Annotated in this window: 45 protein-coding genes and 1 tRNA gene; 7 read left to right on the forward strand and 39 right to left on the reverse strand. The window is 31.5% G+C overall.

What is annotated here, in order from left to right; genetic code table 11:
* Positions 1-152 precede the first annotated feature (152 nt).
* Positions 153-404, reverse strand: coding sequence for an SHOCT domain-containing protein (locus KPL37_RS11425; protein WP_246578245.1), 252 nt, complete (start codon positions 402-404; stop codon positions 153-155).
* Between the two features lie 565 nt (positions 405-969).
* Here KPL37_RS11425 and KPL37_RS11430 point away from each other — a divergent pair.
* Positions 970-1,362: a NusG domain II-containing protein gene (locus KPL37_RS11430; protein WP_216149431.1), complete on the forward strand. Its 393-nt coding sequence runs from the start codon at positions 970-972 to the stop codon at positions 1,360-1,362.
* Positions 1,363-1,574: 212 nt separating this feature from the next.
* Here KPL37_RS11430 and rnfB read toward each other — a convergent pair whose 3' ends face one another.
* The 15 genes from rnfB to KPL37_RS11505 form a co-directional block, all read right to left on the reverse strand.
* On the reverse strand, positions 1,575-2,450 hold the full coding sequence (gene rnfB, locus KPL37_RS11435; protein ID WP_216149433.1) for an RnfABCDGE type electron transport complex subunit B: 876 nt from the start codon (positions 2,448-2,450) through the stop codon (positions 1,575-1,577).
* 20 nt (positions 2,451-2,470) lie between these two features.
* The gene (locus tag KPL37_RS11440; protein WP_216149435.1) at positions 2,471-3,052 is read right to left on the reverse strand and encodes an electron transport complex protein RnfA; all 582 of its coding nucleotides are present in this window, start codon (positions 3,050-3,052) and stop codon (positions 2,471-2,473) included.
* A complete protein-coding gene (gene rsxE / locus KPL37_RS11445) occupies positions 3,052-3,675 on the reverse strand; it encodes an electron transport complex subunit RsxE (RefSeq protein ID WP_216149437.1) in 624 nt (207 codons plus the stop codon). The genes KPL37_RS11440 and rsxE overlap by 1 nt, the downstream gene beginning before the upstream one ends.
* Before the next feature lies 1 nt (position 3,676).
* Positions 3,677-4,261 carry an RnfABCDGE type electron transport complex subunit G gene (locus KPL37_RS11450; RefSeq protein WP_216149439.1) on the reverse strand — a complete coding sequence of 195 codons (585 nt, stop codon included), beginning with the start codon at positions 4,259-4,261 and terminating at the stop codon, positions 3,677-3,679.
* Positions 4,262-4,267: 6 nt separating this feature from the next.
* Positions 4,268-5,257 (reverse strand): RnfABCDGE type electron transport complex subunit D, encoded by a 990-nt coding sequence (locus KPL37_RS11455; RefSeq protein ID WP_216149441.1) that lies wholly within the window; start codon positions 5,255-5,257, stop codon positions 4,268-4,270.
* Positions 5,254-6,591 (reverse strand): electron transport complex subunit RsxC, encoded by a 1,338-nt coding sequence (gene rsxC, locus KPL37_RS11460; protein WP_216149443.1) that lies wholly within the window; start codon positions 6,589-6,591, stop codon positions 5,254-5,256. Before rsxC ends, KPL37_RS11455 begins: the two co-directional genes overlap by 4 nt.
* Positions 6,592-6,665: 74 nt before the next feature.
* Positions 6,666-7,085 carry a SoxR reducing system RseC family protein gene (locus tag KPL37_RS11465; protein ID WP_216149445.1) on the reverse strand — a complete coding sequence of 140 codons (420 nt, stop codon included), beginning with the start codon at positions 7,083-7,085 and terminating at the stop codon, positions 6,666-6,668.
* Between the two features lie 742 nt (positions 7,086-7,827).
* Positions 7,828-8,460: a cyclase family protein gene (locus KPL37_RS11470; protein ID WP_216149447.1), complete on the reverse strand. Its 633-nt coding sequence runs from the start codon at positions 8,458-8,460 to the stop codon at positions 7,828-7,830.
* Between the two features lie 10 nt (positions 8,461-8,470).
* Positions 8,471-9,973 carry a glucose-6-phosphate dehydrogenase gene (zwf, locus tag KPL37_RS11475; protein ID WP_216149449.1) on the reverse strand — a complete coding sequence of 501 codons (1,503 nt, stop codon included), beginning with the start codon at positions 9,971-9,973 and terminating at the stop codon, positions 8,471-8,473.
* 206 nt (positions 9,974-10,179) lie between these two features.
* On the reverse strand, positions 10,180-10,860 hold the full coding sequence (locus KPL37_RS11480; RefSeq protein WP_216149451.1) for a fructose-6-phosphate aldolase: 681 nt from the start codon (positions 10,858-10,860) through the stop codon (positions 10,180-10,182).
* Between the two features lie 190 nt (positions 10,861-11,050).
* Entirely contained in the window at positions 11,051-11,797 is a 747-nt protein-coding gene (locus KPL37_RS11485; RefSeq protein ID WP_216149454.1) for a DeoR/GlpR family DNA-binding transcription regulator, read from the reverse strand.
* A 319-nt stretch (positions 11,798-12,116) separates the two neighbouring features.
* Complete coding sequence (locus tag KPL37_RS11490; protein WP_216149456.1) at positions 12,117-13,337, reverse strand: hypothetical protein; 1,221 nt, start codon at positions 13,335-13,337, stop codon at positions 12,117-12,119.
* Between the two features lie 164 nt (positions 13,338-13,501).
* A complete protein-coding gene (locus tag KPL37_RS11495) occupies positions 13,502-15,271 on the reverse strand; it encodes a penicillin-binding transpeptidase domain-containing protein (protein ID WP_425514037.1) in 1,770 nt (589 codons plus the stop codon).
* 339 nt (positions 15,272-15,610) lie between these two features.
* Positions 15,611-16,069, reverse strand: a complete 459-nt coding sequence (locus tag KPL37_RS11500; RefSeq protein ID WP_216149458.1) for a hypothetical protein — start codon at positions 16,067-16,069, stop codon at positions 15,611-15,613.
* Between the two features lie 186 nt (positions 16,070-16,255).
* Positions 16,256-17,575 carry an HD domain-containing phosphohydrolase gene (locus KPL37_RS11505; protein ID WP_216149460.1) on the reverse strand — a complete coding sequence of 440 codons (1,320 nt, stop codon included), beginning with the start codon at positions 17,573-17,575 and terminating at the stop codon, positions 16,256-16,258.
* A gap of 546 nt (positions 17,576-18,121) precedes the next feature.
* On the opposite strand from KPL37_RS11505, the gene KPL37_RS11510 reads away from it, so the two are divergent.
* On the forward strand, positions 18,122-19,300 hold the full coding sequence (locus KPL37_RS11510; protein ID WP_216149462.1) for a C40 family peptidase: 1,179 nt from the start codon (positions 18,122-18,124) through the stop codon (positions 19,298-19,300).
* A 56-nt stretch (positions 19,301-19,356) separates the two neighbouring features.
* Here KPL37_RS11510 and KPL37_RS11515 read toward each other — a convergent pair whose 3' ends face one another.
* From KPL37_RS11515 to KPL37_RS11560, 10 genes are all read right to left on the reverse strand, one after another.
* Positions 19,357-20,274 (reverse strand): S66 peptidase family protein, encoded by a 918-nt coding sequence (locus tag KPL37_RS11515; protein ID WP_216149464.1) that lies wholly within the window; start codon positions 20,272-20,274, stop codon positions 19,357-19,359.
* A 63-nt stretch (positions 20,275-20,337) separates the two neighbouring features.
* Positions 20,338-20,616: a SoxR reducing system RseC family protein gene (locus KPL37_RS11520; protein WP_216149466.1), complete on the reverse strand. Its 279-nt coding sequence runs from the start codon at positions 20,614-20,616 to the stop codon at positions 20,338-20,340.
* Positions 20,617-20,826: 210 nt separating this feature from the next.
* A complete protein-coding gene (ilvD, locus tag KPL37_RS11525; protein ID WP_216149468.1) occupies positions 20,827-22,497 on the reverse strand; it encodes a dihydroxy-acid dehydratase in 1,671 nt (556 codons plus the stop codon).
* Positions 22,498-22,637: 140 nt separating this feature from the next.
* A complete protein-coding gene (locus KPL37_RS11530; RefSeq protein ID WP_216149470.1) occupies positions 22,638-23,324 on the reverse strand; it encodes a FadR/GntR family transcriptional regulator in 687 nt (228 codons plus the stop codon).
* A gap of 33 nt (positions 23,325-23,357) precedes the next feature.
* A complete protein-coding gene (locus KPL37_RS11535) occupies positions 23,358-24,740 on the reverse strand; it encodes a leucine-rich repeat domain-containing protein (RefSeq protein ID WP_216149472.1) in 1,383 nt (460 codons plus the stop codon).
* Between the two features lie 193 nt (positions 24,741-24,933).
* On the reverse strand, positions 24,934-26,391 hold the full coding sequence (locus KPL37_RS11540; protein WP_246578247.1) for an ATP-binding protein: 1,458 nt from the start codon (positions 26,389-26,391) through the stop codon (positions 24,934-24,936).
* 198 nt (positions 26,392-26,589) lie between these two features.
* Positions 26,590-27,936 (reverse strand): MATE family efflux transporter, encoded by a 1,347-nt coding sequence (locus KPL37_RS11545; RefSeq protein ID WP_216149474.1) that lies wholly within the window; start codon positions 27,934-27,936, stop codon positions 26,590-26,592.
* A 157-nt stretch (positions 27,937-28,093) separates the two neighbouring features.
* The gene (locus tag KPL37_RS11550) at positions 28,094-28,702 is read right to left on the reverse strand and encodes a hypothetical protein (RefSeq protein WP_216149476.1); all 609 of its coding nucleotides are present in this window, start codon (positions 28,700-28,702) and stop codon (positions 28,094-28,096) included.
* A 72-nt stretch (positions 28,703-28,774) separates the two neighbouring features.
* A complete protein-coding gene (locus tag KPL37_RS11555; protein WP_216149478.1) occupies positions 28,775-28,969 on the reverse strand; it encodes a hypothetical protein in 195 nt (64 codons plus the stop codon).
* A 415-nt stretch (positions 28,970-29,384) separates the two neighbouring features.
* Positions 29,385-29,475 (reverse strand) — tRNA-Ser (locus KPL37_RS11560).
* Positions 29,476-29,692: 217 nt separating this feature from the next.
* Here KPL37_RS11560 and KPL37_RS11565 point away from each other — a divergent pair.
* Genes KPL37_RS11565 through KPL37_RS11585 form a run of 5 tightly spaced genes read left to right on the forward strand, consistent with a single transcriptional unit; the run spans position 29,693 to position 34,561 of the window.
* Positions 29,693-30,766, forward strand: coding sequence for a FecCD family ABC transporter permease (locus tag KPL37_RS11565; RefSeq protein ID WP_216149480.1), 1,074 nt, complete (start codon positions 29,693-29,695; stop codon positions 30,764-30,766).
* A complete protein-coding gene (locus tag KPL37_RS11570) occupies positions 30,763-31,560 on the forward strand; it encodes an ABC transporter ATP-binding protein (protein WP_216149482.1) in 798 nt (265 codons plus the stop codon). The genes KPL37_RS11565 and KPL37_RS11570 overlap by 4 nt, the downstream gene beginning before the upstream one ends.
* A gap of 34 nt (positions 31,561-31,594) precedes the next feature.
* Positions 31,595-32,671, forward strand: a complete 1,077-nt coding sequence (locus KPL37_RS11575; protein ID WP_216149484.1) for an ABC transporter substrate-binding protein — start codon at positions 31,595-31,597, stop codon at positions 32,669-32,671.
* Between the two features lie 18 nt (positions 32,672-32,689).
* Entirely contained in the window at positions 32,690-33,061 is a 372-nt protein-coding gene (locus KPL37_RS11580) for an iron-sulfur cluster assembly scaffold protein (protein ID WP_216149486.1), read from the forward strand.
* A gap of 39 nt (positions 33,062-33,100) precedes the next feature.
* Positions 33,101-34,561 (forward strand): ThiF family adenylyltransferase, encoded by a 1,461-nt coding sequence (locus KPL37_RS11585; RefSeq protein WP_216149488.1) that lies wholly within the window; start codon positions 33,101-33,103, stop codon positions 34,559-34,561.
* A 101-nt stretch (positions 34,562-34,662) separates the two neighbouring features.
* Here the strand turns inward: KPL37_RS11585 and KPL37_RS11590 are convergent, their stop codons facing one another.
* From KPL37_RS11590 to KPL37_RS11650, 13 genes are all read right to left on the reverse strand, one after another.
* Complete coding sequence (locus KPL37_RS11590; protein ID WP_216149490.1) at positions 34,663-34,887, reverse strand: MoaD/ThiS family protein; 225 nt, start codon at positions 34,885-34,887, stop codon at positions 34,663-34,665.
* Positions 34,888-34,955: 68 nt separating this feature from the next.
* Positions 34,956-36,752, reverse strand: a complete 1,797-nt coding sequence (locus KPL37_RS11595; RefSeq protein WP_216149492.1) for an aldehyde ferredoxin oxidoreductase family protein — start codon at positions 36,750-36,752, stop codon at positions 34,956-34,958.
* 201 nt (positions 36,753-36,953) lie between these two features.
* Positions 36,954-38,780: a sigma 54-interacting transcriptional regulator gene (locus KPL37_RS11600; RefSeq protein ID WP_216149494.1), complete on the reverse strand. Its 1,827-nt coding sequence runs from the start codon at positions 38,778-38,780 to the stop codon at positions 36,954-36,956.
* 5 nt (positions 38,781-38,785) lie between these two features.
* Positions 38,786-39,220, reverse strand: coding sequence for an MOSC domain-containing protein (locus KPL37_RS11605; RefSeq protein WP_216149496.1), 435 nt, complete (start codon positions 39,218-39,220; stop codon positions 38,786-38,788).
* Positions 39,220-39,699, reverse strand: coding sequence for a cyclic pyranopterin monophosphate synthase MoaC (gene moaC, locus KPL37_RS11610; protein ID WP_246578249.1), 480 nt, complete (start codon positions 39,697-39,699; stop codon positions 39,220-39,222). Before moaC ends, KPL37_RS11605 begins: the two co-directional genes overlap by 1 nt.
* A gap of 4 nt (positions 39,700-39,703) precedes the next feature.
* On the reverse strand, positions 39,704-40,663 hold the full coding sequence (moaA, locus tag KPL37_RS11615) for a GTP 3',8-cyclase MoaA (RefSeq protein WP_216149500.1): 960 nt from the start codon (positions 40,661-40,663) through the stop codon (positions 39,704-39,706).
* An 11-nt stretch (positions 40,664-40,674) separates the two neighbouring features.
* A complete protein-coding gene (locus KPL37_RS11620) occupies positions 40,675-42,582 on the reverse strand; it encodes a molybdopterin biosynthesis protein (protein WP_216149502.1) in 1,908 nt (635 codons plus the stop codon).
* Between the two features lie 14 nt (positions 42,583-42,596).
* Complete coding sequence (locus KPL37_RS11625; RefSeq protein ID WP_216149504.1) at positions 42,597-43,820, reverse strand: molybdopterin molybdotransferase MoeA; 1,224 nt, start codon at positions 43,818-43,820, stop codon at positions 42,597-42,599.
* Between the two features lie 36 nt (positions 43,821-43,856).
* Positions 43,857-44,348: a MogA/MoaB family molybdenum cofactor biosynthesis protein gene (locus KPL37_RS11630; protein WP_216149506.1), complete on the reverse strand. Its 492-nt coding sequence runs from the start codon at positions 44,346-44,348 to the stop codon at positions 43,857-43,859.
* Positions 44,349-44,789: 441 nt separating this feature from the next.
* The gene (locus KPL37_RS11635) at positions 44,790-44,993 is read right to left on the reverse strand and encodes a hypothetical protein (protein ID WP_216149509.1); all 204 of its coding nucleotides are present in this window, start codon (positions 44,991-44,993) and stop codon (positions 44,790-44,792) included.
* A 200-nt stretch (positions 44,994-45,193) separates the two neighbouring features.
* Positions 45,194-46,468: a nickel-dependent lactate racemase gene (gene larA, locus KPL37_RS11640; RefSeq protein WP_216149511.1), complete on the reverse strand. Its 1,275-nt coding sequence runs from the start codon at positions 46,466-46,468 to the stop codon at positions 45,194-45,196.
* A gap of 12 nt (positions 46,469-46,480) precedes the next feature.
* Positions 46,481-48,004, reverse strand: coding sequence for an L-lactate permease (locus tag KPL37_RS11645; RefSeq protein WP_216149513.1), 1,524 nt, complete (start codon positions 48,002-48,004; stop codon positions 46,481-46,483).
* A 75-nt stretch (positions 48,005-48,079) separates the two neighbouring features.
* Positions 48,080-48,698 (reverse strand): FAD-linked oxidase C-terminal domain-containing protein (locus KPL37_RS11650; protein ID WP_281418674.1); only part of this gene is annotated, 619 nt, incomplete at its 5' end.

A 48,698-nucleotide genomic window follows, 5' to 3' on the forward strand; every position in this document is an offset into this window, starting at 1 on the left:
GAATCCTATCAAATTTAAATTGCTAAACTACCATGCTTTTCTTTATTATACATAAAAATACCCTATCGGGTAGACTTTTTTTAAATTGTCTACCCGATAGGGTACATTATAAAAAGAAGTGCAACCTACTTTTTTTATATGACTTAAATAATTTATTGTTTTTTATAATTTAATATTAAATCTTTTTTATGGTTATATTCGTCCTCGTTTATTTCTCCACGAGCAAATCTTTCACTTAAGATATCCATAGAGTTATCTCTACCTCCTATATCTTTTCCATTATTATTTTGCATTGGCTTATAAACCATAAATACAATAATTCCAATTATAATTATAGGAATAATCATCATTCCAAACCAACCTCCCATCATACTATTTCCATATCCCATCATATTGTATCCCATAAGATTGACACATCCTTTCTTAAATTTTTGTGTTGTTTATCCAGTGATTAGTGTTAATTCTTTTAACTTTGTTAATGTTATCTTCCCATCATGTTCTGATGAATTTTTGTTATATCTTCTTTGTTCACTGATTGTATCATGTTAGCCATAGATGCATATCCATTCTCTTGCATTAGTCCACTCATCTTTTTATAATCCTTATCACTCCTTAATTGTTTTTGTCTATATATTTATTTTACAACTCAATTGTGTAGTAATTATGAAGCTAATATATTAATATTAGCATTAAAAGGTATATTAAGTCTTTCTAGTCCATAAAAAAATATAACCGCAGTCGAATTTATGAACACTTTAAGATTTTCAAAAAATATATTTCATAAGTGAGCTAAATAATGTAAAAGAAGCTAATAGGTACCTTATTATTTTTACTCAATGGGGATATCATAACTTACCTTATATGTTATCATTACCTTATAAACTTTAAGTGGATAAGCCTCACATGAATCTGATTAGAAATTGAAAAACTTTAATGTAACTATGTAAATTTCATAAGGAGTGGACTAAGTTGAAAACTAAATGGGATAAAATTATAATTGGTGGTCTTTTAATTATTTGTTTGATATCGACTTTTTTTGTATATATTACTGAAAATACTGGTAACGCTAATAAGAAAGCTGTTATTAAAGTACAAGGAAAAATAATTAAAGAAATACCATTACCTAATAATGAAAAGAGCAAGATATATAAATTTAATTTTAATGGCAACAACGGTTATTTAGAAGTAAAAAATGGAAGTGTAAGAATGCTTGAAATGGATATAAAGATTTGTCCCAAGAAAATTTGCTCTACTACCGGCTGGATAAATAAAAAATATAAAGTTATAGTTTGTTTACCAAATAAAATTGCAGTTAATATTGAATCTACAAAAGACGATACACTAGATGCAATATCAAATTAAGGAATCTAGATCAAATTATAATTTAGAAGAATTTATTATACGGTATTAAAAAGACATCATTCTATTAATTAGTAGAGTTGTTGTTGCCGAAATACATTCTAATTTCTAATGTTTTATTAAAAATTTTATACAACCCTATTTAGCTTTTAAATAAAAAAAAGCTCTAAAATTAAAATCAAATTTTAGAGCTTTTTATATAAATTCATAAATTTTTATTCAGATAAAGTTTTATTCTTAATTGTTTCTGCTGCTATGCTTGCTGATGGAGCTTCTTTAATATAGGCGTTAATTGCTCCAGTAGGGCATTTAGCTGTACAGGTTGTTTCATTACACTCAGACATACAAATTTTACTGTCTACTATAGCTAAACTGTTTTCAACTTTAATTGCACCATGTGGACAATTCTTAACACAAATTCCACATCCAATACATGCTATAGTACAAAGTTTGCGTGCTACTGCGCCTTTGTCTTTTGAGTTACAATTTATAGCTACATGAATACCAGGTGGAACTAAATCAATGACTTTCTTTGGACAAACCGATTTACATACTCCGCAGCCTGTACATTTTTCTTCATCAATAATTGGTAATCCATTATCACCCATCGTCATTGCATCAAATGGACATTTTTTAACACAGGTTCCAAACCCAAGACAACCATATTGGCATCCCTTAGGTCCTCCCTGTAATAATGATGCTGCAACGCAGTCTTGTACACCTTTATACTCATAAGCTTTAACAGCTTTATCTACGCTGCCGGCACAATGTACAAAAGCTACCTTTGGTTCCACTTCTTCTGCCGCCTTACCAGTTAATTCAGCTACCAATTTTGCAACAGCTGCTTTACCTGGAACACAAAGATTTGGTGGTACATCATCATTCATAACTACAGCTTCTGCATATGCCATACAACCAGCAAATCCACATGCCCCACACTGACCTTTTGGTAATATATCTTCAACGATATGAATCAATGGATTTATCTCAATATAAAACTTTTTATTAGCAAATGCTAAAATTAACCCAAACACCATTCCAACTATTGTCATTACAATTAACACTGCAATTGCAATTTCTAAATTACTCATATTAATTTTTCAGCTCCTTTTTATACTGGTATCATCCCAGAAAAACCTAAGAAGGCTAATGCAAGCATTCCAGCTAAAATAAACGCTACACCAAGCCCTTGAAGTGGTTTTGGGACATCCGCAAGTCTTAATTTTTCTCTTAAACTTGCCATAAGGACGATTGCCAAAGTAAAGCCTAAACCGGCACCTACTGCAGTTACCGCACTGTCTAAAAACGAATTATTATTTTCTACATTTAAAAGTGGTACACTAAATACAATACAATTTGTAGCAATTAATAATAAATAAATTCCCCACATATTATATAAAGTAGGTGCATGTTTTTTTATAATCATTTCTAAAAGCTGAACAAAACTAGCAATTAGGAGTACAAACACCACTGTTGTTAAAAATGTTAAATTAAAAGGCGCCAATACAAAATGGTAAACTAACCACGCTAGCATGGAACTTAATGTCATAACTGAAGTTACAGCCATTCCAATACCAATAGATGCATTTAAACTTTTTGAAACTCCAAAGAAAATACAAAGTCCTAAAAACCTTGTTAAAACGAAATTGTTTACAACTATATTACTTGCAAGTATGGTTAAATAATGACCCATTACATCTCACCTCTCTCGAGTTTAACTTTTTCACTATGGTTAATCCACATCTTAAAACCAGCTACCATATAACCAATTAATATAAATGCACCTGGTGACAAGACCATAATAAGTGCTGGATTATACCAAGAACCAAGTACTTTTATTCCAAAGAAAGTTCCTGCACCAAGAATTTCACGAATTGTTCCAAGAAGTAAAAGTCCAAGCGCAAAACCACAGCCCATTCCAAGTCCATCAAACATAGATGGAATAATTTTATTCTTTGAAGCAAAAACTTCTGCTCTAGCTAAAATAATTGCAAAAACAACAATTAATGCAAGATATATTCCTAAAGCCTTATTAAGTGCTGGCAAATATGCCTGTAATACTAACTGTACCACAGTAACAATTGTCGCAACCGAAGTAATATACACCGGTACACGAACAGTCGGATTTACTAATTTTCTACTAACAGAGACAACCATATTATTAGCAGTAATAACAAACAGTACCGCAAGTCCCATAACCAAAGAATTTAGAGCACTACTCGTTACCGCTAAAGCAGGGCAAAGACTAAGTGCAAGAACAAAAATTGGGTTCTCTTCAATAATCCCTTTTTTAAATATGTTCCATAACTCTTTCATATTATTTCCTCCCTACAAACTGTGTAACTTCTTGCACAGCTTCTTTAATACCTTTAGTTACCGCTTTAGAAGAAATGGTAGCACCAGTCATAGCTTGAATATTATTTGCTTTTGTTGGATCTTTTGTTACTTCTAAATCTTTGACTGCCTTACCTTTAAATTGGTTTCTAAAAGGATCTTTACCTGCATTGTCTCCAAGTCCAGGTGTTTCTTTACTTTCTAATATAGTAAATTCAATAATTTTACCTTGTGGTGTAACTGCTACAAGCATTTTTATTGCTCCACCATATCCTTTGCTTTCTGCTGGTACAACATAACCAATTACTTTTCCATCTTTTTCTGCAGTAAACCATTCTTGCTTACCCTCTACAGGATTGAACTTTTGTGCACTTACCACTAATGACTTCATTGCATCTGTTTTAATTCCTGCCGCAGTTTTCACCGCAACTGGTGCTGTAAAAAAATATACTACACCAATAATCAATCCTGATATAAAACAGGTAATTGTTAAATTTATAGTGATTTGAAAAATGCTATTTTTTTTCTCATGATTAACTTTAGGCTTGATATTATTCTCATCTGACATTTTTCACTACCCCCTTGCTCCAAATTTTACTGGCTTCATCAAGCGATCAATAAGTGGTGTAACTGCATTCATTAATAAAATAGAATAACAAACCCCTTCTGGGTATCCACCCTTAAGCCTGATTAAAACAGTAATAACTCCAGCGCCAATAGCAAAAACTATCTGCCCTTTTTTTGTAATTGGAATGGTAACCATATCTGTAGCCATGAAAAAAGCTCCTATAATAAGGCCTCCAGCCATCATATGAAATAACGGATCTCCAGTAAACATTCCTGTTGGTCCAAATATCCAAGTTAAAATACCTACAGTTCCAATCATAAATGCTGGAACTACCCAATTTGCATAACCTTTATAAATTAAATATATTCCTCCAATAAGTAATAAAATTGCAGATGTTTCACCAATACTTCCATTACGAAGACCTAAGAACATATCTTTATACATTTGAGATGTGCTTCCAAAAGTATCTATTAATTTTGAATATCCTTGTTCTTTTAAAATACCTAAAGGTGTTGCAGTAGACACTACGTCTACACTTGATGTAAACTTTGACCAAGTTGTCATTGCAACAGGCCATGACACCATAAGGGCCGCACGACCAATATGAGCTGGATTAAAAATATTATATCCAAGACCACCCATAGCATGTTTTGCAATTACTATAGCTATAAATGAGCCAACAATTGCCATATAAGGCGGTATTGCTGGTGGTAAACACATTGCAAGCAATAGTCCTGTCAAAAATGCACTTCCGTCTGTTATAGTTACTGGTTTTTTCCTAAGTTTTTGTACCATATATTCAAATCCTACCGCAGACAAACTTCCTGCAAGTAATACGAATAAAGCAGACATTCCAAAATGATAAATTGCGAAAAGCGCAGCTGGCGTTAATGCCATAGTAACAGTCCACATTATTTTAGAAATAGATGCTTCTGCACGTATATGTGGAGATGTAGTTACGGTAAAGAGATTCTCTTGTAATTTTACTTCACTCATTTAGCTAAAGCCTCCTTCTTTTTAGCAGCATCTGCATTGTTTCTCATTTTACTATACTTAATATATTGTACAATATTACGCTTAGCTGGACATACATAAACACAGCTTCCACATTCAGCACAATCAAAAAGATTTTGTTCAAGTTTTGCTTCCTCATACATATCTCTTTCTCCAAGTATACTTAGCATACTCGGATTAAGTCCACAAGGACAGACGTTTACACATTTACCACAACGAATACAAGGAGATTGGGTTCCATTATTAATGTCTTTTTTATTTAATGCAAGTATTCCTGAAACCCCTTTAATTATAGAAATATTTAAATTTGATTGAGCAAACCCCATCATTGGACCACCCATAATAATTTTAGCTGGTGGTTCTTTAAATCCGCCACAATTAGAAATAGCCTCTTCAAATGTTGTTCCAATTCTAAGCAAAAGATTTTTAGGCTCTTTAATTGCACTTCCACTTATTGTTGTTACTCTTTCAATTAATGGAATACCACTTACAACTGCATCACAAATTGCAATAACTGTACCTACATTTTGAACAACAACGCCCACATCCATTGGTAAGCTTCCTGACGGAACCTCACGATCTGCAATAGCTTTAATAAGCATTTTTTCAGCACCTTGTGGATATTTCGTTGGTATTGACATTACATTAACTGTAGTTCCTTCAAATGCTTTTTGCATAGCAATAACAGCATCTGGTTTGTTATCTTCTATTCCAACAAATGCTTTCTCAACTCCAAGAACCTTCATTACTAATTTTACCCCAATAGCAATTTTATCTGAATGTTCAAGCATCATTCTGTGATCTGCTGTTAAAAAGGGCTCACATTCTGCTGCATTCAAAATAAAAGTATCTATTTTCTTATCTTTTGGTGGTGATAACTTTACAAAAGTTGGGAAAGTAGCTCCTCCCATTCCAACGATACCAGCATCTTTAATGATACTTTTTATTTCATCAGCATTTAGCTTTTCCCAGTCGCGAACAATTGGGATTCCTTCTATCCACTCATCTTTTCCGTCATTTTCAATTACAATAGAAAGACATTTTCCAAATACAGGATGAGGATACAAAGCTATATCTTTAACTATACCTGATATAGATGAATGTACTGGACTTGAAACAAAAGCTGGACTAGTTGCTATAACCTGTCCCTTCTTTACATAATCACCCTTTGCTACAATTGGTACACAAGGAGCACCGATATGCTGGCTCACAGGAATAACAACCTTACTTGGTAAAGTTGCTATTTCTATAGGCTTACTCGCAGTGTAATTTTTAGAACCATTTGGATGTATTCCTCCACGAAAACTTTTTATCACTTTTCCACACCTCTTTTAAAATATTTAAAATTTGTGAACTATAATAGATATAAACAAATTCGAAAAAATTATATTTAAGATAAACTTCTAGTAATCACAGGTTGCATTTTATCATTATTATGAGCGTACTTTTCAAAATGTTTTATATTAATAATTGATAATATAAACGCTATTATTCCGCCTCCAATTTGAAAACCCCGAACATAATACCCAAATTTTTTAGCTATTACTTGTCCAACAATAACACCTACTACAATAAGAACAAGGGGAACTATATATACAACAAAAGCTGCCATTAACATATTTGTATCTTTCATTTCGAATGCAATTCGTTGTCCAATTTTAGCTTCAATAGGATTTTTAGCCTCTATTACAACTGAATTATCACCAGGACATGCGCCACAATTTTTGCACTCATTATGCCTGCCTACTTTGACTTTCGCAATATTGTCCTTAGAAATCTCTATTATAATTCCTTCTTCTTCTTTTACCATTTTTACAGCTCCTTCCTATATTACAATATTAATTATACTATACTCGCAAGGAACTACTTATATGATAATTACATGCTCCCCCTTTAATTATAGTATCAATTACATTATAAGACTACGATAAAATTCTTGTAATTACTTCTTGTCGAATTATATATAAATTTCAGCTTCCATATCTCAAGATAGTTTTAATTAGAGCAAAAGTCAAGAATAATTAATTTTTTAACAAATATACATATAACAATTTATATGTTATATGTATAATAATTTATTTTTAAAATATACACAGTTGCTTTCTTATTACTTTCATATTTATATAAGACACTGATTTTTACTAATGTTTTGAGCAATACAGTCTCCTATTTACGCCTTAGCATATTATAGTACCAAAGTATTCTGTTATATTTACGTTTTTCAGTACTAGAACAGTTATATACATTAATTACTTTTTATTTTATTATATTTGTTAATTTTCTGTTAAATACCGTTAAATTATTAACAACTACCACTTTTATATATAAAATCGTGGTATGCTTTTAAGCCCAATTATAAGTGAACAAGGGGGGTTGGGCGTACTAATTTAAATTTTTCTAGCTTTACCTTTTCAATTTTAATATCATCTTATTTGTAATTATAATCCTCAATTTTCATATAATTGAAAATTTTTAACGCTAAATAAAAAACAGACTATAAATACAGTTGAATCTTTACTATTTGTTAATTAATGGTTTAATTAATGGTTTAATTAAAGTGTCACTAAGTCTTTTATTAAAAGTATCCTAGCAGGTGCACCATCAACCCCTTTAATTTTAAGCGGTAGTGCGCACATAAAGTATTCCTCTGCTGAAACTTCTTTTAATCTAACACCTTCTATTATAATTATACCTTTATTAAAAAGTGTTTTATGAGTTTCATGACCCGGTTGAGCTCTCTCTATTCCAAAGGAATCTATTGCCACACCAACTATTTCTTTTTCTGCCAAGTACTCAGCTCCACTTATTGAAAGATATACGAAATCTGATTCATACCCCTGCGTAAATGAATTTTTAGTTTTAAGTAACAAAAATTCAAGAGGCTTAATGTTTTTATCTATAAGATCCTCTTTTGTTATCGAACCTACAACTTTAGTTAAATCTATTACTCTACATTTTCTAACGAGTTTAGTTAAATCTATAGAGTCAGTAGTCCCCCCCTCATTGTCTACGTGAAATGCTGCATCGATATGAGTTCCTGTATGTAAGTTCATATACATACTAGATTCATTTATTTTATCTTTTGGAATTTTACTTTCAAATTTTATTACTGGTCTTTTTTCCTCTTTATTCTTGTATACTCCCATATCCTTTTCAATTGTCATAGATATATCATATATAATCATGTTACCCTCCTTAAATATTAGTATTCCACCACTGTCTACCATCCTTTTCAATTAACTCTACCGCTCCCTTAGGTCCTGGGGTTCCAGCCGCGTAGTTAGGAAACTTCACAATATCGTTCTCATATTCTTTTTCAATACTTTCAATAAATTTCCAAGAATATTCAAGTTCATCCCACCTTGTAAATAAAGATGAATTATTTCTAATAGCTTCAAGTAACAACCTCTCATATGCCTCTGGTGAATCATTTACATACTTACAGCTTTGGCAATAATCTAACTCTACCTTTTCTATTTTAAAGTCATTACCAGGCTTTTTAGCATTTATTTGAAAATAAAAACCCTCCTTAGGCTGGATTTTTAAAACTAAAAGATTATTCCCTATTTGGTCAAATTCCTTATAATAATTAATTCCAGCAAGTTTTTTAAACTGAATGACAATTTCTGTACTTTTTATATCCATTCTTTTTCCTGCTCTTATATAAATTGGTACTCCTCCAAAACGGAAATTATCAATATAAGTCTTAAGGGCTATAAATGTATCTGTATTTGATTCCGTAGATACCATTTCTTCTTGCCTATACCCAACTACCACAGCTTCATTAACAATTCCCGGACCATATTGTCCTCGAACTATATTTTCCTTAACTGACTCCCTTGTAAAGGGTCTTAGCGATTTAAGCACCTTAACTTTTTCATCTCTTATAGATTCTGGATCAAAATCCACTGGAGGTTCCATTGCAATCATTGTAAGCATTTGTAATAAATGGTTTTGAAGCATATCTTTTAATATACCAGCATTTTCATAATATGCACCTCTGTTTTCTACACCTATTAGTTCATTAGACGTAATTTGGATATTATCAATATAATTTGCATTCCATAAAGGTTCAAATAGAGAATTACCAAATCTAATTGCTAATATATTTTGAATCATTTCCTTTCCTAAATAATGATCTATTCTAAATATATCCTCTTCCGGTATAAGTTTTGATATATTACTATTTAAGATTCTCGCAGTTTTTAAACTTGACCCAAAAGGCTTTTCGATCATTACTCTCTGCCATCCTTTTGATTTACAAACCATGTCATTATTTTTCAAGTTTCTAATTATACCCTCAAAAAACTCTGGTGCAACTGCTAAATAATATAATCTATTTCCTCCTGTTGAATATTCATTCTCCATTGTTTCCAAAAATAAATCTAACTTCTTATATCCTTGATTATTTGAAGTAAAATCAAAATTCTTATAGAAAATTCTCTTAATGAAATTATCCCATAATTTATTATTTAAAGGAAACCTAGAAAATTCTTTTACATTTTCATACATTTCGGTTCTATATTGTTCACTTGTTTTTTCTCTTCTACCTATAGACACAATTATAAAATCTTCAGATAATTTCCCTTCGTGTATTAAGCTAAAAATAGCAGGAATAAGTTTTCTTTTTGTAAGATCACCAGTTCCACCAAAAATCACAAACATATTAGAAAGTTCTCTATCCATATTTTTCTCCATTCAAAGTTCACCCTACTCCTATTTTTTTATAAAGTTAAGTAATGTTAACCTTTTTAATTAATATACCACAAACCGGCATCAAACATAACAATATATCTGTAAGTACTTTATTAGATATTAATGTAAATTATGCCATTTTGATATAATTTACATTACACATAAAAAAACAGCTTGCAAAAAACTCACAAGCTGGTCTTATTTATGTCCTACAAATCTACAATAGATACACCCTTTCCAAATACATTTTCCCAGTCAGTAGTAAAATTCTCTACTGCACTTTTAATTACAGGCATTTTAAGAGTATCATGCAAAAGTTCAGGCTTAACAGTAGCCGTTTGTGCTCCACACTCAAATGCAGCATTTACTTGCCCTATATTTTTAAAACTTGCAGCAAGTATTTTTGTTGAATAATGGTATTCTTTGATCATTCGTGCGAAGGTTGTAATAACTTCTCTAGGGTCTATACCTATATTCTCCATACGATTGAAATAAGGTGCAATAAAATCGGCACCGGCCTCTATGGCAAGGAGGCCTTGAACCTTAGTATAAATTGCAGTTGCAGTAACACCAATTCCTTTTACCTTCAAAGCTCGTATTGCCTTTAATCCTTCCTCAGTTACAGGAACTTTTATAAACACATTTTTATCAACATTTTTGATTATAGCATTTGCTTCTGACATTATACCTTCAAAATCCTCTGCGACAACTTGGATATGCAAAGACTTATCCATACCAATAATTTCTCTTATCTGCTTAAAATGCTTAAAATAATTAATTTTACCTTCTAATTTAATAATACTTGGATTACTTGTAATACCTGTGATTGGATAGAATTCGCTAAAATGTTTAATATCCTCTATATTAATTGTATCAAACATATACTCCATTTTTAAAATCTCCTTTTTCTATTATAATTTATATTCTGTACGATTAATTATATCGTCTTGAGTTTATTTTCCTATTTGCAATCATAAATGCACTATCAACCTAGGTTGAATAACCTCATGCAAATCATCAGCTGGTGCAGAACGATTAAATGATGCTTGATTACCTGCAATTAATGTAACCTTTAGTCCTTTACACTATTTTCAAATCTATGTTATTTTCAACTAATAAATCTACTATTTCTTCTGGTATATCATTATCTGTTACTATAGTAGCAATTTCTTTTGTTTTAAACTGAACTACTACACCTTGCTTTAAAAATTTTGTAGATTCAGTTAATACAATAACTTTTTTTGCATTTTCAGCCATTGCACGAACAATTTCGGCTCTCATATGATTTTTCCCTGTAAATCCCATTTTCTCTGTAAATCCGTCTGTTCCAACAAACAGCTTATCTACATAAAAACTCTCAATACACTTACGAGTAATAGGACCAACAACAACTTGACTCTCAGTTTGATAATCTCCTCCAAGTAACACTACCTTTGAATAAGGACATTTTCTAATGTATGAAGCTATAAATGCAGAATTAGTAATAATAGTAACATCGCGCTTATTTGTTGCAAGTTCCTTTGCAAGTAGCGCACAACAAGCTCCTGATTCAATCATGACAGTTTCACCATTTTCAACTATGCTTGAAGCTTTGATGGCAATTTTACTTTTAACATCATAATTAAATGATAAACGATTATTTATGTCATCACTACTAATCATCACAGCAAACCCATGTTCTCTCTTCAAAAATCCTTTTCCCTCAAGAAGAACTAAATCCTTTCGTATTGTAACCTGTGAAACATCTAGCTTTTCTGATAACATCGTTACCTCAATACGGCCCCTCTCATTTACGAGCTCTAATAATTTTGCATGTCTTTTATTCATGATAAATCTTCCTTTCTAACTAAACATTATCCAAATTATATCACAAAGTAATTCGACAAAGAATCAAATAGTTTCGAATGAAATAAATTTCACTTTGTTTATAATTTAATTATAGCAAATAAAACGTTTAAGTCAATATAAAGTTTCATTCGTAATCCAAAATGTTTTAAATGAAGTATTGCTTTATTTTAAAATATGTCTATGCTACTATAATCATAAATATATAAATTTAACGACATTGCAGCTCCGCGGGATATGATTTGACTATAATTAAAACAAAAGAGTCATAAACAGATAATCTGTTTATGACTCTTTTGTTTTAATTTGTAGGTAATTCTGTACTAGATAACTTCAATATATCATTATAGTTAAATGAATTAGTTGAATCAACTTGTGGCATTACAATACCAATATTTTTATTAATGTTAGTTATATCAGTATTAAAATCTATTCCTATAGTGTATATACCTGTTTGGTCATCATTACTTGCCACAGCTGTTGTCCCAGTTAATTTGTTTATGTTAGGTAAATCAATTACAAATTCTGCATTTCCTTTTTCATTTATAACATAACCATCCTTATTGACACTATACCTAATTGTAATTCCTTTATCACCAAGAATTTTAAGATTGTCAATAGATTCTAATGATTTGTTTATGCTTTTAAGTTGTTGTGGCAATTGAGTTGTTATATCTCCAAATGCTTTGTTTATTTCATCCTTGCTCGTTTTATCCTGTCCATCCGTTACATCATAAACTGACATCATAGCTGTCATATACTCCTGAATAAAGTTCATAGCATCAGTACTCTCTGAAAGATTATTCAAGCCATAATGCATTAAATCCTTAAATGATTTATCATTTAACTTTACTTCATAAGTATCTGTAGATTGCATTACAGTATCTTGCAAAAAACTTTCACTTCCTACATAGGTAACATACTTTGTAGTTGGATTAAATTGTTTAGCATATTTAACTATAAAATCAGCTAATTTAGGTTGAAATTCTTTGCTAAAAGCCATAAGTTTTTTATAATCAGTTTTAGGCATACCTGGTGCACTTGCCATATTCGCTAAATCCATTACCATGTATTCTTTACCTTGAATCTCAGTTGGAAGCTGTGATGAAAGTAACTGAGGAATTTTATACACTTCATTCAATACAGGTTTTTCACCAGTTACATTTATATCAGCCCAAACACTCGTGTTTATAGGCTCAAGACTTTGACCTAATTGTAATGAGACATCACTTTGCATTTTAGAAATTGTTCTATCCTCATTCTGATTAGTTTTAGTTAACACAGAAATTTTAGTTCCGTTTATAGAATGTAAAGTCGTAGTCAACGCTTGTTCTTCCTGAGTTGACATATTAGAGCCTGATACTTTTAGTGAAATATCAGTTTTACTCTGCATTGAGTTAATTGTTTTCGATTTTTCAAATGTGCTCATAAGAGCTAAACCATCAGTTGAGCATCCAGCAAATAATGAAGTCGTCATAATTAAACAAACACTCAGAGCTAACATCTTCTTAGTTTTTATCATTGTAATTTCCCCCTTTAATATTGAATACATTGACATTCTTTACTAAGCTTTATTTATAAAACAAATAAATAAAGCCTATGCACTTATAATGTTTATGCAATTATATTTATGGAAATTACCATCTAAATACAAAATTGAAAATATTATTTTTTACACTTTTCACATTACTGGGGGGCCATGTTTATTATTGGGAATAGTCCTAAAAATAATTTATATGCCGCAGGTACTGCCGTCTGCGCAGCATAGTAATTATCAGCATTTGGTTCCTCTATAGTAATTACTAAACTCACTTTCGGGTCGCTTGCAGGGGCCATACCTGCAAATGAGGATATATACTTACCCGCTTTATAACCTCCGTCGATACTGTTAACTTCATTTGCAGTCCCAGTCTTCCCAGCTATATGATAACCATCAATATAGGTTCCAACTGCGGTTCCTTCTTTAACTACCCTTTCCAAATAAGTTCTTAACTGAGCTGCCTTCTCTTTACTCATTATAGTTCTCTCATTTAGACTACTAAACTGTTTGTCTATAACCTTTTTACCATTTTCAATATGAGATATGTCTTTCATAACATGTGGTGTTATCCATGTGCCTCCATTAGCCACTGCATTTAAAGCTGCAATATATTGTATCTGAGTAACTGCAACCCCTTGTCCATATGCCATTGTAGCAAGATCAATTGGTGTTATGTTATTTAAGCCTTTTACAAGGCCTGTCCCCTCACCTGGCATGTCAACATTCGTCTTCTGTCCAAACCCAGCAAGTTTAATAAATTTATAAAAATTCTCCTTTCCTATCATCTGCCCTAGTTTAACAAATCCAACATTATCGGAATTTTTAATTATATCCGAAAAGGTCTCAACTCCATAATTTTCTTTATTATCACTATATAATAATTTATTTCCAATCTTAATGCTACCATTACTTACGAATCTATCTTTATTAGTTACAGCATTATTTTGAAGCGCCGCTGCTGATGTTACAACTTTAAAAATTGATCCTGGTTCGAATGCATTGCTAATAGCTCTATTCTTCCAAATTTCCTGTGTTTCTTTACTTGTTTTACCTTCTACATATGGAATATTTAAATTATAATCCGGTGCATTAGCCATTGCCATAATCTCACCATTCTTTGGGTTCATAATTGTTATACTTACAGATTTTGCACCATTTTTAGCTAATGTTTCATTTGCAACATTCTGCGCTAATTCTTGAATTCTTTCATCAATAGTTAATGTTATATTCTTTCCGTCTACTGGCTGAACTGTCACTGCTTCCGTATAAGGCAATTCATTACTATCCCTATCCGTCTCAATCACCTTAACTCCAGGCACACCTGCTAATTCATTATTGTAACTTAGTTCAACTCCATTGACTCCATTTCCATCTAAATTGGTATGCCCCATTACATGTGATAAAAAATTATCATTTGGGTATATCCTCTCCACATCTTTTGAAATTATTATTCCACTATATTTTAAAGCCTTAATATTATCCACAACTTTCTTTTCTACCTTTCTTTTAAGTGATACAAATTGTAATGGATTACCTTTGCTATCTTTACCATCTAATATCTTCTTAACCTCGCTCTTATCTATATTTAGTATCTTCGACAATTTAAGATCTGCTTGTTCCTCTGGTATTTTTTTGTCTACTAAATATTTTTTTAATACATTCAAATCAACATCTAGCCTATAAATATTCATACTCATTGCTAATTCTTGGCCATTTCTATCTAGAATTGATCCTCTTATAGGAGGTACCGCTATGTTTTTTGTCTGCTGCTCTAATGCCAACGATTTATACTTCGCCCCATTAACAGCCATTAAATAAAACATTCTACCAACAAGAGCACTAAATACTAAAGAAAATAATACAGCTACAATTAAAATTCTTTTACCTCGCACCTTTTTTTCTTTCAATCTACTCACCAACCTGTTTTATATTTTAGATTAAAACTATATCTTATAATATAAAGAAATAGCTTTATTAATTGTATCATAAACAACGCAAATAGTTCCTACTGATATTATAACTACTATTACAAAAATACAATTTCCTTTCCTATTAACTGCATCGGATGATTTTGTTTCAACGTTAAACTAACCATATTTTTTTATCTAAAACAATAATAATATCTATATGGATTATTAAATACTATTGTTAATATTATATTTAAATAGTTAATCATAAGCAAATTGTTTGTAAAAATATATTAACTAAGGTGAATCATTAAAATATTTAATGATTCACCTTAGTTAATATAACTCCTATAGATTAATTACTCCTTTTAAGATTGGTTTATTTTCATTTATTGGATTAAATTCTATTACATCCGGTATTTTCCAGTTTTTAACTCCTCTATTGAACTTTCGTGGTAATAAATAATGAGCTACCCTATGTTCTTTTTTTCGATGATCCCTTATCTCTTCTTCAAACATAGCTTTTACTTCATTCATGTGACAGCTATTTATCTTAATTTGTTTAAAATCAAGATCACTTATAATTTGCAAAAATCCATCAACTTCACTTTGAAAAACTTTAGCAAAAAAAGCGTTTTGCTTATCTCCATCACAAATTAAAACCGGATTAAGTTGACCTTCATTAATAATAGCTTTCAATTTAAATACGTTTTTTTTACTCCTCCCTATAAAATAACCATAATTAATATAATTAGGATCATTACTTTCTGGAAAAATCACATTATATAACAATTGTTCTTCATTCATTTTAATCCTCACCTTTCTAATATATTATTAGATAAATAAAACTAAAATTTACAAAACTGCTTTTATAAAATGTCTATTAAAATGTATTCGATACTGTTATTATAGCAGTCCATTGTAAAGAATATGTTACTTATTTGTTTAGAATTAGTTAATTTTTATAATTTCCAAAAACTTATATAATCTATTCTACCTTTCAATAAAATAACTCATAGGATTATTAAAAAGTAATGTGAAAACATCTTCATTTACAGAATTATTAAACTTTAAATCAATAGTATTCTTACACCTTAATATTTTATCAATATTATTTAGAAATAAATCTAATAATTCGCCATCAAAATGTTTATTTCTTTGTGACTTTAATATTTCTATACATGTTTCAATTGGAAAAGCTTTCTTATATACTCTTGCTGTTGATAAAGCATCAAAAACATCCGCAATAGCTACAACTCTTGCAGTTAGTGGTATATCCCTCCCTTTTAATCCAAAAGGGTATCCACTGCCATCCCATTTCTCATGATGATTAAGTGCTAGTTCATAACCCATTTTAATAACATCGCGTTTTGAATTTGAAAGTATCCTTGCACCAATCGTTGTATGTGTTTTCATTATCTCAAATTCCTCAAATGTAAGTTTACCTGGTTTTAAGAGAATTGAATCTGGAATCCCTATCTTTCCTATATCGTGCATCAACGCTGCATAATTCATTAACTTAATTTTTTGGGGGGATGTTTCTACCATTTCATATAAAATTGATGTATATATACTCATCCGAGCCATGTGTAATGCTGAATCGTCATCTCTGTATTCAGCTGCATAACATAAACGCTTTATAATTTCATTTGTAAGTTCTTCATTTTCATTAAGTGCATTTTCAAGTAAATTGTTTTTCGTAATTAGTTGGGAACTTTTATCCTCTATCTCACTAAGAGTACGATTTATAAAAAAACTCATTTTTTTGGTCATAATATCTTCATCATGTTTTTCATGGTTTATATTTAGTATATTATAGGTAATACCATATTTGCTTAATTTATTTTTCATTACTATTAATGCTTCTGTCAAAATGTCTTCTGAGAAACTTAAAAACCCATTAAATTTTCTAAATTGGTCTTCTTTCGCAGGACTAGAATAAAATATCTCATGACTTAAAAAAACAGCTGGATGCTCCAAATGATTTATTATAATATTCCACTCATGAACCATTGAATCATTCTCATCAAGTTCAATAAATACTATATTTTTAAAATGTTTTACAATATCGAAATCAATATTTCGGGTAAATACATAAACTTTTTTGCATAAATCATCCAAAATTTTATATCTTTCAAATTCCACCATAAAAAATTCAAACTTTTGAAATGTTACAAAAATCTCTGATCGTAGTTGAAATTCAACAATCATATCCTCAAGCCCATGACTTATACCAATAAGTGAAGATTTTGCATATATTTTCTGCTCAATGCTTGATGCTTTTGTTCTAATAATATCGCTTAATTCAAGCATTCATCTATCAATTCCTTCCTATTAAATTATATTATAGAAGTAATACTTTTTTTTTACATCCTAATTATTGCTTAATTGTTAAATTATATTATACAATACTTTCTATAAGTCTACATCAATATGATTAAAATAGGAAGGTTAATTTACTAAAAAATTAATTCTTCTTTTTTCAAGTTCATAGCTTTCAGTTTGTAATGGAATAAAATCAATATCAGATACCTCATGTTTTATAGTTGCTTCTCCTTGTAGCTTGAAGTGGAGTATCTGCAAGAAATATTTGTTTCTTAGTTGCACTTAATGCCTTTTCAATACTAGTATATATCATGTTACATATAAAATAGTGACATTTTTTTTTGTAATAATAACAATCTTTATACTATAAGTGCTATAATATTTATATGCGACTTCATAATATTTCCCATGGGATTTTTTGAGTTATGATTAAATAAGACTCAAAATAAAGGTGGTGAATATATAAACTTAACTATCTCATGCTTCGTATTAAAGTGAAATAGAACTATTAAATGAACTATTGGAGGCAAACAAATGAAAAAAAGAATAGTTTTTATAGTAATGCTATTGTCTATAGCAAGTTCCCAAATTGCAATTGCCGACACCGGTGTTGTAAATACAGCATCATTACGCATTAGACAAAAACCTTCACTTTTGTCTAACATTACAGGTTATCTTTTAAAAAACGAAAAAATAACTACTCTCGGAAAATCTGGAGATTTTTATATAATAAATCATGGTGGAAAAACTGGTTACATAGGTAGCTCATATGTAAATCTAGTAAAAAGCACTCCTGTTTCCACAAAAAAATATGGTCAAACAACAGCGACAATATTAAATGTACGATCTGGAGCTGGTTCCACTTATCCCGTGACTGGATCTCTTGCACTCTCAAGTAAAGTTACAATATTGGGTACCTTAAATGGGTTTTATAAGATAAATTATAATGGAAAAACAAGTTATATAAGTACATTATATGTAAAGGTTACAAGTAGTACAAGTACCCCTACACCTGCTGCAACACCTATTGTGACCACTGCAGCTAAACCTACTGGTGTTGGAAATATTACAGCATCTGATTTTTTAAATGTAAGAAAAACAGCTTCCTTAGATAGTAATTCAACTATTATAGGTTCATTAAAACCAAATCAAAAGATAGATATATATGAAACTCAAAATAATTTCTACAAAATTAAGTATTCTAATCAATGGGGGTACATATATAAAAAATATGTAAGTGTAATTAATGAAGCATCAAGCAGTGCGGATTACATACCAAATGGTCAACAATCTACTACAGCCACAACTGGAAATAATATAGTATCTTATGCTAATACATTTTTGGGTACGCCGTACTTATGGGGCGGTACAAGTCCTGCAACATTAAGCACTACTGGTAAATACATAGGTGGTGGCTTCGATTGTTCAGGACTTGTTCTTTATGTTTATAAACACTATGGTATAACTTTACCTAGAACAAGTATGGATCAGATAAATGAAGGTACACCTATTAATATAGATAATCTCGAAAATGGCGATTTAGTTTTCTTTACAACAAATACTTCTTCACCTAGCGAAGTATCTCATGTTGGAATCTATATTGGAAACAATAAATTTATACATTGTCCCAAACCAGGCGATGTTGTAAAAATATCTGAATTAACTGGATATTACAAAGAGAACTTTGTAATAGGTAAAAGAGTAATAAAATAAAAATATATTTTAACATAATGAAAGCTTGTAAAATTTAAATTTTACAAGCTTTCAAATTATTCTACCACAGCATCCAACACATTTATAATTCCACTCTTCGCATTCATCCTTACCCTGGCTCCAATCGGAACTGTAAGTTTAGGGTAATCATGACCTGAACAAAATCCTGAAAACATAGGCATGTCTAAATTGTATAATCTATCCTCAAGAACTTCTTCTAGTGTAAGACTTCTTTCATAATGAGGTAAATCGCAATCTTTAAATTGGCCCAAAATAATTCCCTTACATTGTTGAAGTTTTTTTGATAATAGTAGTTGTGTTAGTATTCTATCAACTCTATAAGGTGCCTCACTAACTTCTTCTATAAAAAGTATTTTATCTTTCATATCAATTTCATAGGGAGTCCCAAGTGAATTACATATTAATCCCAAATTACCACCTATAAGATTACCCTCAACTATACCCGGATTTATGCATACTGTCTTAAACTCATCTGGATTTTTAATAGTATATAGTTTATTCCCTTCCATAAATGTAAACATAAAGCTTTTTAATGTGACCACATCTTCTAAATTAGAAGTACCCATTGGACTATGAAAGGTTGTTAAGCCACATTTCTCATAAAAAATATTTAGAAAAACTGTTATATCGCTAAAACCTGCAAATATCTTCGGATTTTTCTTTATTATATCATAATCCAAATATGGCAGTATTCTACTTGAGCCATACCCACCCCTAACGCAAAGTATCATGTCTACTTCTTTATCTTTAAACATTTCCATAACATCGGATGCTCTGTCTTTGTCTTTGCCAGCAAGATAACCCCATTTATCATATAAATGTTTCCCTTCTAATACATTAAAACCTAGATTTTTCAGCAATAATATTGCCTTTTTTATTGCTTTTATATTTTCAGGACTTGCAGGGGAAATTAGTCCAATAGTATCTCCGAACCTTAGCCTTTTCCCAATCATCGTTAGCACCCCCTCCGATTAATTTAAAATATCAAATAATTAAAAAGCTTATTATATTAATGTCTACAAATCTTCCCAATAAATTTTTTCTTCTTTATCATCCATAACAGCTGATTTATCAAACAATTTAATCATTACAATTGCAAATATAAACCCAATAATTCCTCCGCAAACTCTAGAAATTTGAATAGGAGCTCCAATAAATTTTCCTATATGTTGCCCTAAAACTACTCCAAAAATCACAATTATTATTGGAAAAACAAAAATCATAAATGAAGCCAATAACATATTAGTCTTTTTTTCTTTCAATTCACCTTTTTCTTTAGATTGATCTATTTTCATATTACTCTCCTCTCAAACAAAAACTTATTCTAATAAAATTAAAACTTAGCTTAATTATTTTCTTTTTATACGCTTAAGCAACTATAATTATATATTATATAGATATGAAAGACAATAATATAAATATAATAGCCTACATCTTAATATTAAGATATAAGCTATTATATTTATAATTTTTAATTTAATACAAATTTTTAATTTAATACAAATTTAAAATTTAGGAATTTCTAATATAGCACCTTTATTCCCTGATGACACTAACGCAGCATACCTAGCAAGATAACCCGTTGTAATACTGGGTTTTCTTGGTTTCCAGTTTATTCTTCTTATTTTAAGCTCTTCGTCAGTTACTTTAAAATTAATTGAATTAGCATTAATATCTATTGATATAATATCACCCTCATGAATTAGAGCAATATTTCCGCCAACTGCAGCTTCTGGAGAAACGTGTCCAATTGCGGCTCCCCTAGTTGCACCACTAAATCGTCCATCCGTTATAAGAGCTACGCTATTGCCGAGCCCTCGTCCCATAATTGCAGATGTTGGATTAAGCATCTCTCTCATACCAGGTCCACCCTTAGGACCTTCATATCGAATTACAATAACATCTCCAGGAATAATCTTATCTGAATTGATAGCACTTAATGCATCCTCTTCACAATCAAAGACTCTTGCTGGTCCTTCATGTTTTAACATTTCAGTTGATACTGCAGACCGTTTTACAACACATGAATCTGGAGCAAGGTTACCTTTAAGTACAGCAATTCCACCAGTAGCACTATAAGGATTTGTAATTGTACGAATAACCTGCGTATCTTTTATTACACATCCTTTAATATTTTCTGCAACAGTTTTACCTGTACATGTTATCAAATTCGTATTTAGTAAATTTAATTTATTTATCTCATTCATAACAGCATAAACTCCACCTGCCTCATTTAAATCCTCAACATATGTATGTCCTGCTGGGGCAAGGTGACAAAGATTAGGCGTCTTATCGCTAATATCATTAGCCATATCAACATTTAAATCTATACCTACTTCATGAGCAATTGCTGGCAGATGAAGCATGCTATTTGTACTACATCCAAGTGCCATATCCATAGTTAGAGCATTTTTAAATGCACCTTCTGTCATAATATCTCTCGGCCTTATATTTTTGCCCAGCAGTTCCATAATTTTCATTCCAGCGTGTTTTGCAAGCCTAATTCGCTCAGAATAAACCGCTGGGATAGTTCCATTTCCACCAAGTCCCATTCCAAGAACTTCAGTTAAACAATTCATACTATTTGCAGTATACATACCAGAACAAGAACCACAGGTTGGACAACACTTATTCTCAAATTCTTCTAACTTTTCCTCAGTAATTTTACCAACATTAAACTCACCAACCGCCTCAGATATGCTTGAAAAACTTGTTTTACATCCATCAATTTTACCTGCAAGCATAGGTCCACCACTTACAAAAATAGTTGGCACATTAACTCTTGCTGCTGCCATTAAAAGTCCTGGTACATTTTTATCACAATTTGGCACCATTACTAGTGCATCAAAAGCATGAGCCATAGCCATTGCCTCTGTTGAATCAGCAATTAAATCTCTTGTAGCTAGTGAATACTTCATACCTTGATGACCCATTGCAATTCCATCACATACTGCAATTGCAGGGAAAACTATTGGAGTACCACCTTTCATTGCTATACCAATTTTCACAGCCTCTACAATTTTATCTAAATTCATATGACCTGGTACAATATCATTTTTTGAACTAACGATACCTATAAGAGGCCTTTCCATTTCTTCTTTTGTAAAACCTAAAGCATTAAATAGTGCGCGTTGAGGTGCTCTGCTTGTTCCCTTTGTTACTACATCACTTCTCATAACATTACCACCTTTATAAATTATAGTCTCTAGTTGTATGTTTTTATTGTATGTTGTATGATGTCTGTTGTCAATGATGTAATATACTTTTATAAAAAAATAAATGCCAACTCTTATACAATAAAGAACTGACATTTGTTTTATTCATTACTTATTCCAAGTCCCCTCATAGCGCGTAAAATATGAAGTTTCATTGCTGTTTTTGCACCTTCCGCGTCCCTGGCCTCTAAAAACTCCATAATCATATGATGATCACTTAGCGTATCGCAAATTATCATTTCATTTTCATAGGATAAAATGACGCCCTTATCAATTGCCTTGTAAAGTATCGGCATTAACTTATTCATAAACTCATTATGCGTTGCCTTTGCAATGGATTTATGAAAAGCTTGCTCAGTCTCGGTACGGTCTAGCTTATTTAAAATTTTCTCTTCCTCTAATCTACCATAATATAATATCCTTGCTAGCTCTTTTTCAGTTGCCCTTTTTGCCGCATAATAAGCAGTTTGAGGCTCAAAAATCAATCTCATTTCATACAAATCTTTAACATTCATCTTAATTGTAGAAAATTCTTCTAATCCAAAATTTCCATTAAGTTTCTCATGATTTGTCACATATGTTCCTTTGCCTCTCTTAATTTCAAGTATATTGTGAGTTACTAAAATACGAATGCTTTCGCGAAGTGTAGTCCTACTTACTCCTAACTGCTTGGATAATTCATTTTCATTTGGTAATTTTTCTCCAATAACAAACTTTTTATCTATAGTAATCATTGCAAGGATATCATCAGCAACACTTTGGGATAAATTTTTTTCTTTCCTTGGCATAAGATAACCTTCCTCTCTATTAAAACTTTCTTCTTATTTACTCTCCCATTTAGGCAAGGCATTTTGTAGTGATTGCATATCTTTAACATCAATTTGATTCATATTGACATTTAAATCAGTTAGGTTAGTCAATCCTTTTAAAGGATTTATATTAGTAATTTGATTATTACTTAAATTTAATGAAGTCAAATTAGTCAACTTCTCAATCCCTGAAAGATTTGTGATATGTTTATCTTGTGCATCTTGCAAACTTGTTATCTTATCAACATCAGACTTTAAAATATCTCCAGTAGGTAGTTGTATAGCATTTCTTATTAGTATTTCTAAATTTTGATCAGCAAATGTAATAACTGTGTTATCTTCAACCTGATTGCTGACACTTATTATATTTTGTTTAGGAGTAATAACTGTATTAACATCACCAGGCATTTCTAAATCTTTATAATTAGTATTTCCTGCAGAATAATCTTTTATTTTATTAGTGTCTAAATATAAATCAGTCAGTTTAGTCAATTCCTTCACAGGCTCTATATCGTTCATTTTATTTGCTGTTAAATTCAAACTAGTCAATTTAGTAAGTCCTTTTAAAGGTTCTATATCGCTCATATTATTCGCAGCTAAATTCAAACTAGTCAAATTAGTAAGTTCCTTTAAAGGTTGTATATCAATCATCTTATTAGTAGCTAAATTCAAATCGGTTAAGTTAGCTAATCCCTTTAAAGATTCTATGTTACTCATTTGATTTACAGCTAAATTCAAATTAATCAATTTAACAAGTCCTTTTAAAGGTTCTATGTTACTCATTTGGTTATCAGCCAAATTCAAATTAGTCAATTCAGTAAGTCTCTTTAAAGGCTCTATGTTACTCATTTTGTTCGCTGCTAAACTTAAATCAGTCAATTTAGTAAGCCTCTTTAAAGGTTCTATATTACGCATCAAGTTAGTATCCAGATTCAGATGAGTCAGTTTAATAAGCCCTATCAATGGTTCTATGTTATTGATTTTATTAGATGCTAAATTCAAATCAGTCAAATCTGTTAATCCATTCAAAGGTTTTAAATTACTAATTTGGTTGTTACTTAAATTTAGACAAACTAAACTAGTAAGATTTTCTATCCCTGAAAGATTCTTAATATGTTTACCTTTAGTATTTTGAAGGTTTGTTATCTTATCAACATCATCCCTTAAAATATCACCAGTAGGTGACTGTATATGCTCTCTTATTGTTTTTTCCAGGTTTTTATCTGGAAATGTAATCACCGTACTCTCTGTTAACTTTGTACTTACCAGTGTTCGTTTAAAGTTACTATTTAAGGATGAATTTTTTGCAAATTTATAGCCACCCACACTAAAAACAACTAATAAAAACAAAAAAATGCTTATCCACTTAACTTTAATATACTGCATATCTATCATTTTTATAATCCCCCATTTGTAATAGTAATTAAACTACATTGTATATTGTATTTATAATAAAACTTTAACAATTGAGGGCCTTATGTCATTCATTTTGTTCTAATGCTCCAAAAAATTTCAAATACTTCCCCTGTATCTTAGTTTTTTAATAAATAAGCATTGTACATTTTGTATTTATAGATTTATTTTTGGGTTATAAATAAACATCTGAAAGTTCCACACGTATATTCTCATTATCACTTTTTCCGTTACTACTATATAACATATTCTCTTTGATCGCCTTCCCAGCTGGAAGTTCAACTATAAATTTACTTCCTTTTCCAAATTCACTTTCAGCATATATAATGCCTCCATGTAATTCTACAATCGATTTAACTAAACTTAAACCAATACCTGTACCTTCTGAATTTCTTGATAATGATTTATCTACTTGTTTAAATCTATCAAAAATCATATTCAAGTTTTCTTTTTCAATTCCAATGCCGTTATCTTTCACTGAAATTTGGAAATATTTATCTTTATCCTTAAACTCCACAAATATTTCATCACCTTCATTGGAAAATTTTATTGCATTTGATATAAGATTTAATAATATTCTTTGTATCATTTCAGGATCGCATGCAACAATTTTTTCCTCAGTATCGGTATCAAAAATAATATGTATGCCTTTAATATCCGTAATATTAGTTACAGACATTACTATTTCTTCTACAACCTCAACAATGTTCTTATTTGATAAATTCAATTGGAAGAATCCTGCTTGGATTTTTGATGAATCGACTATATTATTTATAAGTTTAGATAACCTATATGAATTTAATTTCATTGAGTCAAGATATTTAATAATAGTTTCTCTGCGCTCATCTAATGAACCATTATCACAATACATTTGAAATAATTGTATAGCTGAAAAGATTACATTTAGTGGTGTTTTAAGTTCATGAGAAATATTTGCAATAAACTCTTCATGTGAAATAAGCAATTTATTCAATTCTTTATTCACTTCATTTTTTTTCTTAACTTCCTCGTACATAAAATTTGAAATGTACTTAATAAATATAATATTACCTATAATAAGTACAAAGCCCAAGATGGTCAATAAACATCGCTGAATTACTTGAGTATTTGCGACCTTATTGCGCGAGCTATTTACCTCTAAATCAATTTGACTTATTAGTATATTATCAGTAACCTTAAAATTATCAACTAACTTTTTGCCTTGATTTAAGTTTTGTTTTGCCTGCGCTAATTTCCCATCATTAACCAATTCTATTTGTTGTTTATAAAACTTTTGAATAGATTTCATCTGTTGGCTAAGTTGATTTGTAATATCAACACCTAGCGCTGTATCCTTCAAATTATCTAAGGAATTATAATATCCTTGTACTTGTTTATTCCCTAAATAATAGGGTTCTAAAAATTCTTTGTTTTCTGAAATTATATAAGCCCGAATGCCTGATTCTTGATTAATAAGTGACGTTAGAATTTCCGTTGAAAATATTTTTGCCGGAATTATTTTTTTAATAATAAAATCAGATTCCCTACACACTTTATTCATACTATAAATGCTAAATAATATTATAATTAACGATAAACAAGCAATTGAAAAATACCCTAAAACTGTAGTTCGTCTACTTCTACTCCTACCCATAATAAATATCCTCGTTTCAAAAATAACTTTTACTACTGTAAATTAAATATTACATATTTCAGTAACATATTACCACATTTTCTTACAAATTACTACATATCGCTTATTCTAAAACGAGATTGTTATTTTGTTTTTGGTAAGAAATAAAAGTTATCTAATTCTCAGCATTGTTTTATGTATGTCCTATACTTACGAATTCTAAGTAATAATTTGCTTCTTCTTCCATCTCCCAGACCTCAGGTATATTATACACATTATAAGTGAGACGAATGTTGCAAGAGGAGATGCAAACCCTATTTCATATAGGGTGATACCTACTCTTTTACTTAAAATAAAGGACAATGGAATACGCATAAAAAAAGTAGCAATTAAACTATGTATCATTGGGAATAAAGAATTGCCACAACCACTGAAAAACGAGTTCATACAAAATACAAAACATACCAAAATGCAGTCAATACTGTATGATTTCAGATATAGTGCGGCTGTTTTTATGACCTCAACATCCCTCGAAAACAATGCAGTTAGCGAAGTTGGATTAGTTTGTGCATACGCATAACATATTATTCCTATAATTAATGAACATCCCACCCCTATATACAAACATTGTTTCGCTCTTTCCTGCTTTCCTGCTCCCATGTTCTGAGCTGTCATTGCTGCAATTGCTGAAGCAAATGCAATAGTTGGAAGCATTGTAAATACAATTATTTTTTCTACAACGCCTACAGATGCTGAAGCCGTAAGCCCCATTACATTAATAACCGCTGTAATTATTATAAAAGAAACATTAATTAAACCATCCTGTAATGCTATCGGTACTCCTAACTTAAATACTCTCTTTGCTTTGCCTGATACAATCCTAATATGGCTGCGATTGAACTCAAAAACAAAACCCACCTTTTTTATATACATGACTCCAATTATGAAACTTATAGCTTGAGCAGCTATAGTAGCAATTGCAGCTCCTGGTGCACCCATATGGAAAACACCAACTAATATTAAATCTACAGCAATGTTAGTTACGCAAGCTACTGTTATAAAATATAATGGTGCTTTTGAATTACCTAACCCTCGTAGAATACCACTTAACGCATTATATCCTATAATAAATGGTATACCACAAGAACATATGAGAATATATTGTTTTGTGTATTTAAGTGCCTCTGCTGGTGTATTCATTAACCTTGTAATAGTTCCTGTTAGTAGTACCATAATTACAGTCAAAAAAGCAGCCATTATAACAAATATACAAATAATAGTTCCAATTGCCTCTGCAATATCCTTGTATTTTTTTGCACCCAAATAGTTGCCGATTATAATTGTACCGCCTGTGGTAATTCCAAGAATAAGACTTGTAATTGTCTGCATAATCTGACTTCCTGTTGCCACCGCAGAAACTTGGGCAGAATTATCAAACTGACCAACAACTAGCAAATCTGCTGCACCATAAAATGCTTGCAGCAAACTTGCTAATAGAAACGGAAATGCAAATTTTAATAGTGTGGGGATAACCTTTCCATTTGTTAAATCATTATGTTGTTGCATTAATATATAACCTCCTAAAATAAAAAATGCTGCGTAAGACAGTTGATTTTACGCAACCACCTTATCCAGCATATAGTTATATACCCTCCGATGAATATCTTAAATGTAACACATGGTCAAAATATTGTCAAAATATATGGATCAAGTAATTTTTGACTTAAAAAGGAATTATACTAAGTAAATTTTCTTTTGTTTTAAGATAATTTACTGGATTCAAATAATCTTTTTCAGAAACTTCTATGGTTATAGGGCAATCATATTCATATTTATTATATAAATACATTATATCATTTAATAATTCTAAATCTTTTCCTTGAATAAATCCTATTCCATGATTATTTTTGCCGTATCCATTATCCCCTAGATTAGCTAAATGAATTAACATTACATTTTTATTATTCCATTCAAAAAACTTATCAAGTGTTATTGATATTTTACAATATTCTAACAACTTTATAGTAACCAAAGCATGACAAGTATCTAAAACCGTTCCAATTTTACCTTTAAATCCATATTTAGCTATAAAATAATCAACATACATACAGTTATCATTCAAAAAACCATTTCTTCCATAATATCCTTTGTAATTGTTAGCTAAAGGAATTATGTTTTCTATAGCAATAGAAATGTTAGGATATTTATTAAAAGCATCCACTAAAACATTATCTATTAGTCTAATTTTATTCAAATTAGTTATATCTTGATTAAAATTCATTGCACAATGAACAATAACCATTATGTTTTTATTGAATTTTATACCTACCATATTTGCTAGTTCACATGTCTTAAAAAATATATCTTTCTTAACTTTATCATAAAAGTCATCAATTTCTACATCTTAACCCTCTACTAGAGGGGTATGGATTATACTCACGTCTAATTCTGAATTAACTATCATATTAAAATATTCAATTAATGATATTTTATTGCTATAAAATTCTTTAAGTAACTGAATTTCAATATTATTTTCGTTTAATTTTTTTCTTACTAGAAAGTTTTCCTTTGATAAACCACTTTTCATTAATATTTTCATATTGTTTATTCAGACCCTTTCAACTGTTATTTATACTACCTAAATTATTCATTACACTAAATACTCCATATCAATATTAACATAAATACTCTGCTAAAATTTTTAGTAATCATATTTTCTTTTTATAAAATATATGAGACATACAAAAAACTACCTGTTAAGGTAGTCTCTAAAATGTATTATTGTATAAACAAAAAATAAAATAGACTGGCTAAATAACACCAGTCCATTGCTAGTTATATATATTTAATTAAAGGGGGACTCTAATTAAAAAATCAATTACTAGTTACTTTCTATGTATCAACAATAACAATTCTATGTGTCATTAGAATGTCGATAGTATTAATAAACTATAAACTGTTTAGTAAATATTAAAAAAAAGGACTCTAACATAATCTGTTAAATTCCTTCATTTTGGCGGAGAAAGAGGGATTTGAACCCTCGGAACGCATTACACGTTCGCCTGTTTTCGAGGCAGGTACCATAGGCCACTCGGACATCTCTCCACATATTAACTTACAATTAACATTATACCATAAAATAAATTTTTTTAAAGTACCTTTCTATTTTTAAATTAGGAATCATACCATATATACAGTATTTGTCTTTTCCATTTTACATTTATGGTGTAGGATATAAATGGATGTTATTACCTTGAATAATACTAAATATTTATTTAATTCTTTATAATTATAAATAAAACGTAAAAAAGAAGGTGTTCAAATGAAAGATATAAGTGAAACAGTATTAAACAAAAATCCTAATATTTCTATGCCTATAAAAAAAACCCATGAAATACAAATAATTATTTTACTTTTTATCATCCTTGTTGCTGTTTTTTTTATTTCACTAACTGTAGGCAGATACACAATCCCTCTCGACCAACTTTTTAATATTATTTATTCAAAGCTATTTAACCTTCCAATAACATCTCCAGCTGCTGTAGAATCTGTGTTACTTAAAGTAAGACTGCCACGGGTTATTGCCGCTATTTTGGTTGGGGCTTCTCTTTCCATATCTGGTGCTGCATACCAGGGTTTGTTTAAAAACCCCCTGGTGTCTCCCGATATACTTGGAGCTTCTGCTGGTGCTGGCTTTGGTTCAGCTTTAGCAATTCTTTTGTCATTTAATATTATTGCTATACAGTTTTCATCATTTGCATTTGGACTAGCAGCAGTTACATTTACTTATTTGTTAGGTAAAATTATAAGCCGTGGAAACAATTCAGTTGTGGTACTAGTATTGATTGGCATGGTTGTTTCAAATCTGTTTACAGCCTTTATTTCAATAATAAAATATGTAGCTGATACAGATAACCAACTTCCAGCAATAACTTTTTGGTTAATGGGTGGATTATCTTCGGTTACCTTCAAAGATTTAAAAATTATAATTTTCCCTATAATCATAAGTATAATACCTTTAATTTTATTAAGGTGGCAAATGAATGTGATTTCATTTGGAGATGAAGAGGCTTCCTCTCTTGGCATTGATACTTCTAAAATGAAAACTATTGTTATCATATGTTCATCACTGCTGACTGCAGCCGCTGTATCAATTAGTGGCATGATAGGATGGGTTGGACTTATTATACCTCACCTTGCCAGAATGATTGTTGGTCCTAATTATAAAACCCTATTGCCTGCTTCTCTCTTGTTAGGAAGTATTTTTCTTCTAATAGTAGACGATTTAGCTCGTAGTATGTTTCCAGTGGAAATACCATTAGGTATTCTAACATCATTGATTGGAGCACCATTCTTTATTTATCTATTATTAAAAGGAAGGAGAATTTGGTTATGATACTTGAGATAAAAAATGCAGTATGTGGATATGGATCAAAACCCATTGTAAAGAATATATCTACAAGCGTTGAATCTGGAGAGATATTATGTATACTTGGACCAAATGGTGTAGGTAAGACAACATTTTTTAAGACTATACTAGGATTTTTAAAATTGCAGGGTGGAGAGATATTGTTAGATGGCAAAAGCACCAAGAATTGGTCCAAAAATCAATTAGCAAAAATGATTAGTTACGTTCCTCAGACTCATACGCCCCCATTTCCTTTCAGTGTGTTTGATGTAGTATTAATGGGAAGAACAGCTCATATAGGTATGTTTTCTTCCCCATCCAAAAATGATAAGGAAATTGCAGAATCAGCAATTAGTGACTTAAATATATCCTATCTAAAAGACAAGATATATACTGAAATCAGTGGTGGCGAAAGACAAATGGTTTTAATCGCTAGGGCTCTTGCTCAACAGTCTAAAATACTTATACTAGATGAGCCTACCTCCAATCTAGACTTTGGTAATCAGGTACGTGTTTTAGAACAAATTAATAATCTTGCAAAAAAAGGCCTCGGAGTTATAATGACTTCACATTTTCCTGATCATGCTTTCCTATGTTCTACTAAAGTAGCACTTATGAATAAAAACAATAAATTTATCATTGGAAATATGGATGAAGTTATAACTGAAGAAAACCTTAAATCCGCCTATGGCGTCAATGTTAAAATCATATGTACTGAAACTAGCAATGGTGAAAAGATTAAATCCTGCATACCATTATTAAATCATGTATATCCTTATTAATTTAAAATCTTATGTATAGAAAGGATATGTTCAAATGAAAACGAATAAAAAGTTTTTGTCAATACTAGTAGTGATTGCAACCGTTATTTCATTCACTGGATGTAAAAATAATGCTAGTTCATTGAAAACTTCACAAAAAAAACAACCCACGACAAGAACAATTACCGATATGTCTGGAGAAAAAGTTAAAATACCAACAAACATTCAAAAAATTGGTGACTCATGGCCTGCACATAACGAAGTATTAAGTATGCTAGGTTCAGGTGGAAAAATTGTTGCTACAGTCCTCACTCCACAGGGAAGACCTTGGTTATATAAAGTAAATCCTCAGATGAACAGGGCAGAAACCGTTTTTACTGCTGCAGATGTTAATGTAGAAGAGCTTTTGAAAACAAAACCTGATATTGTATTTATGCCTTTAAGCTATAAATATGGAGACAAAATAGCAAGTGCTGGTATTCCTGTTGTGCAATTAGCTTTTACAAATTTTGAAGAATTAAAAAATTGTTTCAAACTTACGGGTGATATACTTGGAACTGAAGGTAAACAAAAATCAACTAAATATAATTCATATTTAGATAGTAAACTTAAAATGGTAAAATCTATAACTTCAAGTATACCAAAAAATCAGAAACCAAAGGTTCTTCATATAAGTTCGCTTTCACCATTAACTGTTGATGGCGGTGACTCAATTATTGATGCATGGATTAATGTAGCAGGTGGAACTAATGCTGCAGGCGAAATCAAAGGCAATATGAAGGTGGTATCCATGGAACAAGTACTTAAATGGAATCCAGATTTTATCATTCTTGGAGCAGATACAAAAAATTCAGAAAGTGTTATGAATTCTGATGTATGGAAAAAAGTAACTGCCGTTCAAAACTCAAAAGTAGTTCATAATCCTGATGGAGCTTATATGTGGGATCGTTACAGCGCTGAAGAAGCATTACAAATACAGTGGGCTGCAAAACTTTTACATCCAGATAAATTTAATAATTTAGATATTATTAAGGAGACTATTAATTTCTATAAAGAATTCCTTAACTATACTCTTACAAAAGAAGAGGCTAATCTAATACTTAGTGGTAAACCTCCCATAAAACCACAATAATAAAGTGAGGTGTTTATTTTGTATAATGATATAGTTATGGATCATTTTTCTGATCCAAGAAATGTTGGAGAAATACCTGATGCAGATGGTATCGGCGAAATAGGTAATTCATCAGATGGTGACAAAATAAAAATATTTATAAAAGTAAAAGACAACTTATTGATTGACGTTAAATTTAGAACATTTGGATGTGGAGCTGCAATTGCTGCAAGCAGTATGGTTACAGTCCTATCCATTGGTAAAACATTAGACTATGCCCTAAATATACAAAATGAAGATGTTTCAAAAGCTCTAGGAGGATTGCCTATTGAAAAAATGCTATGTTCAAACATAGCAGCCGATGCATTACATAAGGCAATAAAAAATTATTTATCACTCCAGGGATTATAACTTCTCTCACTTAAATTATTTCATAGTAGGAGGCTTTCAATGATTTTATCTAAAGAACAAATTAATAGATATTTAAGACATATAATAATTCCTGAAATAAGTGGACCAGGCCAAAAGAAAATAACTAAAATAAAAATTTGTTTATATGCATCTACCGTACAAGAGGCATCTTCTCTTATATATTATCTTGCAGCCTCTGGCATAGGTTTTATTTCATGTTCCTTTAAAGATGACCGTGGATGTGATGCATTATATAAAAACATAAAAGATCTAAATGGAGATGTCGTTATTGAGACTTTTGATAATCAATTACCTGGACACATTAGCTCTGTTTTCGATGAAGATTTTGTAATTAGAATATTAATTAGTAAATATATGGGCCTCCAAGATAATTTGATAAGTTTTTCTAGTAGCCATGGCCTTTGTAAATTCATTCCTACAGTTGTAGCAATTAACAGTGGTTGGAATGGATCTCTAAAAACTTTTAACAATCAAGATGATTTTAACGATTTACTTATAAATCCTCTACCTGTAGATTTAAATTCCCATGGAAATACTACTCACGAAAAAAAAGGTAACATTCTTTCTAATTGTCTTCTTGGTGCTCTCACAACAGTTGAGTGCATTAAGCTTTGTTTGAAGATAGGAATTGTATTAGATAAACCTTTATGCTTTAATCTTCTATCCATGAAATTTTATAAGCCGGATAATGAGAATTTAAATTTAGCAATTACCGATTTTTTTAATTCTAAGAATGAATTACACGCTAATTTAGAAAAAACTCATAATAGTAAAAAACTATCAGATAGTAAAGTATTAATTGTAGGTGTTGGTGGACTAGGTTCACCTGTTGCTTATGCACTGTCACTTTTAGGAATTGGCACCATTGGCCTTGTTGATTATGATAAAGTTGAAATAAGTAACCTTAACCGTCAAATACTTCATACGACTTCTAGGATTGGTATGCCAAAAGTTGCGTCAGCAAAAGTTTTTATAAAAAATCTTAATCCAAATGTTAATATAGTAACTTACAATACAGGCCTAAATACTAGTAATGCTATAAATATAATTAAGGATTATGACATTATTATAGATGGAGTTGATAATTTCAAATGTCGTTATCTGCTAAATGACTCATGTTTTTTAGCAGATAAACCACTTGTAGATGCTGCTGCTATAAGGTTTCATGGGTTAATTATGACTATGGTTCCAAATAAAAGTCCATGTTATCGATGTGTTTTCCCTGTTATTCCAAATCAAAATAGTACTATGAGTTGCTCTGAATCAGGCGTTTTAGGACCTTTGCCTGGAGTGATGGGTTTTCTTCAAGCCGCTGAAGTTGTAAAGTTTTTGTTAGACACAGGAGACACATTGTCTAACAGGATAATCTATTATGATGCTTTAGACTCAGATTTTGACACTATTGGTACACATAAATTAGCAAAGTGTGATTTATGTGGTGATAATCCAACAATTACTGTTAAATCATCTTCTAGGTAGCTGCAATAATAACAATTTCTGATGGAATGTCGTTAAGTAATAACTAACAAAGGAATCAGCTAAATTAAAGCTGATTCCTTTGTTAGTTTCGCTTTTAAAAATTATCCCCCTCCAACTGGTGGGAAAAGTGCTATTACGTCTCCTTCTACCAAAGGATTGCCAAATTGTCCATCTCGTCCATTTACAAGTAAAATTGCAATTTCAGACTTTTCTATTCCTAATTCAGCTATAACATCTTCTAAAGTTTTACCCTCATCCAGTTCAAAAACTTGAATTTTATCCCTACCATCTCTAAATGTAGCAAATAATTTCACTGTAACTTTCACATTTTCACCTCCCAATTAGACATTTATAACACTGTTTAACTTATTATATTTATTGGAAATTTATAAAACTACAATCCTAATTCTTTCAATTTTTTTTCTGTTGGAATACCTTTTTCATCCCAGCCTCTTTCCTTGTAATATTGTGGAAGGAGTTCTGATAATCTGTGTACACTCCCTTTCGATGGACCGTCTACAATTGGTTCTGTAAGTAATCTTTTTGGTAACGTATCTTGAGATGCATCTATTCCAGCTTGCAAATTAAATTGTCTTTCAATATTCCAAATTCTATCTCCTGATTCAAGTATAGATTCCGCAGTGTGTTCCGTTCCACATACTGCATTATACAAAGCGGCATAATCTGGAGCTCCCATAGCAAATGATGTAAACAGACATAAACCAAGGGAATCTATAGATGCAGTTAAGTCTTGGAAAATCTTAGTCCAAGTAGCCTTTCCATCAATTGCAAACCTATCCAATTTTTCTGGCAATCCAAGTATCTCTGGTGATATCATATATCCTCTTACATGACAACCACCCCTGTTGGATGTAGCAAATGAAAGTCCTTGCCCCATTATACCTCTTGGATCATAAGCAGGAATTTCAAGTTTTTTAACTGACATTGAAAGATCGGCTACGCCATATGAATCACAAAGTCTATATGAACCTTCCGCCATTTTAGCTCCAAATCCTTCACCTTTTCCTATTTTTATAGTCCAATCAATCATTCCTTGTACATTACCAAATTCTAATGGAGTTCCCTCAAGTTCATCCTCTTTAATATATCCCCTTTGATAAAGCTCCATTCCAGCTGCTATAGTTGCCCCTACCGAAATTGTATCTAAACCATATTCATTACACCAGTAATTTGCCTTAAATGTTGCAACTATATCATAGACTCCACAATCCGAACCAAAAGCCCATAATGTTTCATATTCTGGTCCACCAACCTCTATACCCATGTCCTCAATTTTAACCCATCTTCCGCAAGCAATTGGGCATCTAAAACAAGGATTTTTTCTTACCAAGTAATCCTTAGTCATTGTTTCGCCACTAATGTCATCAGCTTTTTCAGTATAAGACTCTTGAAAATTATTAACTGGATGTACACCATTTTCATTTAGTATATTTACAAGTACTGCAGTTCCGTATGTTGGAAGACCTGCTCCTGTAACTCCATTTGCCTTTATAGTCTTAAGCCAAACTTTTGAAACCTCTTTTAATTTGGCCGCATCTGCTATTTGAGGTTTTGAACTTCCTTTAACTGCAATAGCTTTAAGATTTTTTGAACCCATAACCGCTCCAACACCCGAACGGGCTGCTGCTCTATCATAATCATTCATTATAGCAGCCATATTAGATAGCCTTTCTCCTGCTGGTCCAATAGTCATAATTTTTGATTTATCAGGCATTTCTTTTCTTATAATATCTGTGGTTTCTGTAACAAGCTTTCCCCAAAGACCGCTTGCATCCTTTATTTCTACCTTATCATCTATTATTGTTAAGTAAACTGGTGTATCCGCCTTGTCCTCAAATATAATCATATCATAGCCTGCAGCTTTGAATTCAGCTCCCCAGTAACCACCAGAATTTGAACAAGCAATCGTACCTGATTGTGGTGATTTTGTAACCACCATATATCTCCCACCTGTTGGAACAGGTGTTCCTGTTAATGGTCCTGTAATAATTATAAGTTTATTTTCAGGGCTTAATGGATCAACCTTAGGATCTACCTCATCCATAAATATTTTTGTTCCAAGCCCTCTACCACCTATAAACTTTTTAGCTAGCTCTAAATCAAGTGCCTCAACTTTAATAGTCCTATCTTTTAAATTAATTCTTAATATTTTACCATTATAACCGTACATGGAAACTCCTCCTTTTATTTTTTTACATGCTTATATTTATAGCAAGTTTTATGCCAATATATTGCAAAAAAATTCTTTTTAGAAGTGTTCATACTACAGTGTTCTAATGTTATATAAAATAGATCTTGAAAATAATTTACTAACCATCCCAATTTAATACACTTTATCGGGTTTTAGATTGTCTTATTTTAGAACTGTGTTTCATTTTCGGACAGCAATGTTATATTTTTCTATTTTTCTATATAGAGAACTTCTTGCAATATCTAATATTTTTGCGGCTAAGGTCATATTACCTTTAACTTCATTTATAACTTCAGTTATATGTTGTATCTCCATCTGCTCTAAGCTATTTCCATTATATAAATCTATTGATTTTTTTTCGTCACTGGATTCTTCATTCCATAAATTTCTTTGAATTACTTCTGAATTAACAATAAGTTCAATTACATTTTCCAGTTCTCTTATATTTCCCGGCCAATCATAATTTTTTAAGTAATTCATATATTCCTCTGAAATGTGTACACTGTGTTTATTAAGTTTTTGAGATATTTTCCTCATATAATAATTTACTAATTCAGATATATCCTCTTTGCGTTCTCTTAGTGGTGGTAATTGTAATGGAAGAACATTTAGTCTATAATAAAGATCTTTTCTAAAATTTCCATTTTCCACCTCATGTTTTAACTCTTTATTTGTAGATGCCATAATTCTTACATCGATATTTACTAATTTTGAACTTCCTATTTTATTTATTACTTCTTCTTCAATTACTCTTAACAACCTTATCTGCATATCAGGCGGCATTTCTCCTATTTCATCCAGAAAAATTGTACCACCCTTTGCAATTTCAAATTTACCTACATTACCACCTTTTTTTGCACCTGTAAATGCTCCTCCCTCATAACCAAAAAGTTCAGATTCTATAAGTGTTCTTGGTATTGCACCACAGTTTACTGCTATAAAAGGCCCTTCACTACGTTTACTGTGATTGTGAATTGCTTGTGCAAAAATTTCCTTGCCTGTACCACTTTCACCCGTAATCAATATTGTAGATTTACTATCTGCTATTTTTTTAGCATACTCAATAAGTTTCTTGAATTTTTCATTTACTCCTATTATTTTGTCAAAAGTATACACGGCTTGACCACTTAATATTTTACCAGCAAGCTTCCTGCCCTTTTTTAGTTCACAAAATTGAAGTGTTATACCTTTAATCTTCATATCAAAGCTATAAATAGAGTGTGCCGTAACAGTAAATTGTAATTTGTTTACACGTGTATTTACATACATATCCTCACTTATAAAAGTATCCTTTTCTTTAAGTCGTTCTATTATTTTATGAAAGTTAAAAATCAAATCAGATACCATCATATTTTTCATTTCCTGTTCATCATAACCAAACATATTAACAACTTGCTTATTTATTGTTGTAATATTACCAAATAAATCACAAGTCAAAATTCCTGATGATATGGAATCAATAGTGTCTTTAAGGCGTTTCTCTGAAATTTCAAGCATTAAATTATATTTGTTATTTTCAATAGTTTTTTCAATAGCATTTGCTGTTATTACTACCATACCAAGGGTATGAATATTAACATTTTCCGTAAATCCAATTAAATTAATAATTCCAAATATGTTACCCAAATCATCCTTAATTGGTGCAGAGCAGCATGTCCATTTATGATATTCATTGATAGAATGCTCCGTGCCAGAAACCTTAACAGGTACTCCTTTAGAAAGTACCTGCCTCATTGCCCTAGTCCCAATACTATAATCATCCATATACGCACCAATGATGATTTTTAATTTTGAAGCCTCTAATAATATTTCAGGATCTCCAATTATACTTAATATACATCCCTCACCATCGCATAATAATGCAAAAAAACTATAGCCTTTTACAAAATTATATAAATTGTTCATGAATGGTGTTGCATTCAAAATAAATTCTTCGCTTTGCTCTAATATTCTTCGTAATTCATTTTTATTAGATTTATTGTGCAAGACTTCAACGTATGTACCCATAGTACTTATTCCTCCACTACAATCTCATCTCCGGCCTTAATATAACCTTCCTCAAGTACCTTAGCAAATATGCCTTCTCTAGGCATTATACAATCGCCAACCAGCTTCATAATTTCACATCCTGCATGACATTCCTTTCCTATCTGTGTTACCTCTAAAACTACTTTTCCTATTTTAATTTTAGTTCCCACTGGGAGCTCATACAAAATTATTCCTTCAGTAGTAATATTTTCAGCGAACTTTCCTGAGCATAAGCCTAGGGCTCCCTTTGCTTTCATTTTAACAATGCTCTCAACACCAAGAAAACTAACCTGTCTATGCCAATCACCTGCGTGTGCATCTCCCTCAAGTCCGTGATTAAATTTAAAAAATCCTTTCTCTATAGGGTGTTTTATAACACCTTTTTTTTCACTTATATTTACTGCAATAACCTTTGCCATTATAACGCCTTCCTTTCGAATATTCCTGATTTTCCACCACTTTTTTTCACAAGCATAATATTATTTATAACCATCCCCCTATCAATTGCCTTACACATGTCATAAATAGTTAATGCTGCAACAGATATCGCAGTAAGTGCTTCCATTTCAATGCCTGTCTTTCCTACCGTCTTCGTTGTTGCAGTTATTTCAATTTTACTGTTTTCAAAATCAATATTAAAACTTATGTCACAGCCGGATATCATTATGGCATGACACATTGGTATTATTTGCGAAGTGCTTTTGGCACCCATTATTCCCCCTACCTGAGCTACAGCTAGTACATCTCCTTTTGAAATAGACCCATCCTTTATTTTTTCCAAGGTTTCTCTCTGCATTGATATCGATCCAACTGCTATAGCTTCCCGAACAGTGTCATACTTTTCAGATACATCCACCATTTTAGCTCTTCCTTCTTCATTTATATGAGTAAGTTCCATCACTTTATCCTCCTATCTGATACATCATCTTTGAGCTTCTACTAGTTTTTTCTTCCGCAAGATGATGTTCAAGCGGCTTGTTATAAATTGCTTGTTTTAATACATTTGTAAGCATATCTTGATTATTTAAGTATTGCCTAAGATCTATTTCTTCCTTTGAATGAAGACATGGTTTAATTGTACCTGTAGACGTAAGTCTTATTTTATTACAATCATCACAAAATTTACAACTTACCGGGCTAATAAATCCGATTTTCCCTTTTGCCCCACTAAGCTTGTACAATTGAGCAGTGCTACTTTTTTGCGTTTCTATTTGCTTTAGCTCAGGATGTTTTTTTAAAAGCTCCATAAAACTCATTTTACTTTTTTCGTAAATTTTAATACCTTCACCTATGGGCATTAGTTCAATAAATCTTACTTCTATAGGCATTTTACGTGTTAAGTTTAAAAAATCTTCAAACTCGATATCATTAAAACCTCTCATTAATACCGTATTAATTTTTACCGGCTCTAACCCAAGACTTAAACATTTATCTATACTTTCCATTACTTTTTCTAAATTCCCTATTCTTGTTATACTTTTAAACTTTGCAGCATTTAAGGTATCAAGGCTAATATTAACTCTTTTAAGTCCAGCTTTTTTCAGATCACTTGCCATATCTGAAAGCAACATACCATTTGTAGTTATTGCAATATCATCTATTCCTGGCAATTTTGAGGTTTCATATATAAGCTTGTCTAAGTCTTTCATTACCAGTGGTTCCCCGCCAGTATACCTTACTTTATTAATACCTAATTTCTCTGCTGCCTTTACAATTTTTAAAATCTCTTCAAAACGTAAAATATCCATGTGACGCTTACTCTCAATTCCTTGCTCCGGCATGCAATATGTACATCTTAAATTACATCTATCCGTTACCGATATCCTTAAATAATTGATGTTTCTTCCATAACTATCTCTCATAAAATTGTCTCCTAAAGTTCAATTATTTCCCCTATATGCGCATAATCATAGCCTCCAAGTTTATCAAGTTCACCTTTAAATTCATCAGTTTTAATTACTTTAATAAATTCCCTTATCATATCCATATCTATAAATTCCTTAGGCACAGCAAAATCATAATCCTCATCTCCAAGTTTTATAAAATCTAGGCCCAAAAGCTTCGCTGCAGAATAAATTCCAAGTCCACAATCTGCATCTCCTGCTGCAACTACTGCTGCTACTGCAATATGGGTGAATTCTTCTCTTTCATACCCAGATATATTTTGTGGATTAATATGGAGCTTTTTTAAATTGTAATCTAAAAATAGCCTTGTACCTGACCCTCTTTGCCTATTTACAAATCTTCTTCCTTTTATAACTATATCCTGCAAGCATTTAATATTTAAAGGATTCCCTTTAGGAACTATAATTCCCTGAATTCTTTTAACACCTTTAATTAATACCATAGGTTTATTCGGTAAATATTTTTTAAGATAAGAAATATTATAACTACCATTTTCCATATTCAATAAATGAATAGGTGCTATATGGGTTTCCGAACCTATTAATGCCATTATTCCTCCCATACTTCCAACGTGAGCAGAAGAAAGAAAATACTTCCCATTTTTTATATGAAAAAGATCCGAAGCTATATCAACTATTGGGTCATGGCTTCCAATACACACAAGAGTATTTTTAATTTCTTCCTTACTTCTTAAAAGTTTAACATTCACAACGGTTCCTACCTCATAACCTTCAATATTTTGTGGTATTTCTAATATACCGTCTGCCCTTACTAATGACATTGTCGTTCCAGCTCCACGACCTATGGGTGTTGCAATATACTTTCCAGAAACAAATCCAATTTTAACTCTTACAAATTCTAAATATTTTAAAGTTGACATTACACGCCTAGTAAGTACAACCTCAACAGTGGTATATTCTTCATTATTTATCCCGATATAAGCTTGGACTATTTTCTTACATATATTATCCATTACGACATAAGCAGATACTGGGAATCCCGGTATACCAACCACAGGCTTTCCATCTATACTTCCAAGAATAACAGGTTTACCAGGCTTTATAGCTATTCCGTGTACACAAACCTCCCCTAATTCTTCTATTACTTTACAAGTAAAATCCTCCCTACCGGCTGAAGATCCTGCATTTATAAGTATAATATCACATTGCTGAACTGCTTTTTTTACAGCTTCTTTAATAAGTGAATAATCATCTTTTACTATATCAAATCTTAGGGGTATCCCTCCCCATTCACTAACCTGAGCAGAAAACACTCTTGAGTTGAACTCGATTATGTCTCCAACCTTAAGTTCTCCGCCTGGCTCCACCATCTCAGTTCCAGTCGGAATTATCCCAACAACCGGTCTTTTATAAACATCAATATCATTTACTCCCCCGGCTATAATAGACCCTATATCTACTGGTCTAATCATATAATTTGAAGGGATAATAAGTTGTGTTTTAACAATATCTTCTCCAATTGGTCTAATATTTTGAAAAGGTGCAGCACTCTTATAAATGGATACTTTTCCTTTATCTAAATTTATCAAGTCCTCAACCATTATTACGCAGTCAAATTCTTTAGGTATTGGATCCCCAGTATCCACTACTAAATAATCAATGCCTTCTTGTAGTTCAATATGACTCCGATCTGTTGCCCCATATGTTTTTGTACTTAAAGTTGCAATCCCATCCATAGCAGAACTATTATAAAAAGGCGAAGATATTTTCGCAAAAATTGGTGAGTATGAAACTCTTCCTACAGATTCCCAAGTAACAACATTTTCCTTTTCGCCTTTAATACATAATAACTTATTAAAATATATTTTAACTGCCTCATTCAAATCAACATTTGATAAAAAGACTTCTTGAGCCAATGCTCTCATCTCCTTTATAATTTGTAAACTCCAACTGCTTGTCCTTCTTTTAAACCTTCAACGTTTTTTTCTATCTTTATATACCCCCATGCCTTTGAAAATGCTGTTATAATTCCAGATTTACCAAACACCGGTTTTGCAATAACAATGCCCTCTATTGTTTCAAGCTCTACAGGTAAATATTCTTCCCGGCCTTTAGCTTTGTGATAATTTATACTCATTACTGCATTTGTTACGTAAATCTTTTCACTTTTAAGCATTAGGCTATATATATAATTCTGAACAAGTACTTTGTATATAATGCAACATGCAAGTGGATGTCCTGGAAGTCCGAATATTATTTTTTCTTTATGTTTTCCTATTATAGTTGGTTTACCAGGCTTTATTGCTATTCCATGTACCAAAACCTCCCCGTCATCAAAGGAAGCTATAACCTTTAAAGTATGATCCTTAGTGCCGACAGAACTTCCTCCTGAAATTAATACCACATCGCATTCATTAAATGCTTTTTGCGTTGCACTTTTTAATAGTTCATAATCATCCTTAATAATTCCATAACTTACTGGCTCCATTCCATCCTCAAGAAGTAAGGACCAAATTAAATAGGTGTTTATGTCCCTCACTTCCCCTAAAATCGGCTTAACACCACAAGATACCACTTCATCCCCAGTTGAAATAATACCAACCCTCGGTCTTTTATAAACCGTCACCTCAGAAATACCAATGCTTGCAACAACACCAACCTCATATGGCCTGAGTTTATTTCCCTTTTTTATAACAATATCCTGATTCTTTATATCTTCCCCAATTTGTATTACATTATCACCCATGGCAACTGGTGAATAAATAAGTATTGTATTATCATCTAGCTTATGGCTATACTCAACCATAACTACACTATCTGCAGACTCTGGAAGCATTCCTCCCGTAGGTACATATAAACACTCTCCACAGATAATATCTGAGGGTGGGACTTTTCCCATGAATACTTCACCTTTTAGTTCAAGCATAGATGGCATTACTTCACTAGCCCCAAACACATCCTTTGATATCACTGCATATCCATCCACCGTTGACCTTTTGAATTCTGGTATATTACATTCTGCCTTTATATCTTCAAAACAAATTCTAGAAACACTTTGCAATATATTCACCTTTTCAGAATCAAGCTCATATGTAAATGATTTATCTATTATTTCTTTAGCTTCTTCTACAGATACCACATTAAAAAGTTCCACACTTGTACCTCCTTTTAATATTTTATAAATTACTTGTTAACTTTTAGCACACTCGCTAGCTTCCCCTCGAAGTATTGCAATACCATGTGGAATTGCAGATATTATAAATTGAAGATTTTCTACAGCACCTTTGGGACTTCCAGGAAGATTAATAATTAAGGTTTTTTTGCGAATCCCTGCAATGCTTCTTGAAAGCATAGAATTTGGCGTAATTTGGAGTGATTTCATTCTCATAACTTCTCCAATACCGGGTACATATTTCTCAATTACATTTTGAGTTGCTTCTGGAGTAACATCTCTATGTGAGAAGCCCGTTCCACCATTAGTTAAAATTAAATCCACCTTAAGTTTATCGCATAAATAAATCAACTCTTTTTCTATTTCCTCTTTTTCATCAGAAATCATTTTATAAAAACTGATAACAAATCCTTTTCCTTCTAATTCACTTCTTATTGCAGGACCTGTTCCATCAACTCTTTCTCCCCTAAATCCCTTATCACTCATGGTTAATATCGCAGTTTTTATCATTTTCAACGCTCCCTTTCGAAATTCAGCTTTACAATTTGTGTTCTATAGCCCTAACAAAAATAAAACTTCAGTTGGAGTCTCAATCTCCCTCTGAAGTCGTTAATGCAGCTGCATAGGTAATGATTTAACCCTATTATTATGTTTTAAATTACTGAAGGATACAATAAGTACATTTTTAAACATTAACAAGTATGGAATAATAATTAATAAGTTTACATTTAATAGTTATTATAAAATTTACATACTTTTTTGTCTAATTATATAACTTTTATTCATTATAATACCATTATTTTACCACATTTATAATTAATATACTATGCTGGTAGTTACCTAATATTCATACCCCTAAATATTTAGCTTAGTATATTTATAACTTATCGAAAACATGTTATGTTTTATTTTTAATAAAAATTAAGGCAGGATACTCATCCTGCCTTAATTTTATTTTCTATAAATACCTTTGTTTATTACTGAACGGCCATATAGTCTTCTTATTTCTTCTACATTAACTTCACTCGGGCCACTAGTCATATTAGGCATGTCATATATATTAACCATATCAGCGTTTGAAACCTCACTAAAATTCTCATTTTCTCCCGATTGCTTACCAGATTTTTTTGTTTCATTTAAATTGCTTTCATTCATAAATATTCTCCCTTCAAATATAGAAATTATACTGAACATTTTCAGTACATTTCATAGTTTACCCAATTTATTATAAAATATAATTGGTAAAGGTTATTCCCAAAGTTGTACTTGCAACAGCAAACTAAAAAAAAATAAATTAAATAAAGTAAAGGAGTGTTTTTCACTCCCTCACTTTATTTTTTAGTTTAATCTTTAAGTTATCTTACCACTACCGAAACACCATCTGGTATTACTGTTATTGTTGCATATTTTCCCTTTATCTTTAAAGCTCTTTCAAGTGCTTCTTCAAAGGTAGCTGCATGCTCCATATGCATTTTCTTTATCATTTCAGGGTCACATAAATCTGAAACAAGAATTACAGTGAACTTATCAAGTATCCGTGCAAGAATCTGAAATTCCCATTGATCAGGTAAAGTTTCATTTCTACCTACCTTAATTACTTTATCAAGAACTTCACGTGGGCTCTTTGCATTTGCAATATTGTCATAGAAAGACTGACCACCATGTCCATCATTACAAGCTGACACCATGATTATAACTCCTCCATCCATGCAAGTTGCTTCAGCTGCTGTCATACCTTTTACAGACTGATATAAGTTTTGATCTAGAGGATAACCTCCATTAGATGATATAGCAATATCTGCTTTAACAGCTTTAACAGATGCAAGCTCCATTACAAATTTACATCCTTTAACATGTGCAAGTTCACTATCTCCTGCAAATGCATTTATAATGTTTTTCTCACTATCTATTACAACATTTAATATAAATGCTAACTTAGCTTGCTTTGCAGCATATAACATGTCTATATGAATTGGATTATTTTCAATTACTCCAGAGCGAGCGAACTCGCTTGCTATAAATTCAGAGCAATGATTTGCCATAACAGTCTTTGCTGATGCCACTCCAGGAAGGACACTTTTACGCCCTCCTGAAAACCCAGCAAAGAAATGTGGTTCTATAAATCCTTCCGAAATTAAGACTTCAGCTTCCATTGCTAGCTTGTTAAGTAAAAGTTCTCCACCCGATGGAAGTGTTCCAACGTGAACCATGCTAGTATAATCCTCAGATACGTGATTTATTATCACTTCATTATTTACAATTTCCTGACCAAATTTATTAATCATTTCATCCTTGGTAGTAGGTCTATGGAAACCAGTAGCAATTAATATTGTTATATCTATTTTAGGATTAACAGCTCTTATTCTCCTAAGTAATATTGGAAGTGTTACCTTACTAGGAACTGGTCTTGTATGGTCACTAGTTATTAATACTAAGTTTTTCTTACCTTTAACTAACTCTTCTAGTTTTGGACTGCCAATAGGATTATCTAGTGCCTTATTTACAATATCCTCCTGAGTACTTTCTACTTTGTACGCATGTGCCTTTGATTCTAATATTGCCAACAAATTTCTATCTGGTATTTCAACTTCCAAAAACCTTTTTGAATATGGTATTTTAACTTTAGTCATTATTATTCCTCCCTACATTGTGAAGAATCTTGATCCAAAATACACGATTAACCCTAAGATTAATACATATACTAGGCAGAATTTTAAGGTTGCCTTTAATATCTTACCTTCTGCTCCTACAATTCCAGTAGCTGCCGTTGCTACTGCTATACTTTGAGGTGAAATCATTTTACCTGCTGTAGCGCCGCCGGTATTTGCAGCCGCTAACCAATAAGGACTCATGTTAAGGTTTCTTGCAACCTCAACTTGAAGCGGTCCAAAGAGTACATTAGCTGAGGTATCACTACCTGTTACAAATGTACCAAGGGCACCTATTACTGGTGCGAATAATGGATAGAATCCTCCAGTTGCTGCAACAAGTACTACAGCAATAGATGTTATCATTCCACTATAACTCATTACCTTTGCAAGTGAAACTATTGCAAGTATTGTAATTGCAGTTTTAGACATTTGTTTACATGTATCCGTAAATACCTTTACTATTTCCCTAGACTTAGCTCCCTGAATAAGTCCCCCTATAAATGTAGCAAGAATTATAAGTGTCCCGGGATTTGCAATCCATGTAAAAGTACTAAGTTTTGCATGAGGACCAGTATATATTTGTATTGAAGTCTTTATAGCTGATAATGGTTTATTTATTGCTGGAACTAAAGTACTTGTGATTAATATAAAAGCCAAAATTAAGATAAATGGTATCCAAGCTAACAAAGCCTTCTTTACAGGTATAATAACCGCATCTTTAGCTGCAGTTTTTTTATAAAATACTTTAGCTATTGTAACTGTTACTATGATACATATTATAGATCCAATTAGTGCCGGAAGTTCAGCACCAAGATATTTTGCAACTAAAAGTTCTGGCACTGCAAAAGCTAAACCTGACGCTATGGAAATAAACACAACGCCCTTTATGGCCTTTACACTCTTACCCGTAAGCATTACTAGTATCAATGGTAAAACTACAATTAATGCAAATAATTGTATACCAACTGCATAACTTAAAGTAACTGGATTAATTGAAGCAACCTTTGCAAGTGTTGTTACAGGTAAACCAATTGCTCCAAAAGCTGTTGGTGTTGTATTTGCAATAAGACATATTATCGCTGCAAATATAGGATCAAACCCAAGTGCAGCTAAAATACTTGCAGGTATTGCAACTGCTGTACCAAAACCTGCAATTGCCTCGAGGAACCCACCAAAACCCCATGCAACAATTAAAACGAGTATTCTCCTATCTGTTGTAATTCCTGTCATCATATCCTTTATCACATCCATACTTTTTGTATGAATAGAAAGGTTATACGTAAATACCGCTGCTATTATTACAACGATTATTGGCCATATTGCCATTGATGCGCCCTCAAGTGTTGCTGTAAGAGCCTGACTAACTGGCATTTTCCAAACAATAGTCGCAAGTATTATTGTGATTACAAGTGTAATTGAACAAGTTTTATGTCCTGGCATTTTCAATACACCCAGGGATACCATAAGCCATACAATAGGAATAAGTGCTATGAAAAACAACAAATAAATATTCATCTTTTATTATCTCCTCTACTTAGTAAGATTTGATACAGTATTTAAATCGACTATGTTTATATTATATTTCGCGCTTTATTCACAAACTTTTCCTGGATTTAATATATTTTCAGGATCAAATGCCAATTTGATATTTTTCATAAGATTTATATACACAGGACCTAATTGTTCTAACATATACGCTTTTTTGGCATATCCAATTCCATGTTCTCCTGATACTAATCCTTTTAATTCTCTTGATTTACTATACATTGCCTCAAATACTTCTGCAATTTTTTTGTCCCATACTTCATCTGTAAGGTCATCCTTTAACACATAGACATGTAAATTACCATCACCTGCATGACCAAAACTTCTTATCCTTATATTAAATTCTTTTTGAAGTTCATTAGTGTAATTAATGAACTTTGCAACCATGTTTCTTGGAACAACAACGTCACATTCATCCATATAAGTTGTTGTTGCTTTAACAGCTTCAAGAAAAGCTCCTCTTGCAGACCAAACAGCTTCTTTTCTCTCATCTGTATCTGTTATAAATACATCAAGAGCTCCTTGCTCAAGGCAAATATTAGCTACGCCTTCATAAGCTTTTTCTATTTCTTCTATAGTATTACCATCAAATGTCAATAAGAGATATGCATCTGATGAATTATCTGGAAACTTTTTACCAAGAAACTCTTCAGCAGCAAGAATA

It is taken from the genome of Clostridium frigoris (assembly GCF_018861865.1).
GTDB classification, from domain to species: Bacteria; Bacillota; Clostridia; order Clostridiales; family Clostridiaceae; genus Clostridium_AD; species Clostridium_AD frigoris.

Excerpts from the sequence above, each read along its gene's own strand:
- KPL37_RS11425 (WP_246578245.1), bottom strand. The coding sequence starts at position 404 with ATGGGATACAATATGATGGGATATGGAAATAGTATGATGGGAGGTTGG.
- rnfB (WP_216149433.1), bottom strand. The coding sequence starts at position 2,450 with ATGAGTAATTTAGAAATTGCAATTGCAGTGTTAATTGTAATGACAATA.
- KPL37_RS11440 (WP_216149435.1), bottom strand. The coding sequence starts at position 3,052 with ATGGGTCATTATTTAACCATACTTGCAAGTAATATAGTTGTAAACAAT.
- rsxE (WP_216149437.1), bottom strand. The coding sequence starts at position 3,675 with ATGAAAGAGTTATGGAACATATTTAAAAAAGGGATTATTGAAGAGAAC.
- KPL37_RS11450 (WP_216149439.1), bottom strand. The coding sequence starts at position 4,261 with ATGTCAGATGAGAATAATATCAAGCCTAAAGTTAATCATGAGAAAAAA.
- KPL37_RS11455 (WP_216149441.1), bottom strand. The coding sequence starts at position 5,257 with ATGAGTGAAGTAAAATTACAAGAGAATCTCTTTACCGTAACTACATCT.
- KPL37_RS11465 (WP_216149445.1), bottom strand. The coding sequence starts at position 7,085 with ATGGTAAAAGAAGAAGAAGGAATTATAATAGAGATTTCTAAGGACAAT.
- KPL37_RS11470 (WP_216149447.1), bottom strand. The coding sequence starts at position 8,460 with ATGATTATATATGATATATCTATGACAATTGAAAAGGATATGGGAGTA.
- zwf (WP_216149449.1), bottom strand. The coding sequence starts at position 9,973 with ATGGAGAAAAATATGGATAGAGAACTTTCTAATATGTTTGTGATTTTT.
- KPL37_RS11480 (WP_216149451.1), bottom strand. The coding sequence starts at position 10,860 with ATGGAGTATATGTTTGATACAATTAATATAGAGGATATTAAACATTTT.
- KPL37_RS11485 (WP_216149454.1), bottom strand. The coding sequence starts at position 11,797 with ATGAATAAAAGACATGCAAAATTATTAGAGCTCGTAAATGAGAGGGGC.
- KPL37_RS11490 (WP_216149456.1), bottom strand. The coding sequence starts at position 13,337 with ATGATAAAAACTAAGAAGATGTTAGCTCTGAGTGTTTGTTTAATTATG.
- KPL37_RS11500 (WP_216149458.1), bottom strand. The coding sequence starts at position 16,069 with ATGAATGAAGAACAATTGTTATATAATGTGATTTTTCCAGAAAGTAAT.
- KPL37_RS11505 (WP_216149460.1), bottom strand. The coding sequence starts at position 17,575 with ATGCTTGAATTAAGCGATATTATTAGAACAAAAGCATCAAGCATTGAG.
- KPL37_RS11510 (WP_216149462.1), top strand. The coding sequence starts at position 18,122 with ATGAAAAAAAGAATAGTTTTTATAGTAATGCTATTGTCTATAGCAAGT.
- KPL37_RS11515 (WP_216149464.1), bottom strand. The coding sequence starts at position 20,274 with ATGATTGGGAAAAGGCTAAGGTTCGGAGATACTATTGGACTAATTTCC.
- KPL37_RS11520 (WP_216149466.1), bottom strand. The coding sequence starts at position 20,616 with ATGAAAATAGATCAATCTAAAGAAAAAGGTGAATTGAAAGAAAAAAAG.
- ilvD (WP_216149468.1), bottom strand. The coding sequence starts at position 22,497 with ATGAGAAGTGATGTAGTAACAAAGGGAACAAGCAGAGCACCTCAACGC.
- KPL37_RS11530 (WP_216149470.1), bottom strand. The coding sequence starts at position 23,324 with ATGCCAAGGAAAGAAAAAAATTTATCCCAAAGTGTTGCTGATGATATC.
- KPL37_RS11535 (WP_216149472.1), bottom strand. The coding sequence starts at position 24,740 with ATGATAGATATGCAGTATATTAAAGTTAAGTGGATAAGCATTTTTTTG.
- KPL37_RS11540 (WP_246578247.1), bottom strand. The coding sequence starts at position 26,391 with ATGGGTAGGAGTAGAAGTAGACGAACTACAGTTTTAGGGTATTTTTCA.
- KPL37_RS11545 (WP_216149474.1), bottom strand. The coding sequence starts at position 27,936 with ATGCAACAACATAATGATTTAACAAATGGAAAGGTTATCCCCACACTA.
- KPL37_RS11550 (WP_216149476.1), bottom strand. The coding sequence starts at position 28,702 with ATGGTAGGTATAAAATTCAATAAAAACATAATGGTTATTGTTCATTGT.
- KPL37_RS11555 (WP_216149478.1), bottom strand. The coding sequence starts at position 28,969 with ATGAAAATATTAATGAAAAGTGGTTTATCAAAGGAAAACTTTCTAGTA.
- KPL37_RS11565 (WP_216149480.1), top strand. The coding sequence starts at position 29,693 with ATGAAAGATATAAGTGAAACAGTATTAAACAAAAATCCTAATATTTCT.
- KPL37_RS11570 (WP_216149482.1), top strand. The coding sequence starts at position 30,763 with ATGATACTTGAGATAAAAAATGCAGTATGTGGATATGGATCAAAACCC.
- KPL37_RS11575 (WP_216149484.1), top strand. The coding sequence starts at position 31,595 with ATGAAAACGAATAAAAAGTTTTTGTCAATACTAGTAGTGATTGCAACC.
- KPL37_RS11585 (WP_216149488.1), top strand. The coding sequence starts at position 33,101 with ATGATTTTATCTAAAGAACAAATTAATAGATATTTAAGACATATAATA.
- KPL37_RS11595 (WP_216149492.1), bottom strand. The coding sequence starts at position 36,752 with ATGTACGGTTATAATGGTAAAATATTAAGAATTAATTTAAAAGATAGG.
- KPL37_RS11600 (WP_216149494.1), bottom strand. The coding sequence starts at position 38,780 with ATGGGTACATACGTTGAAGTCTTGCACAATAAATCTAATAAAAATGAA.
- KPL37_RS11605 (WP_216149496.1), bottom strand. The coding sequence starts at position 39,220 with ATGGCAAAGGTTATTGCAGTAAATATAAGTGAAAAAAAAGGTGTTATA.
- moaC (WP_246578249.1), bottom strand. The coding sequence starts at position 39,699 with ATGGAACTTACTCATATAAATGAAGAAGGAAGAGCTAAAATGGTGGAT.
- moaA (WP_216149500.1), bottom strand. The coding sequence starts at position 40,663 with ATGAGAGATAGTTATGGAAGAAACATCAATTATTTAAGGATATCGGTA.
- KPL37_RS11630 (WP_216149506.1), bottom strand. The coding sequence starts at position 44,348 with ATGATAAAAACTGCGATATTAACCATGAGTGATAAGGGATTTAGGGGA.
- KPL37_RS11635 (WP_216149509.1), bottom strand. The coding sequence starts at position 44,993 with ATGAATGAAAGCAATTTAAATGAAACAAAAAAATCTGGTAAGCAATCG.
- larA (WP_216149511.1), bottom strand. The coding sequence starts at position 46,468 with ATGACTAAAGTTAAAATACCATATTCAAAAAGGTTTTTGGAAGTTGAA.
- KPL37_RS11645 (WP_216149513.1), bottom strand. The coding sequence starts at position 48,004 with ATGAATATTTATTTGTTGTTTTTCATAGCACTTATTCCTATTGTATGG.